General features: G+C 42.0%; 41 protein-coding genes and 5 pseudogenes (1 of these 46 cut by a window edge). 19 read left to right on the forward strand and 27 right to left on the reverse strand.

The genetic code is table 11. From position 1 onward, the window contains the following. Both FB6_RS14945 and gcvH read left to right on the forward strand, forming a co-directional pair. Positions 1 to 791, forward strand: the 3' portion of a protein-coding gene (locus FB6_RS14945) for a helix-turn-helix transcriptional regulator (RefSeq protein ID WP_174560709.1). Its footprint begins 238 nt before the window's first position; the window shows 791 of its 1029 coding nt (coding positions 239–1029); its start codon lies beyond the left edge, outside the window; its stop codon occupies positions 789 to 791. A 71-nt stretch (positions 792 to 862) separates the two neighbouring features. Further along, positions 863 to 1237, forward strand: coding sequence for a glycine cleavage system protein GcvH (gene gcvH, locus FB6_RS14950; RefSeq protein WP_174560710.1), 375 nt, complete (start codon positions 863 to 865; stop codon positions 1235 to 1237). Between the two features lie 221 nt (positions 1238 to 1458). Here the strand turns inward: gcvH and FB6_RS14955 are convergent, their stop codons facing one another. Together FB6_RS14955 and FB6_RS14960 are read right to left on the reverse strand one after the other, a co-directional pair. Next, entirely contained in the window at positions 1459 to 2658 is a 1200-nt protein-coding gene (locus tag FB6_RS14955) for a PilT/PilU family type 4a pilus ATPase (RefSeq protein WP_174560711.1), read from the reverse strand. A 291-nt stretch (positions 2659 to 2949) separates the two neighbouring features. Further along, positions 2950 to 4011, reverse strand: a complete 1062-nt coding sequence (locus FB6_RS14960) for a 3-deoxy-7-phosphoheptulonate synthase (protein WP_174560712.1) — start codon at positions 4009 to 4011, stop codon at positions 2950 to 2952. 640 nt (positions 4012 to 4651) lie between these two features. On the opposite strand from FB6_RS14960, the pseudogene FB6_RS14965 reads away from it, so the two are divergent. Beyond that, a pseudogene (locus FB6_RS14965) lies at positions 4652 to 6243 on the forward strand (ATP-binding cassette domain-containing protein). Between the two features lie 146 nt (positions 6244 to 6389). Then, positions 6390 to 7610, forward strand: coding sequence for an aromatic amino acid transaminase (locus tag FB6_RS14970; protein WP_174560713.1), 1221 nt, complete (start codon positions 6390 to 6392; stop codon positions 7608 to 7610). 71 nt (positions 7611 to 7681) lie between these two features. Here the strand turns inward: FB6_RS14970 and FB6_RS14975 are convergent, their stop codons facing one another. Beyond that, complete coding sequence (locus FB6_RS14975; protein WP_174560714.1) at positions 7682 to 8797, reverse strand: S-(hydroxymethyl)glutathione dehydrogenase/class III alcohol dehydrogenase; 1116 nt, start codon at positions 8795 to 8797, stop codon at positions 7682 to 7684. 122 nt (positions 8798 to 8919) lie between these two features. On the opposite strand from FB6_RS14975, the gene FB6_RS14980 reads away from it, so the two are divergent. Beyond that, positions 8920 to 10479: a phospholipase D family protein gene (locus FB6_RS14980; RefSeq protein ID WP_174560715.1), complete on the forward strand. Its 1560-nt coding sequence runs from the start codon at positions 8920 to 8922 to the stop codon at positions 10477 to 10479. A 7-nt stretch (positions 10480 to 10486) separates the two neighbouring features. Here FB6_RS14980 and FB6_RS14985 read toward each other — a convergent pair whose 3' ends face one another. Continuing rightward, the gene (locus FB6_RS14985; RefSeq protein ID WP_174560716.1) at positions 10487 to 11101 is read right to left on the reverse strand and encodes a class I SAM-dependent methyltransferase; all 615 of its coding nucleotides are present in this window, start codon (positions 11099 to 11101) and stop codon (positions 10487 to 10489) included. 144 nt (positions 11102 to 11245) lie between these two features. Here FB6_RS14985 and FB6_RS14990 point away from each other — a divergent pair, with 144 nt between their 5' ends. Beyond that, positions 11246 to 11683: a hypothetical protein gene (locus FB6_RS14990; protein ID WP_174560717.1), complete on the forward strand. Its 438-nt coding sequence runs from the start codon at positions 11246 to 11248 to the stop codon at positions 11681 to 11683. Positions 11684 to 11700: 17 nt separating this feature from the next. Here the strand turns inward: FB6_RS14990 and FB6_RS14995 are convergent, their stop codons facing one another. Further along, the gene (locus tag FB6_RS14995) at positions 11701 to 13095 is read right to left on the reverse strand and encodes a PLP-dependent aminotransferase family protein (protein WP_174560718.1); all 1395 of its coding nucleotides are present in this window, start codon (positions 13093 to 13095) and stop codon (positions 11701 to 11703) included. A 130-nt stretch (positions 13096 to 13225) separates the two neighbouring features. Here FB6_RS14995 and FB6_RS16755 point away from each other — a divergent pair. The 3 genes and pseudogenes from FB6_RS16755 to FB6_RS15005 form a co-directional block, all read left to right on the forward strand. Then, a pseudogene (locus FB6_RS16755) lies at positions 13226 to 13606 on the forward strand (EamA family transporter); the annotation flags it as partial. 75 nt (positions 13607 to 13681) lie between these two features. Beyond that, positions 13682 to 14089: pseudogene (locus FB6_RS16760) on the forward strand (EamA family transporter); the annotation flags it as partial. 119 nt (positions 14090 to 14208) lie between these two features. Next, positions 14209 to 14691, forward strand: a complete 483-nt coding sequence (locus tag FB6_RS15005; RefSeq protein WP_174560720.1) for a pyridoxamine 5'-phosphate oxidase family protein — start codon at positions 14209 to 14211, stop codon at positions 14689 to 14691. Positions 14692 to 14712: 21 nt separating this feature from the next. On the opposite strand, the gene FB6_RS15010 is transcribed toward FB6_RS15005, so the two are convergent. The 5 genes and pseudogenes from FB6_RS15010 to FB6_RS15030 form a co-directional block, all read right to left on the reverse strand. Next, positions 14713 to 15303: a uracil-DNA glycosylase family protein gene (locus tag FB6_RS15010; RefSeq protein ID WP_174560762.1), complete on the reverse strand. Its 591-nt coding sequence runs from the start codon at positions 15301 to 15303 to the stop codon at positions 14713 to 14715. 32 nt (positions 15304 to 15335) lie between these two features. Next, complete coding sequence (locus tag FB6_RS15015) at positions 15336 to 16046, reverse strand: SGNH/GDSL hydrolase family protein (RefSeq protein ID WP_174560721.1); 711 nt, start codon at positions 16044 to 16046, stop codon at positions 15336 to 15338. Between the two features lie 69 nt (positions 16047 to 16115). Next, the gene (locus FB6_RS15020; RefSeq protein ID WP_174560722.1) at positions 16116 to 16286 is read right to left on the reverse strand and encodes a GFA family protein; all 171 of its coding nucleotides are present in this window, start codon (positions 16284 to 16286) and stop codon (positions 16116 to 16118) included. Between the two features lie 86 nt (positions 16287 to 16372). Further along, positions 16373 to 17679 (reverse strand): annotated as a pseudogene (locus tag FB6_RS15025) (MFS transporter). Between the two features lie 254 nt (positions 17680 to 17933). Next, positions 17934 to 18866, reverse strand: coding sequence for a LysR substrate-binding domain-containing protein (locus FB6_RS15030; RefSeq protein WP_174560723.1), 933 nt, complete (start codon positions 18864 to 18866; stop codon positions 17934 to 17936). Between the two features lie 114 nt (positions 18867 to 18980). Here FB6_RS15030 and FB6_RS15035 point away from each other — a divergent pair, with 114 nt between their 5' ends. From FB6_RS15035 to FB6_RS15055, 5 genes are all read left to right on the forward strand, one after another. Beyond that, entirely contained in the window at positions 18981 to 20141 is a 1161-nt protein-coding gene (locus tag FB6_RS15035; protein WP_174560724.1) for an acyl-CoA dehydrogenase family protein, read from the forward strand. Between the two features lie 15 nt (positions 20142 to 20156). Next, positions 20157 to 20990, forward strand: coding sequence for an HpcH/HpaI aldolase/citrate lyase family protein (locus FB6_RS15040; RefSeq protein ID WP_174560725.1), 834 nt, complete (start codon positions 20157 to 20159; stop codon positions 20988 to 20990). A 13-nt stretch (positions 20991 to 21003) separates the two neighbouring features. Next, positions 21004 to 21849, forward strand: coding sequence for a hypothetical protein (locus FB6_RS15045; RefSeq protein ID WP_174560726.1), 846 nt, complete (start codon positions 21004 to 21006; stop codon positions 21847 to 21849). Next, the gene (locus FB6_RS15050; protein ID WP_174560727.1) at positions 21849 to 23039 is read left to right on the forward strand and encodes a CaiB/BaiF CoA transferase family protein; all 1191 of its coding nucleotides are present in this window, start codon (positions 21849 to 21851) and stop codon (positions 23037 to 23039) included. The genes FB6_RS15045 and FB6_RS15050 overlap by 1 nt, the downstream gene beginning before the upstream one ends. A gap of 209 nt (positions 23040 to 23248) precedes the next feature. Continuing rightward, positions 23249 to 24625 (forward strand): alpha/beta hydrolase-fold protein, encoded by a 1377-nt coding sequence (locus FB6_RS15055; protein WP_174560728.1) that lies wholly within the window; start codon positions 23249 to 23251, stop codon positions 24623 to 24625. A gap of 146 nt (positions 24626 to 24771) precedes the next feature. On the opposite strand, the gene FB6_RS15060 is transcribed toward FB6_RS15055, so the two are convergent. The 4 genes from FB6_RS15060 to FB6_RS15075 all read right to left on the reverse strand — a co-directional run bounded on the left by FB6_RS15060 (position 24772) and on the right by FB6_RS15075 (position 28722). Next, positions 24772 to 25515, reverse strand: coding sequence for an SDR family oxidoreductase (locus tag FB6_RS15060; RefSeq protein ID WP_174560729.1), 744 nt, complete (start codon positions 25513 to 25515; stop codon positions 24772 to 24774). 26 nt (positions 25516 to 25541) lie between these two features. Next, a complete protein-coding gene (locus tag FB6_RS15065) occupies positions 25542 to 26240 on the reverse strand; it encodes a histidine phosphatase family protein (protein WP_174560730.1) in 699 nt (232 codons plus the stop codon). Further along, on the reverse strand, positions 26237 to 27358 hold the full coding sequence (locus tag FB6_RS15070) for a phosphotransferase family protein (protein WP_174560731.1): 1122 nt from the start codon (positions 27356 to 27358) through the stop codon (positions 26237 to 26239). The genes FB6_RS15065 and FB6_RS15070 overlap by 4 nt, the downstream gene beginning before the upstream one ends. Positions 27359 to 27477: 119 nt before the next feature. Further along, positions 27478 to 28722 carry an acyl-CoA dehydrogenase family protein gene (locus FB6_RS15075; RefSeq protein ID WP_174560732.1) on the reverse strand — a complete coding sequence of 415 codons (1245 nt, stop codon included), beginning with the start codon at positions 28720 to 28722 and terminating at the stop codon, positions 27478 to 27480. Positions 28723 to 28815: 93 nt separating this feature from the next. Here FB6_RS15075 and FB6_RS15080 point away from each other — a divergent pair, with 93 nt between their 5' ends. Both FB6_RS15080 and FB6_RS15085 read left to right on the forward strand, forming a co-directional pair. Continuing rightward, entirely contained in the window at positions 28816 to 29733 is a 918-nt protein-coding gene (locus FB6_RS15080) for a LysR family transcriptional regulator (RefSeq protein WP_174560733.1), read from the forward strand. A 389-nt stretch (positions 29734 to 30122) separates the two neighbouring features. Beyond that, positions 30123 to 30677 (forward strand): thermonuclease family protein, encoded by a 555-nt coding sequence (locus FB6_RS15085; RefSeq protein WP_174560734.1) that lies wholly within the window; start codon positions 30123 to 30125, stop codon positions 30675 to 30677. 75 nt (positions 30678 to 30752) lie between these two features. On the opposite strand, the gene FB6_RS15090 is transcribed toward FB6_RS15085, so the two are convergent. The 3 genes from FB6_RS15090 to FB6_RS15100 are packed head-to-tail and all read right to left on the reverse strand — an operon-like array spanning position 30753 to position 33316. Continuing rightward, positions 30753 to 30866 (reverse strand): DUF2474 domain-containing protein, encoded by a 114-nt coding sequence (locus FB6_RS15090; RefSeq protein ID WP_174560735.1) that lies wholly within the window; start codon positions 30864 to 30866, stop codon positions 30753 to 30755. 9 nt (positions 30867 to 30875) lie between these two features. Further along, on the reverse strand, positions 30876 to 31880 hold the full coding sequence (cydB, locus tag FB6_RS15095; RefSeq protein ID WP_174560736.1) for a cytochrome d ubiquinol oxidase subunit II: 1005 nt from the start codon (positions 31878 to 31880) through the stop codon (positions 30876 to 30878). Beyond that, entirely contained in the window at positions 31877 to 33316 is a 1440-nt protein-coding gene (locus FB6_RS15100; RefSeq protein ID WP_174560737.1) for a cytochrome ubiquinol oxidase subunit I, read from the reverse strand. Before FB6_RS15100 ends, cydB begins: the two co-directional genes overlap by 4 nt. A gap of 288 nt (positions 33317 to 33604) precedes the next feature. Between FB6_RS15100 and FB6_RS15105 the strand changes: the two genes are divergently transcribed. Continuing rightward, positions 33605 to 34042: a MarR family winged helix-turn-helix transcriptional regulator gene (locus FB6_RS15105; RefSeq protein ID WP_174560738.1), complete on the forward strand. Its 438-nt coding sequence runs from the start codon at positions 33605 to 33607 to the stop codon at positions 34040 to 34042. Beyond that, positions 34039 to 35244: an MFS transporter gene (locus FB6_RS15110; RefSeq protein WP_174560739.1), complete on the forward strand. Its 1206-nt coding sequence runs from the start codon at positions 34039 to 34041 to the stop codon at positions 35242 to 35244. Before FB6_RS15105 ends, FB6_RS15110 begins: the two co-directional genes overlap by 4 nt. Before the next feature lie 35 nt (positions 35245 to 35279). Here the strand turns inward: FB6_RS15110 and FB6_RS15115 are convergent, their stop codons facing one another. Then, positions 35280 to 36260, reverse strand: a complete 981-nt coding sequence (locus FB6_RS15115) for a GlxA family transcriptional regulator (protein ID WP_174560740.1) — start codon at positions 36258 to 36260, stop codon at positions 35280 to 35282. A 116-nt stretch (positions 36261 to 36376) separates the two neighbouring features. Here FB6_RS15115 and FB6_RS15120 point away from each other — a divergent pair, with 116 nt between their 5' ends. Continuing rightward, the gene (locus tag FB6_RS15120; RefSeq protein WP_174560741.1) at positions 36377 to 38164 is read left to right on the forward strand and encodes an acyl-CoA dehydrogenase; all 1788 of its coding nucleotides are present in this window, start codon (positions 36377 to 36379) and stop codon (positions 38162 to 38164) included. Positions 38165 to 38302: 138 nt separating this feature from the next. On the opposite strand, the gene FB6_RS15125 is transcribed toward FB6_RS15120, so the two are convergent. The 9 genes and pseudogenes from FB6_RS15125 to FB6_RS15165 all read right to left on the reverse strand — a co-directional run. Then, positions 38303 to 38905 (reverse strand): nitroreductase family protein, encoded by a 603-nt coding sequence (locus tag FB6_RS15125; RefSeq protein ID WP_174560742.1) that lies wholly within the window; start codon positions 38903 to 38905, stop codon positions 38303 to 38305. Between the two features lie 294 nt (positions 38906 to 39199). Next, positions 39200 to 39691 carry a hypothetical protein gene (locus FB6_RS15130; protein WP_174560743.1) on the reverse strand — a complete coding sequence of 164 codons (492 nt, stop codon included), beginning with the start codon at positions 39689 to 39691 and terminating at the stop codon, positions 39200 to 39202. A gap of 103 nt (positions 39692 to 39794) precedes the next feature. Further along, positions 39795 to 41189, reverse strand: a complete 1395-nt coding sequence (fumC, locus tag FB6_RS15135) for a class II fumarate hydratase (RefSeq protein WP_174560744.1) — start codon at positions 41187 to 41189, stop codon at positions 39795 to 39797. 134 nt (positions 41190 to 41323) lie between these two features. Next, positions 41324 to 42331, reverse strand: a complete 1008-nt coding sequence (locus FB6_RS15140; protein ID WP_174560745.1) for an SDR family NAD(P)-dependent oxidoreductase — start codon at positions 42329 to 42331, stop codon at positions 41324 to 41326. Between the two features lie 336 nt (positions 42332 to 42667). Continuing rightward, positions 42668 to 43246, reverse strand: coding sequence for a hypothetical protein (locus FB6_RS15145; protein ID WP_174560746.1), 579 nt, complete (start codon positions 43244 to 43246; stop codon positions 42668 to 42670). A gap of 36 nt (positions 43247 to 43282) precedes the next feature. Then, positions 43283 to 43573 carry a hypothetical protein gene (locus tag FB6_RS15150; protein WP_174560747.1) on the reverse strand — a complete coding sequence of 97 codons (291 nt, stop codon included), beginning with the start codon at positions 43571 to 43573 and terminating at the stop codon, positions 43283 to 43285. Positions 43574 to 43600: 27 nt separating this feature from the next. Continuing rightward, complete coding sequence (locus tag FB6_RS15155) at positions 43601 to 43834, reverse strand: RHS repeat-associated core domain-containing protein (RefSeq protein WP_174560748.1); 234 nt, start codon at positions 43832 to 43834, stop codon at positions 43601 to 43603. A gap of 142 nt (positions 43835 to 43976) precedes the next feature. Continuing rightward, complete coding sequence (locus FB6_RS15160) at positions 43977 to 44672, reverse strand: tetratricopeptide repeat protein (RefSeq protein ID WP_174560749.1); 696 nt, start codon at positions 44670 to 44672, stop codon at positions 43977 to 43979. A gap of 63 nt (positions 44673 to 44735) precedes the next feature. Further along, positions 44736 to 44848 (reverse strand): annotated as a pseudogene (locus tag FB6_RS15165) (IS982 family transposase); the annotation flags it as partial.

Below are 44848 nucleotides of genomic sequence, written 5' to 3' on the forward strand. Positions count from 1 at the left end.
AAATGCGAATTTCCATTCATGGCTTTATTGGCTATGCCATTATGACTGCGCATGATATTACCGATGCCTTGGTGCTCGCCAACCGCTTTATTCAGCTGCGTCTACCCTTTTTACAGCTTTATTTCTCTACCTTTGGTGAAAAAGCCACGCTGCAATTGCAATGTGATTTTGACATCGAACCTTTACGAACCGAAATTACCATTGCCCTGACTTTCGGTATTATCACCATGGCAAAAGCCTTAACCGGTTGTGAAGATTTATCCGGTGAAATTGATTTTGATTTTGCTCAACCGCCCGGTTTTGAACGCTATATGGCGAAATTTCCATCGCATACTTTCCGTTTTGAGCAACCGCATTTACTTTCCAGTTTCGATAAAAAATATCTGGGCTTAAAAATGGTCAATGCTGACCCGATTGCCAGCCAGATTGCCATTAACCAATGTGAAGCCGAACTCTCTGCATTAGGTGAACGCCGACGCTTGGCCATGCGGGTACGTGACATTTTAACCAATTCAGAGCAGCATTATTTAAGTATCGAAAATGTCGCAGATCGGCTGCATATGTCGGATCGTACTTTAAAACGGCAACTAGCAGCAGAAGGAACCTCTTTTTCGACCTTGGTCGATGAAGTCCGCTATCGTCATGCCACCTCGCTGCTTTCCCGAACCGATTACACCCTAGAGCTGATTGCCGATGAACTGGGCTATAGTGATGTGGCCAATTTCAGTCGGGCTTTTAAGCGCTGGAGTGGTCGCAGTCCAAGCAACTGGCGCAAAGATCCGTATTTATAAACTTTTGTTTTTATCAAAAAACCTGTATAAAACATGGCAAAAATGATTTGAATATTTTAAAGGAGTCAGCAATGAATCACCCTGCAGAATTAAAGTACGCTAGTACTCACGAATGGGTCAAAGTTGAAGGTGATCTGGTTATTACCGGTATTTCCGACCATGCACAGGACGCTTTGGGTGATCTGGTGTATGTAGAGGCCCCTGAAGTGGGTCAGCACATTACTGCCGGTGAACAGGCAGGTGTAGTCGAGTCAGTTAAAACCGCTTCTGACATTCATGCCCCTGTTTCAGGTGAAGTGGTTGAAGTCAATTCAGCACTTGAAGATGACCCGGATTTTGTTAATGATGATCCTTATGGCAAGGGATGGATTTATAAAATTAAACCAGACAACATGGCTGATGTAGAAAAACTCCTTTCTAGCAGCGAATATGAAGCTGGTTTATAATTCAGCTTCATCTTAAAAAAAATCAGTCTTTAGGGCTGATTTTTTTATTTTAGAGGATACCTTACAATGAAAATCCATCAAAAAAAGACCATAAATCGTCATCTCTTTTTATTGATCACCGCAAGTCAGTATATTTTTTAAAATAAATATTTAGATAAAAAATAGGCATTAACCGCTCTTGGTTAATGCCTATCATGCAGTAATACAAACTTGACTCTGAATTAGGTTGTTGCTTGTTCGTTCTGCTGTGCCTCGTTTTCTTCTGAGGTCTTATCCTGCACCATACTGAAAGATGCAGCTGAACCTGGAACCGCATCATCTTGCCGGTTACTCTTCAATTTGATCTGTAAGCGTAATTCATTCATAGAGTCTGCATTACGTAAGGCTTCTTCATAGCTGATTGCGCCTTCATTATATAGTTCGTATAAAGCCTGATCGAATGTTTGCATTCCCAGCTCACGGGATTTTTTCATGATTTCTTTGAGTTCATGAAATTGGCCTTTCAGAATATTATCGCCAATCAAGGGTGTATTCAGCAGAATTTCAATCGCCGCACGACGGCCACGACCATCTTGGGTGCGTACCAAACGCTGGGAAATAATAGCTTTCATATTTGAAGACAAGTCCATCAATAATTGATTGCGTCGCTCTTCTGGGAAAAAGTTAATGATGCGATCCAGCGCTTGATTGGCATTGTTTGCATGTAACGTACCTAAACATAGATGTCCGGTTTCAGCAAAGGCAATGGCATGCTCCATGGTTTCAGTATCCCGGATTTCACCAATCAAAATGACATCCGGTGCCTGACGCAAGGTATTTTTTAAAGCATTGTGCCATGAATGGCTATCCACACCCACTTCACGGTGCGTAATCATCGATTTTTTGTGTTTATGCACATACTCAACCGGGTCTTCAACGGTAATGATATGCCCGGCAGAATTTTCATTACGATGATCAATCATGGCGGCTAAAGAGGTCGACTTACCGGAACCGGTCGCACCCACCACCAAAACCAGGCCACGTTTTGCCATCATCACATCTTTTAAGGTTTCCGGCAGTTTTAGCTGGGCAAAATTTGGAATCTCGGCGGTAATGGTTCGGATGACCATACCCACTTGTAATTGCTGCTGAAAGACATTAATCCGGAAACGCGAAACATTGGGTACACTGATGGCAAAATTACATTCCAGTTCGGTTTCAAATTCCTGACGCTGTTTTTCATTCATCAAACTATAGGCAAATAACTTGGTTTTATCCGCCGTGAGTGCCTGTTGTCCAATCGGTTTCATTAAGCCTTGATGTTTGATGCTGGGCGGAAAATCGGCGGAAATAAATAAATCCGAACCTCCATATTCGACCACCTTGGTCAGCATGTGAAATATGATTTTACGCGCTTCTTCCAATAGCTCTAAAGTATACATATGTTCCCCATTTAAAATTGTCTGCAATACCAATCAATAGCCAGAACAAGTGAATTAGTATTTATTAAACAATAAGTTATTATTTAAAATGTATACTCAACATTGTGCATAAATCCATCCTTTGGCTCAAATCTATAAGTTTTAATTGGTTATAAAAAATTGCAAATATTGCATACTACGTCATAAAAATATTGTTGCAAATTTAATCAATCAGCAAAAATCAGATAAATTGCAAAATAAAACCCCTTGTTCAAGAGGTTTTATTCAAATCAGGAAGATATTTAAAAAGAATTAAGCACTACGTTTTAATTCAGAAACACGTAGTTGCTCAGCCATCTCGATCAGCAATTGCTGGGTTTTATCCCAACCTAAACAGCCATCCGTGACTGACTGACCATAAGTCATCTCACAGGAAATTTTTTGCTGTCCATCAACCAGATGACTTTCTAGCATTACACCACGAACATGGGTCTGCATACGTTCAGCGATAATGCAACGCAACACTTCAGGTTGTAAAAGCGGATTTTTATGGCTATTACCGTGACTGCAATCAATCACCAAAGCCGGTAATTCCCCTTTCATTTTTTCTTTGATCTTTTCAATTTCAGCCAATTGATAATTTGGACCTGAATTTGCACCACGTAAAATCAAATGGGCCTTTGGGTTTCCTTGCGATTCTAAAATACACGGTAAGCCAGATTGGCCCAGACCTAAGAATTGATGCGGATGGGATGCGGACTGAATGGCATCCAATGCAATTTGAATTGAACCATCGGTGCCATTTTTGAAACCAATGCTATAAGGCATATGGCTAGAGATTTCACGGTGAATCTGCGACTCGCTGGTGCGTGCTCCAATGGCACCCCAAGCCAGTAAATCATCAAAATACCCGGTCGCCATTGGGCTTAAAATTTCCGATGCAATCGGCAAGCCCATTTCAATAATTTGCAGGTAGAGCTCGCGTGATTTTTCCAGGCCCAATTGCATATTGGATGAACCGTCTAAATTGGGGTCGTACAAGAAACCTTTCCAACCGATGGTGGTACGTGGTTTTTCAATGTAGGCACGCATGACCAGGAAAATTTGATCTTCGACCTGGCTTTGGAGTTGTTGTAATTTTTGTGCATATTCGAGTGCAGATACCGGGTCATGAATTGAACATGGGCCGGTGATTACCATCAGACGATGGTCCTTGCCTGCTAATATATTTTGAATGGTTTGACGTTGCTCGGCAATTTGTTCAGCCAATCGGGCAGATAAAGGCAATTGCGCCTTTAATTGATGCGGCAAACTTAGAATTGTTTCTTTTGCAGTTGTTTGATTGTGTTGTAAAGCAGTATTGAGAGCATTCATTGGTCTTTCCTGTGGACTTCAATCAGTCCAATCTTTTATTTGAGCGTTATGGGTCTAGTGGATTGCGTCATAAGTTGACTAAAGTAAAACCAATAAAAGTTGCTAAAGTATGCGTAGTTTAATGTTTTCATGGTATGGCTCCAAAAATGTGTAAAAAAATAAAGTAAAAAAAAACCTGATCAGGGTTGCCGATCAGGTAGTAACTTGGTGGGCAACCATTTTCTTGCCCGAACGCATTCAGGCAATTATCTAAATTGCCAAAAATAATAAGTTGCGTTTGAGAGTACAGGTTGCTTCAACATCTTTATTTCTTCAAAAAAAGTATCTGTCTGAAAGTTAAAATACGCTGTATTCAACGATTTGACAATAGTTTTATACAAAATAAAAATACATCAATCAGTAAACTTTTACTTATATATCTTGCTCAGCAAAAATGGCTGAAATTTGACCTTTTGCAAAAAATACTTAAAATAGTGGACATTCCCCTCTTTTTTCTTTCGAGTTATACGCCAATGAAGTAAGTCCTTTTTTTCATCAATTTATATTTTATTTTTTGATGTGCAAAATAGGCTGATTGCTTCTGCGTTCATATTTATCTCTGTTTTTTCTATTTTGTGCATCCTGTTTTTATGAGGTTCTTATGACTCAGCAGGCATGTGTAGTTTCTCAACTCAGCGTCGAGTTTCCCCACAAAACCCTTTTTCAGCAGCTTAAATTTACCCTACCTGCCCAGCAAAATTCTGCGCTCATTGGTCGAAATGGGCAGGGAAAATCGGTTCTGATGCAGATTTTGCATCAGTCTTCTCCACATTTTCCATTGAACGGTGAAATTGCCTGGCAAATGCCGCATGCGTATTTACCGCAGTTACAACGACTGGATGGAGAAAATATTGCTCAGGCTTTAGATGTGGAACGGCAGCATCTGGCTTTTCAACGTATAGAAGAAGGCACAGCCGAACTTGAAGACTATGAAAGCGTGGAAAATGGCTGGCATTTACCGCCCTTGTGGCAAATGCAATACAACAGGCAGATCTACCGGTAGATCTGGATTTTCCGGTTTCACAATTGAGCGAAGGGCAAAAAACCAAACTGGCACTCTGTCGCCTGTTTTTATTGAAGGATCATTACCTACTCCTGGATGAACCCAGTAATCATTTAGACAACAGGTCCAGAGATTGGCTGATGTCCTGTTTAAAACAGCATCCTGCCGGAGCCTTGGTCATTAGTCATGATCGGGCTTTGCTGGATGAAATGCAGCATATTTATGCCTTGAACGAACATGGCCTGTCCCACTATACGGGCAATTACAGCCACTATGTTGAGCAAATGCAATTACAGACAGAAGCCCTACAACAAGCGCTTCAGCAAGATCAGCGTGAATTGAAGCAGCTGAAACATCAGCAGCAGTAAAATCTGATTAAGGCACAAAAAAGGCAGCGTAGCGGTAATCAATTACGTGATTCGAATTCTCAAGCCAAAATTCTGCTCGACTTTAAAAAGGAATAGGCTGGTCAAAGTCTTTCTGCGCTGAAACAGCAACAGAACCGGCAAATCAGCAGTGCCAATGATGCAGTGAAAGACAAACAAATTCGGCTGGAAACGGTGAAACCACAGCAATTACATTTTTTTAATCGTAGTATCAAAAGTAGTGAAATTTTAAGAAACAATCAATTGGTTTTGGCACACGGTTCCCGTCAAAAAATCAGTTTTGCCTTAAAGGCCGGCGAAAAAATTCATCTGCAAGGTGAAAATGGCGTGGGCAAATCAAGTCTGTTGAAACTGCTTGCTCAGCATTCACTGTTACAAACTCCTGAAATCTTATTTTCTGGGTGCAGTTTTTATCTGGATCAAAATTTCAGTTTTTTGAAAGCTGAACTGAATGCTGTAGAAAATCTCAAGGCCGCCAATGCATCGGTCAGTGACGTGGAATGGCGCAATTTACTGGGTCAACTGCGTATACGCGGCGAAAAGTCACAAATACCACTGGGTCAGCTCAGTGGCGGTGAACAATTGAAAGTTGCCTTATTGGCCATCAGTCAATCTGCCACTGTTTATGATTTATTGTTACTCGATGAACCTGAAAATCATTTGGATATTGAATCGAGGGATATTTTGGCTCAAGCGATTGCTGAATATAAGGGTGCTGTCATTCTGGTGTCCCATGACCGACGTTTTATTGAAGATTGTAAAATCACCGATTCATTTCAACTCGGTCACCGGGCTGAACGATAGTGCTGCACCTATGAGGCTTCTCTCTGGCCAATATAAGCATTTAGTTTGAAAATTGGCAAAAATACAGCACGCCTGCGCAATTAACCGCTAGAATGCTGTTCATGCCGATGGCTTGATTTGTTTTACATTTAATGAAGGATGTATTCATGTTCCAACATGTTGATACTTATGCAGGTGATCCAATTCTTTCGCTGATGGAAGAATTTGGTAAAGATGAACGCACACAAAAAGTGAATTTGAGTATTGGACTTTATTACAATGAAGACAATATTGTGCCTCAATTAGATGCCGTTAAAGCTGCCTATAAAAACATTGAATCAAGCAATGATAAGGTCAAACTTTATTTGCCCATGGATGGTTTGAAGTCTTATAACCAGGCCACTCAGGCCTTGGTTTTGGGTGCAGACAGTCCTGCTCGACGCGACGGCCGTGCGGTAACCATTCAAACTTTAGGCGGTTCTGGTGCGCTGAAAGTCGGTGCTGATTTCTTAAAGAAATATTTTCCGGAATCCGATGTCTGGGTCAGCCAGCCAACCTGGGAAAACCACATTGCCATTTTTAATGGTGCGGGTATTCATTCACACTTCTACCCTTATTTTGATGCAGCAAGCAACGGCGTGAATGTACCAGCGATGCTGGAAAAATTAAACCAGCTTCCGGCAAAAAGTATTGTGTTATTACATCCTTGTTGCCATAACCCGACCGGTGCAGATTTAACGCCTGCGGAATGGGACCAAGTGATTGCTGTATTGCAAAAGCAGGATCTGATTCCTTTCCTCGACATTGCTTACCAGGGTTTTGGTCAAGGGCTTGAAGAAGATGCTTACGCGATTCGTGCTTTAGATCAAGCTGGAATGAATTTTATTGTCAGCAACTCATTCTCTAAAATTTTCTCGCTGTATGGTGAACGTGTGGGCGGTCTGACTTTTGTCTGTGATGATCAAGCCACTGCACAAAAGGTCTTGGGTCAGTTAAAAGCGACTGTGCGTCGTATTTACTCTAGTCCGGCAACTACAGGGGCACTGTTGGTCGACAATGTGCTGCATGATGAGAAGCTTACAGCGATGTGGCAAGCTGAACTGCAAGACATGCGTGAACGGATTATTAAAATGCGTCACCTTTTAAAAGATAAGCTCACTCAGGCTTTACCTGAACGTGATTTTAGCTATCTGGTGAAACAGCAAGGCATGTTTAGTTATACTGGTTTAAGCGCTGAACAGGTGGATATTTTAAAAGATCAATATGGTATCTATCTGGTACGTAGTGGCCGTATGTGCGCTGCTGGCCTTAATTTAAGCAATATTGATTATGTGGCTGAATCCATGGCCGCAGTGATCAAGGAAACAGAAATCAAAGCAACAGCTTAATTTTGCCAAATAAAAAACGGGCGATCTGCCCGTTTTTTATTTTCATGGAAGCTTAATCTTCAAATGGAAAATTAATCTTCAAAATGAACCACGGAACGAATTGATTTGCCTTCGTGCATCAAATCAAAAGCTTCGTTAATTTTTTCCAGTCCCATAGTATGGGTCACAAAAGGTTCAAGTTGAATATCACCCGTCATGGCTTCTTCCACCATACCCGGCAGTTGCGAACGTCCTTTCACCCCACCAAAGGCTGTACCTTTCCAGGTACGACCGGTTACTAACTGGAATGGACGGGTAGAAATTTCCTGACCTGCACCAGCAACACCAATAATAATCGATTGTCCCCAACCACGATGAGCACATTCCAGTGCTGAACGCATCACATTGGTATTACCAATACATTCAAAAGAATGGTCCACACCCCAACCGGTTTTTTCAACAATCACTTCCTGAATCGGCTTGTCATAATCCTTAGGGTTTAAAAATTCAGTCGCACCAAACTGCTGGGCTAAAGTAAATTTTTCAGGATTGGTATCCACCGCGATAATACGGCTAGCTTTGGCTTTCTTCGCACCCTGAACCACCGCTAAACCAATACCGCCCAGACCAAACACCGCAACTGTGTCACCTTCTTGAACCTTGGCTGTATTTTTCACCGCACCCAGACCTGTAGTCACACCACAGCCCAGCAAGCAAACATGTTCAGGATTGGCTTCAGGATTAATTTTCGCTAAAGAAACTTCAGCCACCACGGTATATTCACTAAAGGTTGAACAGCCCATATAGTGATAAATTGGCTGGCCATTATAAGAAAAACGCGTCGTGCCATCTGGCATCAAGCCTTTACCTTGAGTAGCACGCACTGCAACACAGAGGTTGGTTTTGCCTGATTTGCAGAATAAACACTCGCCACATTCTGCGGTGTAAAGTGGAATCACGTGATCGCCCGGTTTGACACTGGTTACGCCCTCACCGACTTCAACCACCACACCCGCGCCTTCATGACCTAACACTGCAGGAAACACACCTTCAGGATCATCACCGGATAAAGTAAAAGCGTCGGTATGACATACACCCGTGTGGGTAATTTTAACCAGAACTTCTCCTGCCTTAGGTGGAGCCACATCAATTTCCACAATTTCCAGAGGTTGACCTGGACCAAATGCGACAGCTGCACGTGATTTCATGAATTGATAATCCTTTGTTGGGTTCTTTAACAGATGAGCTACAGTAACCTCTTTTTATTGTCAGATTCAACCTATAACATGGTGATAATATGTACTTATAACTTTATGACTTCATAACAATTATGCAGATTACACCATACATGCATGCTGTCATGTTTGCTTTTATACTTTTTACAATGACGGGGTGCATTTTGTCGAAGAATGAATCACAAAAGCAGTCTCCCATTCAGGTTCATGCTGAACACTGGTTAAACGGTTCAAATGTCGATACACAATTAAATCAGGGGTTAACGGCTTATCTGGCGCTGGATGATGCCTTTATCAGTATCGCCTCACGACTGCATCTGATTAATAAGGCACAACATAATCTCGATTTGCAATATTACATTTGGGAAGATGATTCAATCGGTCAACTGATGCTGGCAGAACTGCTCAAAGCTGCTGATCGCGGGGTCAAAGTTCGTTTATTGATTGATGATCAAAATGGTTCTCAACTCGATGCGACCTTAAAACAATTGGCTCAGCATCCCAATTTTGAAATTAAAATCTTCAATCCATATACCTTTAGATTTAGATCATTGCGTATGTTTGATTATGTGTTCCGTTTTAATCAAATCAATCACCGTATGCACAATAAGCTGATTATTGCCGATGGTGCCATTGCGGTGACTGGTGGACGCAATATCAGCCGTGAATATTTTGAAGCCAGTGACAATTTCCAGTTTACCGATATGGATATTTTGTTCTACGGCACGGCTGTGCATCAGGCCAATCAGGTCTTTCATCAGTTCTGGAATAATGATTTAAGTTATTCAGTGCCACAGCTTTTGGGTAACAGCAAACCTGGACAGCTCTCCAAATTACGCAAATATTATGAACTGACTGCACTGCAAAAAGATCAGTTAAAAAGACGAATTGAATTTGCAGAAAAACAGGTCAATGAACATTTAAATGACCGTCCTATCAACTGGGCAAAAGCATATTTTGTAGCCGATTCTCCGGAGAAAATTCGCGGTCAGGCCAGTCAGGATCAACTGATTTATCGACAAATCTTCAAGATTATGGGGGAACCAAAACAGCACATGGAGCTGGTTTCCGCCTATTTTGTTCCGACCCGCAAAGGCACGGATTATTTAGCCAAACTGGCGAACAATAAAGTCAAAGTCCGGGTATTGACCAATTCATTTCTAGCCAATGATGTACCATTGGTGCATGCTTTTTATAAAAAATACCGTCATGATTTACTGCAAAGTGGCGTAAAACTGTACGAGTTTAAACCCTATATCGAGCGCAATAAGCGTACCTGGTATGAAGTAGTCACCGGCAACGTGATTCCTGCCAAAGGTAAAAATGCGTCCAGTTTGCATGCCAAATTTTTTGATATTGATGGCATGGTGTTTATTGGTTCATTTAATTTTGACCCGCGTTCTGCCAACTTAAACAGCGAAGTGGGCTTGGTGGTTGAATCTGATATTTTACAAAATCAGATTTCAACCTCGCTGGACAAATATTTACCGCAGATTGCCTATGAACTCAAACTCAACCCACAGGGTGAAGTCATTTGGCTGGATCATCGTAAAGATGGTACTACTATTGAATATTTACATGATCCCGAAACGACCAGATTCCAGCGTTTTAGTACAAAAATTGTTTCATACTTCCCAATTGAATGGATGATGTAATGACATGTTAATGACATTGAAATAGGCACAGACCTTTTATTTCCAATGGAAGCTCAACATGGAATCCGGACTGTTGTAAACATTGTATATGCTCGTCTTTAGACATATAGAGATCTGGATTCGTCATAGCGCCTTCGGCATACAAATGGTCACAGACCAAATAGCAGGCACCGGCTTTGAGCAGCTTGTTTTTGACGATTTTATGAAAATCCAGTGCATAAGCTTTATGGCGTAATTCATGTAATGCTTGGTGGATGATGACCAGATCATATTGGGCTAATGCATCTGCCCAGCCTGTCTGTTTAAAATCTCCCACCCTATAATCAGCTCGTTCCAGCTCATGAGTGAGCAACTTACTTCTAGATAGCTTATGCATGGCTTCGGAAAAATCAAAGGCGCTATAGTGAATATCAGGACATCGTCCTAATACATGTTTCGCCAGATCTCCCGGACCTGAACCAATTTCCAGTATTTCTACGCGTTGTTGTTGCTGGATCAACGTCGCATAATAATCAAAAAATTGGACTCGCCAGGGTCTTTTCAGATTGACTTCGTTGGCCCACTGCGCTGCATCATCAGGATTTCTCAGATTGATTGGGCTAAGGACTTCTTTTATGCACATTTTTTATTGAGTTATAGTGAGTTGAATAGTATTTATACAAAATTTCGATCAATCCCTGCAAATGTTTTACTCCCACCTTGCTTTGCTTTAACATTCCACTTTTCGAGTATTTAACTCACTCTCTCCCGATCGTGACCTTCTGCAATGCAATTTTTTGATTTAAGCCGGCAATTTAATTTAAGTGACATTTTAACGCCCTATAAAACCCTTGAAGAGTTAGGCGCTCAAGAGTGGTTTTTAGCGAAAGTTCGTGTGGAGCATGATTGTCAGTCCAATTCTGAGCTGATTGAAGGTCAGGTGGTTTTAAAATCCAGTGAAAATGTGCAGCTGGAACTGGAATGGCTGATTCAGGATACAGGTTTTGAGCTGCAAGTGCTGTTTAAAGGCATTGAAACCGAAGCCAGTGAAGAAACGCTGGTCATGGTCAAGGGCGCAAAAATAATTGATGCCCATCAACAGGTGATTTCTGCGCAAGCCTTAAGTTTATGGATTGATGGCACCTTGCTGCCAATGTTACCCAATATTCGTAAAGAAATTAAAGCCCGTTTAAATTTATGGGACTATGTTGAATATGATGGCTAGTTTTTGCTGTTTTTAACTCAGTTAATAGCAGTGTGTGAATAAGTTTTCATGGCATTTTCCAGTACATCAAAAACTTTCTTATCAATACATTGCGCCACATTGAAACGCATGAATTGCCCGGCTTGTGCAGACTGACTGAATGAATTTCCGGGTGCCAGAATGATGCCCTGTTGTAAGCAGATTTTAGAAAGTTTTGAAGCATCCATATGTTGCGGCAATCTACACCATAAAAATATGCCTGCTTTCGGTACAGTCCAAGGATAAATCTCTAACTGGGCAAGCCTTTGAATCGTCTCATTGGTGGCTTTAATCAATTGTTTTTTTAACCACTCCAAATGTTTGGGATAGCTGCTATCCATCAGTGATTGATAGATGATTTCTGCATTCAGATTACTGTTACTGAAGTGGATTGCGATTTTTAAATCAATCAATTTTTCAATGTTTTCTAAATTACTCAGAATATAACCACAGCGCACAGCGGCAGACAGCGTTTTGGTAAAACTGCCAATCTGAATCACATGGGAAAGCCCTGAGAGTGCCGCATATCGGGGGGCAGGTAAATATTCAAAATCGGAAAAAATTTCATCTTCAATAATCAGCATATTGGCCTGCTCGGCCATTCGGGCAATCTGATAAGCCGTTGCTAAGGAAAGTGTCGCGCCTGTAGGATTATGGATACCTGAATTGGTCAGATATATTTTAGGTTTTAACTGCAGCGCTTGGGCAAAATGCTCCAGATCCGGCCCCTGTTCCGTAAATGGAATTGCGACAGCGCGTAAATGATGCGCTTGAATCAAGGCCTGAAAATTGAAATAACATGGGTCATCCAGCAGCACAATATCACCCGGCTGCAATAATAATCTAAAAATCAGATCAATCGATTGTGTTGCTGAATCAGTAATCAGAATCTGATTAGGATGAACTTTTAAATCGTAACTTTCCTTTTTGCGGACGAGATATTGTCTGAGTGGCAGATGTCCATGTGGAAGCGCATAATCAATTAACAGCGATCCTTCTGATTTTGCTGCTATTTTTAAGGCTTTACGAATGGTCTGTTCAGGCATCCAGTCCGGGGGTAACCAGCCACAGCCCGGTTTGAGCACGGCATTTTTTGCTTCTAAAGATTGTCTGGAAATCCACAGCGGATCAATTTCCCGGTCATACTGAATATGCTGTTCAATAGGAATTGGTTGCACGGGTTTACCTAGAATGTAATATCCAGCCCCTGCTCTGGATTCGATGATGCCTTCTGCGACCAGTCGTGCATAAGCTTCTACAATGGTAGAAACCGAATAATTTAATTGCTGCGCATATTGACGCACTGAAGGTAAACGTGAGCCTGCGATTAGACTTTTGTTATTTATATTCTGTTTTATAAGCTGAATGACTATTTCAATCTTTGTTTGGGTCATGACCAAGGTACCAACAGTTCAACTGTACTGCTTAATTTAGCATAACAGTAATCATAAATTGTATTGCCCTGTATATGTCAGCGCTATTTTTTTCTCGTTAAATTGTTCTAAATTTAATGAGAAATAACCAATGAACAGAACAAATATCGGCTGGATAAACGGGTTGCTGGGCGTGGTGATTTTTGCAGGTTCGATGCCGGCAACCCGAATTGCAGTAAGCGGTTTTAGTCCTACATTTTTAACTGCCATTCGTGCAAGCATTGCAGCCGTGTTAGCGCTCTTGTGTTTGCTCTGGTTTAAACAGCAGCGTCCTCAAGCTGATCAGTACAAATCCCTGATCATTGTTAGTCTGGGTGTAGTCGTCGGATTTCCTTTATTTAGTGCACTGGCCTTACAAAACATAGCTGCCTCTAGAGCTTTGGTGTTTGTGGCTTTGCTTCCACTTTGCACGGCCATATTCGGCGTGATGAGAGCCGGTGAGCATCCGAATGCAAAGTTCTGGTTATTTACCCTGCTAGGCAGCGGTTTTGTGGTGGCTTTTATGCTGATCAATGATCATTCACAGCATTTATCTAAAGGTGATCTGTATATGATTGCAGCGGTTCTGGCATGTGGTCTGGGTTATGCAGAAGGTGGACATTTATCCAAAACCTTGGGCGGATGGCAAGTAATCTGCTGGGCACTGATTGTTGCCTTCCCTCTTATGTTGATTTTAACGCTGTACTATTTTCCGGATAATTTTGCTGACGTGTCTTATTCTGCTTATGCAGGTCTGGCTTATGTCTCCCTATTCAGCATGCTGATTGGTTTTTTCTTCTGGTATAAAGGTCTAGCCATGGGTGGAATTGCGAAAGTCGGACAAATCCAGCTGATCCAGCCCTTTATAGGCTTAACCCTCTGTGCAGTCATTCTGGGAGAAAGCATCAGTGTAGAGATGATTCTGGTGTGTATTGCCGTGGTGATGTGTGTCATGTTGGCAAAAGGATTTGCCTAAAATCCCCCTGAATGACCAGTCAGGAGAATCAACAAAGAGTAATTTCTATTCATGTTTAAATGATCCATGTAAATGTCAGGTTACTGAATAATCTTTAAAAATAAAAAAGGAAAATAAAAATGAATGTTCAACAATGGCAGCACATTTGCAAAGTCGTGAATGATGCGCAGCGTGCTGCCATGCACTGTTCGATAGCAACGGTCGATCAAGATTTACAGCCCTCCATTTGCCCTATCGGCACCTTATTTTTAAGGGACAATCAGAGCGGTTTTTTCTTTGATCGTTATGCGGAGTCTTTCAAAGAAAATTTGCCACATAACAACAAGGCCTGCATCCAGGCGATTAACAGCAGCCGTATGTTTTGGCTCAAGTCTTTATTGAAAGGCCAGTTTAGCGATTATCCTGGTGTACGCCTCTATGTTGAAATCGGTGATCTTCGTCCTGCCAATCCGGACGAGCTGCATCAAGTTTCCAGACGGATTCACAGTCTACAATGGACCAAGGGCAGTCAATTGATCTGGTCCGATTTTAGCCATGTGCGAGACTTTAGCGTGCAGGCTTTTAAATGGGTGCAATATCCCCAAATGACGCCATTCGCCTAAAAAAGACTGATTAAAACCTACTTATAGTAAGCCTATTTCCTTAAATAACTGAGCATAAGCTTCGGCTTTTTTGTCTACAGCCAAAGGATAGGCGCGTGATGACGATGGCATACGATAAAGCGTCAGCTCTCGTTCAGCAAAATAGGCTGTAGAGGGTTGAGCAATTTGAGGTTTCGTCGTCTGTTCTGGCATGGACAGTATTAAGGTGTCTGTGGCTTTATCGCCCGTGGTCATAATGCTGTGACAGAGTGGAATTTGCTGTAGTAATTTAGCTAAATCAGTCGCTTGAGCAATCTGCAGAAATTTATCTGAGGCATTGCCTTTCAGGCGAATGACTTGATAAGCAGTATCAAAAATCGCGATGCCTTTCTCTGTTAAAAACTCACGAATTTGTTGTTCTTTAAAGTTTTTATTTTCAATATCCAGAAAGTGCTCTTTATTTTGAAAGAACACCAGACCAAAGATTTTCCACATATCATTTTGATAATTAGGATAATAAAATTCCATCTTCCAGCGTGTTTTAGGTGGCGGAAAACTTCCCAACATCAATAACTTGGCATTGCTAGGTAGAAATGGTTCGAGTGGATGGGTTTCGATTTCTGATTCTGTCAACATAGTAATTTATTTATCAATATCGAAGATAATTAAAACATTTTACGGATATGATGTGCCACTTGTTCAGCCCAAAGTGCGTAAATTTCCTTGCTGGGATGAAATCCATCCACGGCCATTTCCAGATTTAGACGTTTAAACCGTTCCAGATCATATTCAATCCATTGCATATTGGCTTGTGAATGGACAAATTTCCCTAGTTTTTGATTCATGCTTTTAGAATATTGACCGAATAACCAGGCCAGTGGATTAGGCAAGGCAGGAAACATATTCATCGGTGGCACACCGGAGGCAATAACTAATTCAGGTGTGAATTTCTGATTGATTTGCGCATAAAGTTGCTGCTGTTGTTTAATCCAGGCTTGAGGAGAGGTCAGTTTGTTAATGTCATTCACTCCGACCGAGGTAATCACCACATCAAAGTGTTGAGCTGACATGTTTTTCGCTGTTTTAATTACTTGTCCAGTAGTATGACCAGTTGTGGCTTCAAGCTGATAATAGATTTCATAGACATCTTTTAACTGCTGCAATACTGCACCGAGTAAAGCATCTTGCTGAATTTTCACCCCGACTCCTGCGGCTGCAGAATCTCCTAAAATTAAAACAGACAATGCTTTTCCTGTTCCAATCGTACCCTGACGCTCGCCATCGGGTTCTGCTAAACGTAAGGTATTTTTTTTAACGGCATTGCCCTGAATGATCAGCGATGGAATAAGTGCAATCGTTGAAAGTTTTAATAACATAAATCATGGGAGTCACTATGAAGTCATGAGCAATATATGCTGTTATGGCTTGAAATGCATTGACCCAATCTACATCTGCCCCTCATAGATCTGCAGATTTTTCAGATCAATCGGGGCAATAGCAACAAAAGCTGAACCCTGTGCCTTCTGGCACTGTTTGCAATAACAGACATAAATATTCTGAATCTCTTGTTTTATCCGGATTTGAACGCCACCACACAAGCAGGATGCTTTATACATCAATCAGATCTCCTTGGCATTTCACATTGGGTACCGAAAAAAAAATAAGCCTGTTCAGGCTTATTTTTCTGGGGGGTGCTTGGCTTTTAATCTTCTAAAATCAGGCTATTTTGCTTTTGCTCTTTCATTCTAAGGAAGTAAATCAAGCAAATACCAACCATTATAGTGACATAAATGAAATAGTAGTTTTCATGTCCCATACTCTTAAACTGTAGGGCCATAAGCTCTGAAGTTCCACCAAAAATCGTGTTGGCAATCGCATAAGGCAAAGCCACACCTAAGGCACGAATATGCGCTGGGAACATTTCAGACTTAATGACGGCACCTGTCGCGGTATAGCCAGAGACAAACAGCATACCAAAGACAATTAAACCAAATGCCACATAAGGATTAGACGTCTGCGCGATTAAAGTAAAAATGGCATAAGTAAACAATACACCGCCAGCACCAAAGAAAATCATCACCGGCTTACGCCCAATGAGATCGGAAATCAGTCCGACAATAGGCTGTAGTAACATCAATACAAAAATAGAGGCCGCCGAAATCATGGTTGCCGTTTCTTTGGTAAATCCAGAGGTATTGACCAAAAACTTCTGCATATAGGTGGTATAGGCATAAAAAGACAATGTACCACCTGCCGTTAAAAAGATCACCGCCAGCGCTGTTTTGGGATGGTGCTTAAACAAAGCTAATGCGCTTGATTTGGGTGCATTGGTACGGTCGGCATTTTTGAAAGACTGCGTTTCTACCATGCCGCGTCGAATGATGAAAATCAGCAAGGCTAAAACCGAACCAATAAAGAACGGGATACGCCAGCCCCATTCATAGAGCTGCTGCTCGGTCAAAATATTCTGCAAGACGATCAGTGTAAACAAAGCCAGTAATTGACCTGCCAGAATGGTCATATACTGAAAGCTGGAGAATAATCCGCGGCGGTTTTTTCCTGCCATTTCACTGAGGTAGGTCGCACTTGCACCATACTCCCCGCCTACGCTTAGCCTTGTAACAAGCGTGCAATGATCAGAATTACTGGTGCAACCAAACCGACTTGATCATAGGTTGGTGAACAGGCAATGAGCAGCGAGCCGATACACATTAAAGTTACAGACAAAGTCAAGCCGGCTTTACGGCCTTTACGATCTGCAAAGATACCCATCATCCATGCGCCGATCGGTCGCATTAAAAAACCTACGGCAAAGACAGCCGCGGCTTGTAATAACTCGACCGTCTGGTTTCCTGCCGGGAAAAATGATCGGGCAAAATACAGGGTGAACATACTGTAGGCAAACCAGTCATACCATTCGACCAGGTTACCTGCAGAACCACCGATAATTGATTTGATTCGGGTTTTTTTATCAGGTCTACCCAGATCCTGTGATACCGTTCCACTCATTAGGCTTCTCCTTAGCCATATGCATTCAGACTTCACAGCCTCAATACTGTTCAAAATTTTTTAGCATCAATTTTCGCTATAGTTAGCAGAATAAAAAATCTCAAACAATCTTTATGAGTGGAAAATTAAACATTACTATTTTATATAACATTTTTAATTTTTAAAAAACATTAACTTATATAGATATCCAACCCCATTCAATTCAATCAAATTATTTGATTGAATTGATAAGAAACTGAAATAACCACTGCGTTTTATTTTCCAATCCATTCACCACCCAGCCATGCTTTCACCTCCACCGCCACCTTGGAACAATAGATAATATCTTGCGCGATGGTATGCACGAGTTTGGAAATATGGCGGGTATTCGGCAGTGCCAGCGCAATATCCCGGGTAAAAAATGGATGGTTGATTGGGGCGACTTTGACAGAATTTTGTTGCAAGTCATTCTTCATTGCCACCAAAGGCAGAATCGTATAGCCAAACCCTTCTTTGACCAGTTGTTTTTGTACGGCTAAATCATTAATTTCAGCCCCAATCGTGAGTGTGCATGACTCCTGATTAAAGCCCTGTTCAATCAAGGTTCGTAAACGGTGGGGTGCATAAGGCAGGATCAAAGGATGGACAGACACTTCTTCTAAACTTAACGGTTGATGGTGACTTAAATCAGAATCATGCGGGCCAATCAGCCAGAGCTGCTCTCTGACAATAGGTTGTACATCCAAAAATTTTGAAGAGACCGACCCATAAATCAAGGCAACATCAATATCACCGGATTCCAGCCATTCTTTTAAATGTCCTGAGTACCCCACAGTGATTTTGATATTAACTTCCGGGTACTTCTTTTTAATCACGCGCATCAGCGATACAGACAATAATTCACTCAAGCTCGCCAGAATGCCAATATTAATAGTGCCTTTCAAGGTTCCATCTGAAGAAGTGAGTTCAATTTTAGCCGCTTCAATCTCTTTGAGGGCACGACGTGCATACCCTTCCAACACCTTGCCCTCATGGGTTAAATGCATGCCATGCCGACCGCGTTCAAAGAGTTCGATCCCCAATTCTTCTTCGAGCAAATGAATCTGCCGGGAAACCGCAGGTTGGACGATATTGAGTAAAGCCGCGGCTTTGGTGATGTTTTTGGTTTCTGAAATCGTGACGAAGGAACGTAATTGTTTGATATCCATATTTCCATATTCTTTTAGCATCCAATCTATCAAATAATTCTATTTTATTATTTTTGAAATAACAATATATGATCGATATCAAATCTGATTGATCATTTGATAAGGACATCCAAAGTGAAAAGTACTGTAAATAATTATCCAGAAATCCGTGAAGCGGTACGTGCCCTTTGTGCCGAGTTCCCGAGTGAATATCACCGTAAAGTTGATGAAGAACGTGCCTATCCTGAGGAATTTGTGGATGCCCTGACACAAGCGGGCTGGATGGCCGCCATGATTCCTGAAGAATACGGCGGTTCGGGTTTAGGCCTAACCGAAGCCTCGATCATTATGGAAGAAGTCAACCGCAGCGGCGGCAATGCCGGTGCGTGTCATGGCCAAATGTACAATATGGGAACATTGCTACGCCATGGGTCAAAAGCCCAAAAAGAACTTTATTTGCCTAAAATCGCGACTGGTGAATGGCGCCTGCAAACCATGGGCGTGACTGAACCAACCACAGGCACAGACACCACCAAAATTAAAACCACGGCAGTGAAAAAAGATGGCCGTTATGTGGTAAATGGTCAAAAAGTGTTTATTTCACGGGTACAGCACAGTGACTGGATGATCTTGCTGGCACGCACCACACCGCTGGCAGAAGTTACGAAAAAGTCTGAAGGCATGTCCATCTTTATGGTCGATTTACGTGAAGCAGAAAAAAACGGCATGATCGTGCGTCCAATTCCGAACATGGTCAATCACGAAACCAATGAAATTTTCTTTGATAATCTGGAAATTCCGGAAGAAAACCTGATTGGTGAAGAAGGCAAAGGCTTTAAATACATTCTGGACGGTTTAAATGCTGAACGTACCTTGATTGCAGCGGAATGTATTGGCGATGGTTACTGGTTTATGGACCGCGCCACCCAATATGTCAAAGACCGGGTGGTGTTTGGACGTCCAATCGGTCAGAACCAGGGCGTACAATTTCCCCTTGCTGAAAATTTCATTGAAATTGAAGCGGCTAACTTAATGCGATTCCGTGCCTGTGAAATGTTTGACCGCGGTGAAAAATGCGGTGCGGAAGCCAATATGGCGAAATACCTGGCCGCGAAATCCAGCTGGGAAGCAGCCAACAACTGCTTGCAATTCCATGGCGGATTTGGTTTTGCCAATGAATATGACATTGAACGTAAATTCCGCGAAACCCGTTTATATCAAGTTGCGCCAATTTCCACCAACCTGATTTACAGCTTTGTGGCCGAGCATTTATTGGGCTTACCTCGCTCATTCTAAAAACCGGAGGAAGCCATGAAACCATTTGCACAGCATGCCCGATCCTATCTGTTTGTTCCAGCCAACCGTACTGAGCGTTTTGAAAAAGCGCTCAATACTGCGGCAGATGCCGTCATCATTGACCTTGAAGATGCGGTCCCTGCCGATTTAAAACACGCTGCACGGGAAAGTTTAAGTCTGTGGCTGCAAGCCCATCCTGAATATCAGGTCATGATTCGCATCAATGCCCGCCAGTCTAAATGGTTTCAGGATGATCAGAATTTACTGCAATTTGCAAACGTGATGGCCATTGTATTGCCAAAAACTGAGTCCGCGGCAGATATTCAGGCGGTGACTGCTATTCGTGCCCTAGATATTTATGCCCTAATCGAAACACCACGCGGTTTGGCTCAGGTGCGTGAAATTGCCGCTACAGCTTCGGTCAAGGCCCTCATGTTCGGCTCCATCGATTTTCAGCTGGAAATGGATATGCAAGGTGGCTATCACGAGCTGTTGGCTTTTCGTAATGAGATTGTCCTTGCGTCTAAACTGGCCGGTATTCAAGCCCCTATTGATGGTGTCACTGTTGATTTCAAGGACGAGGCCCTGATTGAACTGGAAACACATCAAGCTAAAAACTTGGGCTTTGGCGGAAAACTTTGCATTCATCCCAATCAAGTTGCGCTGGTGAACCAGACTTTCAGTCCGACGGCTGAAGAGCTGGAATGGGCACATCGTGTGCTACACGCAGAGGCTCAAGCTGCAGGTCAGGCTGTAAGTCTGGACGGCAAAATGATTGACCTGCCGGTGATTTTGAAAGCAAAAAAGCTGCTGCAACAAGCCGCCCTAAATGTGAAACAAGCCCAATAATAAGGATAGAACAATGCACGACTTTAATGCATGGATTGGTAAAAAAGAAACGGTTACAGATTTTTCAAACTTGCGCCCTGCCGCAATGATGCAGGCCATTTTAAATCAACCGAATAAACAGCTGACTGAACTGCCGCATCTGTATCATTGGTTTTATTTTTTACCGGTTGTCGATGGAATAGAACTCGCAGAAGATGGACATCCTAAAAAAGGCAACTTTTTGCCCCCTATTCCCTTTCCTAAACGGATGTGGGCTGGTGGCCGCCTGGAATTTTTACATCCGATTGGCATCAACCAGAACATTCGTCGTGAATCTGAAATTACCAAGATTGAACTGAAACACGGCAAAAGTGGCGACATGTATTTTGTGACGGTCAAACACTCGATTTTTGCTGAAAATACTTTAGCGATTATAGAAGAACATGACATTGTCTACCGTGAAGCCAGCAATCAGGTTCAAACAGCTGCTGCTGTTGCTCCGGCAGAATCTCAGACCCGCAACTACAGTTATAAAACCCAATTTCCTGTGGATACCGTGACCTTATTCCGTTATTCCGCCATCACTTTTAATGGGCACCGTATTCACTATGACCGCCCTTATGCCATGCAAAAAGAAGGCTATCCGGGCTTAATTGTGCATGGTCCACTATTGGCCACTTTACTGTTACATCACTTTACACAGCAATATCCGCACAAACAGGTCACTCATTTTGAATTCCGTGCGGTGAATCCAGTTTTTGACTTTAATGAGTTTCATATTTGTGGCGACATTCAAGCAGATCAGGGTGCGCTGTGGATTGAAAAAACTGATGGTCAAATCTGTATGAAAGCTTCTGTCAAATTTAAAGGAGAATCATAATGTTGCCTTTAGATGGAATTACAGTCATTACGCTGGAACATGCGATTGCAGCGCCTTTTTGTACCCGCCAACTCGCTGATTTAGGTGCCCGGGTCATTAAAATTGAGCGCCCTAAAGTCGGTGACTTTGCCCGAAAATATGATGAACGCGTTGACGGTATGTCCTCACATTTTGTATGGACCAACCGTTCGAAAGAAAGTCTGACGCTGGATGTCAAAGCCGAACCTGCGCAAGACATTTTAAGGCAGTTGATTTTGAAAGCGGATGTGCTGGTACAAAATTTAGCACCCGGTGCAGCGTCGCGCTTGGGGCTATCTTATGAAGAACTGTCCAAGATTAATCCCAAAATCATTGTCTGTGATATTTCCGGTTATGGTGACGACCTGGAGCATCCTGGTTCCTATCGTGACAAGAAAGCCTATGACTTGCTTATTCAAAGTGAATCGGGTTTTTTATCCATCACCGGGACACCAGAGGAATACGTCAAAGCAGGCTGTTCTATAGCGGATATTGCAGCAGGTATGTATGCTTATACCAATATTTTAGCGGCCTTGCTGGAACGTGGAAAAACTGGCAAAGGCAAGCGGATTGATGTATCCATGTTAGAAAGCATGGCAGAATGGATGGGCTATCCGTTGTACTACACCCTGCGTGGAGGATCAGCCCCACCGCGAACAGGTTCAGCGCATGCCACCATTTACCCCTATGGTCCTTTTCCTACCGGGGATCAGAAAAAAGTCATGCTCGGCATACAAAATGAACGGGAATGGCAGGCATTTTGTAAAATCGTGTTAGATCAAGCAGATTTAGCTGAACATCCAGACTTTATTAATAATACCCAACGTTCTAAAAACCGTGAGGCTCTACGCCACATTATTGTAAATACATTTGAGCGTTTCACTCAGGCTGAAATCATTGCACGTTTAGAACAAGCGAAAATTGCCAATGCCAGTGTCAATGAAATGCAGGATGTATGGAAGCATCCTCAGCTTCAAGCCCGCCAGCGTTGGGTGAATGTTGAAACGCCTATCGGGACTGTTCCCACCTTAAAGCCTGTCGGACTTAAGTCTAGCGATGACTTTGTGATTAAAGCGGTACCGGATCTGGGTCAACATACTCATCAAATTCTTTCAGAGCTGGGTTATGTGGATGACACGATAAAATCCCTTGAAGAAAGTCATACCGTTTAAGCATCATGCTCATCAGGTTTTTAGCTGATGGGCATTTTAAATCTTTTCATCTAAAGTGTCCCAAAACTACTAAAAACCACAGCGTCATATAATCTGAGATCTTCAGCCCAATCAATTAAATCGTCATAAATTTTCTTTCAGCACAGATGCTGGATATTTTTATCAATAATCATTATCATTTAGAAACTTTATAAAAACTTATCTTTTACATGCTTAAATCTGTTTCTGTTCCCCTGCTTTGTACGGCCATTTTATTTTCACCCTGGGTTTTGGCTGAATCTGCTACGCAAACTCAACAGCAATATGCCGCGCCTTGCGAAGCTGTCATTCCGCAAAGTCAGTTACTAAAAAAAATACAAGGTCAGCTGAAAAGCCAGCCTCAAAAATCAGCGCCGATTTTAAACAGCTTTTGGAAACAGGTTACACAGCATGGGACACCCTATATTGAAAAGCTGGATGCCGATCATAGTCGGATGATTTTTTTATGGCGCGGTGCAGCACATAATGTGCGTTTGATTGGCGGCCCAAGCAATGATCATGAATGGCTCACCCGTCTACCGAATAGTGATATCTGGTTTAAGGAAGCTATCGTTCAAAATTCGTTTATTGGTAGTTATAGTTTTGCGGTGGACTTACCTATGGTTGATGACTATTTGAGTCATTATTGTCCACAGTTAAATCCGAAACTAAAAGAATCTCGTAGCCAGCGTCGCGCCGTCTTACAGGTTCAAAAGACCGATCCCTATAATCCGCAGCGGTTTTTGGCCGATTTAAAGCAAAACCAGTTTAGAAATGAAAATATTGTCGCCTTAGCTCAGGCACCACAATATATCAATCCCACACTTTTCCCCCATCACGCCCAGCCCACACTGGAAAGCTATACCTTCAACAGTCAAATCTTAAAAAACCAGCGTAAAATTCAAATTTATCAATCCAAAAGACTTGACCCGAAACAGGCCTACATTACGGCAATTTTCTTTGATGGCGAACAGTATGCCCAATTGCTGAATGTTCCTAAAGCGCTGGATATTTTGGTGGAGCAAGGCAAGCTTCCTCCGATACAAGCCATTTTTGTTTCTCCGCCCAATGAGCAGATACGTCCCAAAGAATTGACGCCAAATCCTGAATTTTCTGCCTTTTTTCAGGATGAATTGTTGCCCTGGATTGATGCTCATGTACCGAATTCACGTGATCCTCAAAAAACAGTCTTGCTCGGTTCCAGTCTGGGGGGCTTAAGTTCCGCTTATCTAGCGCTGCAAAACCCTCAGCAGATTAGTCATGTGGTTCCATTGTCGGGTTCTTTCTGGTGGACGCCAAACATTGAAGATAAAATGAATGGCATGAGCCAGCTGATTGCCAAGACCCCCAACCAGCCTAAGCAGCATTGGTATATTTCGGCAAATAGTTATGAATCATCCCGTAATAATAATGATTTAAGTATTTTGGAAACTTCGCCTATCGTGGCACAGGATTTAAAAGCCAAAGCTCATGATGTGACTTATAAAAATTATGTCGGTGGACATTCTTATGCGATTTGGCAAGTGATTTTGCAGGATGCTTTGCTGCATTTCTTTAGGAATAAATAAGCAAAAAGTCTGACTTGTGCTTAAAGCAGATTTATTTTCTGCTAGATCAAATTACTGAATAACAGTGTTGATGATTAAATCAAGAATCTTGAAGGTTTATTCATTTTAAAGGCTCAATCAGAGCCTTTAAAATTTAAGGTTATCCATTAACCCAGTTTATTCACCAGTTTAAGCGGCAAGATTTTCATTGCCAAACCGAGCGGCAACCACGGCCATTGCGGGACATAGGCTTTGACCGGGGCTTTTTCAATCGCTTTAACCAGTAAATGTGAACCGGTTTTTTCATCGACTTCAAAAGGCAGTTTTTTCGCACCTTCATTCAGTTCCGTACGAATATAACCCGGGAAAATGGTGGTGACTTTAATCGGCGTATTGATCAGTTCTGCACGAATGCCTTCTGCCAGATGTGCAACACCAGCTTTACTGGCGCCATAAGCAGTTAAGTGTTTAGGCATGCCACGCATCGCACTCATAGAGGAAATCATCACCAGATGACCTGAATTTTGTGCACGGAAAATTTCCACCGCTGCTTCACATTGCGCCAAAGCTGAAATGAAGTTGGTTTCGACGGTAGCTTTGTTAATTTCAAAATTTCCCTTACCAATGCGACGACCTTCTCCGACACCGGCATTGACAATAATACGGTCAATCGTACCAAACTCTTCTTTAAAGGCACGGAAAACTTCAAACACCTGATCGTAATGGGTCACGTCTAAAGTTTTTGCAATGACTTTAACGCCATATTTGTTTTCAAGTTCCTGTTTTAAGGTTTCAAGACGCTCCAAACGACGCGCACAGATGGCCAGGTTATAGCCTTTTTGCGCAAATTCACGTGCCATACCCGCGCCAATACCTGAGCTTGCACCGGTAATTAAAATTGTTTTCGCCATGTTGTATTCCTTTTCGTATTTTTATCTTAAATCCAGGTCAGTAACTGAGGATCTTCTGCCTTAATGAAATGATGTTCGTTCAAGCTTAATAATTGTGGTTCATTACCCACTAAACGCAATGTGGTCATACTGGTATTACTGATCGCCCAGTTCAGGGCAAAGGTACGGTTTGCATTCAGCTCCAGTAATTTTCCGGCCGCAACGGAAATCACCCCGCCAGAGGTAAAAACCACTGCATAACGGGGTTTGGTTTTCGCCAGTTCATCACATAAATTTTGCAAGGCCGTTTCAACACGATTTTTAAAATGCGGCCAGGACTCATCATATTCATGGTGATATTCCCCACCCGTCCAGCGTTCGATCGCACCTTCAAAAATTTTGGCTAGATAGGCACGCGGGTTGGCTTCTTTGGCAACGTCCTGTTTGAGCAGATGCGGTTCATTAAAACGTGGTTCGTATTGGGCAAAAACCTGCTGATGGTTAAATTCATTCCAGGCATGATCGGTAATGATATTGGCATCCGGAAAACATTCCGCCAGCGCCAGACTGGCGGTTTGCTGATGTCGCTGCATGGAACCCGCCACCACATACGGATCTTCTTTCAGAATTTTATCGAAATATTGTCCTAAAAGTTTGGCCTGCAATTCGCCATTCGGTGAAAGCTGATCATAGCTTTCCGCACCAAAAGAGGCTTGTCCGTGACGAATCAGATAGATTGTGGTCATGAAGGCATCAGTTCCTTAAATTTAGCGATATATTTCTGCGCCAGTTCATTGGCTTCCAGCTTCTGTAATCCAATCAGTTTGAGCGCACGGATATGAATCGCATGAATCACAATCCAAAAATCCTTAAATGCAGGATTATTGGTTTGTTTGTGGTAATAGCGATAATAAATCTGCTGTGCAATCGCTGCCAGACGGAACAGGCCGAACACTTCATAGAAGGTCCAGTTATCTGTTTGTAAACCTGTTTTTTCCAAGTAATAGTCAACCACTTCTTTACGGCTAAACATGCCTTTAAGATTGGTCGGCTGACGACGGGTCGCTTTAAAGATCTGGCTGTCAGTGTCTTCAACCCAATAGGCCAGCGCCGAACCCAAGTCCATTAATGGATCACCCAGAGTCGCCATTTCCCAATCCAGTACGCCAATCACTTGCGTTGGATGGTCTGCATCTAGAATGACGTTATCAAAACGCCAGTCATTGTGAATTACGCAAGTATTGGTATCGGCAGGGATATTTTCTTTTAGCCAGTTACGTACATATTTAAAGGAAGGCACATTTAAGGTTTGCGCCTTTTCATAACGTGCATCCCAACCTTCGACCTGACGACGACAATATCCGTCGCCCTTGCCCATTTTTTCCAGTTCTGTGCCTTGGTAAGGAACTTGGTGCAGCTCGATCAGTTTATCAATGACATTGATACACAGTTCACGTACTTGCGCTTCATCAAAATGCAGTTCTTTAGGTAAATTGGCACGTGGAATAATGCCTTCGACACGTTTCATCACATAGAAGTCGCAGCCGATGACAGATTCATCCTGACATAGCGCCACCATTTCAGGTAAGACCGGATAGAAAGGGGTCAGATTTTTTTGCACGGTATATTCACGAGCCATGTCATGTGCAGACTTGGCTTTGGTACCTTTTGGTGGGCGACGTAAAATCAGATCGGTATTGTCGTATTTTAAACGATAAGTCCAGTTTGATGCCCCACCCGAATATTGAGTAACTTCGACCTGACCTTGTAAATCAACACCTTGTGCTTTTAGCCAATTTTCAACTGCAACGACATCCAGTTCTTCGCCCTTGCGAACATTTCCACCCACATCAATAACGGACATTCTTATTTCCCTAATTCTTCAATTTCAAAAGACATCTTCATTTACGGATTGACCTGATTCTTATGATGAATAGCAAAAGTTTCAGCTCAGTTCCAAGATATATCGACTTACTTTTTGATTTAATCTTTTTTACGACGTGAACCGTAGCCACGTTTCTTCAGCTCAAGCTTGGCAATCATGCCTTTGTGTACTTCATCCGGACCATCGGCCAAACGCAGCGAACGTGCCTGAGCAAAGAAACCGGTGAGCGGTGTATCTCGTGATACGCCTGCGCCGCCGTGAATTTGCATGGCCATATCCACCACTTTTTCCAGCACACTTGGCGCCACGACTTTAATTGCTGAAATTTCAGTCAGTGCTGCCATATTACCTAAAGTATCCATTTTATAAGCAGCATAAAGTGTAAGTAAACGTGCTTGATCTATCGCAACGCGCGCTTCAGCAACACGTTCCAGATTACCACCGAGTTTTAGAATTTCTTTACCAAATGCCGTCCGGCTCATACCGCGATCAATCATCAATTCCAATGATTTTTCAGCCGCGCCAATACAGCGCATGCAATGGTGAATACGGCCTGGCCCTAAACGACCCTGAGCAATTTCAAAGCCTTGACCTGCACCACCAATAAAATTCGCGACCGGCACACGAACATTGTTAAAGCTAATTTCGCCGTGACCATGAGGTGCATCATAATCACCAAACACCGGTAACATCCGTTCAATTTTTACCCCTGCCGTTTCGACAGGTACCAGCACCATGGAATGTTGATGATGACGGTCTTTGCTTTCATCTGGCGTATGCGCCATAAAGATGATGATTTTTGCATTTGGATCGCCCAGACCTGACGACCACCATTTGCGACCGTTTAACACAATTTCATTACCATCGATGACCGCAGTTGCCTGCATATTGGTTGCATCAGAAGATGCCACCGCAGGTTCAGTCATACAGAAAACCGAACGAATTTTGCCTTCCAGTAAGGGCGTTAACCATTGCTGTTTTTGTTGTTCTGAACCGTAGCGCCACAATACTTCCATGTTGCCACTGTCTGGTGCATTACAGTTAAATACTGTCGGTGCGATCAAACTACGGCCTGAAAGTTCGGCAATGTGTGCATATTCCTGAACCGATAAGCCTTGTCCCAATTCTGGACATGGCAAGAACATATTCCATAAACCGGCGGCTTTAGCCTTATTTTTTAAGACTTCAAGTTCTGCTGGCCATTGCCACTTGGTCCAGTCACCGCCTTGGTTGAGCTCATGTACTTCATGCCAGAATGCTTCTTCTACCGGTTCAATTTCTTCTTTAATGAACTGTTTGGTTCTTTCGATATAGTCCTGCGCACGCGCTGATAATTCAAACATGACAAATTCCTTCAAATATTATGTTTTATACGCTTTACAACACCATAACCTGAAAACTATTATGAACAAAATGATTTAATTCAATAGCAATCTATGCATAGTATTCATACTAAAAACATGAGCGATATGGGGATTTTTCACCGTATTGATATTAATTTATATCCACTTTTTATCGCCATTTACGAGCAAAAAAGTATTTCCAAAGCTGCACAAATCTTATGTATCAGTCAGTCTGCGGCCAGTCATGCTTTACAACGCTTAAGACAACATTTACAGGATGATTTATTTGCCCGAGCAGGCAGCAAAATGTTGCCTACGCCTTTTGCCGAACAGATTTATCCTGTAATTAAAAATGCACTTTTTGCGATTCAAAGTATTTCCATGCAAAAGCAGAGTTTTGAACCCAGCATGGTCCAGACCTTAAAAATTGCGGTACATGATGAAATTGAACCGATGATTTTTCCGAAACTGGTGCAGCATTTTCAGGCTTTAGATTTAGAGATTCAGTTTTTCAGTAGTAAATTAGACCGTAAAACCATTGTTACCGACCTGGCGACCCAGCAAATTGATTTTGTGATTGATTTGGAACAAAACTTCGGGGAAAAAGTTCAATTTGAAAAACTGGTCCAAGATCAGTTTGTGATCTGCACCCAGCAGCAGAACATGAATGAAAAAATTTATCTGGCTTCCCCGCATATTGGGGTTTCCTCCCGACGTACCGGCGTTTTACTGGAAGATATTTATTTAAACCGTAAACAACTTTCCCGTCAGGTTTTTTTACGTTGCCAGCATTATTCAACGGCGTTGCAAATTTTGCTGCAAAATCCTGAATCGGTTTTGACCATTCCTCAAAATCTACTGGCGCATTTACAAGTCCCTGATGCCTTAAATATTTTTGAAGTGCCTGTGTACTTGCCGAATATAAATTTGGGGATGTATTGGCATAAAGATTTGCAAGAAAATTCGCGTCATCAATTTTTGCGAAGCGAAATTTTTAAAATTTTCGCTTAGGCTATTTAAGAGATTGTTTTGGTATTAAATGAATTTGCTTAGGCTATTTACCCTTATAATCAACAACTGCTATTTTAAAAAATTGTGTTTTTTTATGACTCATTTTTTATATGCGGAAAGATAGAATTAACTTTATAAATAAAATAATGCTTAGGCTATTTATAGCGGATTTTCATATTTCTTAAAGCTCTGGATTATTTTTTATTCAAATATAACCGTTCGCTGAATAAGTAGACGAAATGCTGAACTGGCAAGGGTTTTAGTGCTATTTGGATATTTATTCACCCCTCGATTTTTAGCATTTCCATTAATATAGCAGCTTATTTTTTATCTTTTTAGTGCTGAATCTGGTCTGAAACTTTTACGCCATTTTCACCTTCTATTCTTCTATGCTGGCAAATCTCTCCCCCATCTGGCTCATTGTATTGGGCATGCTTGTTTGTATCGTTTTATTTTTTATTTTTCGAAAAATTCATCTGTTTTTTTCGGACGTTTTCAAGCCCTTTAAAAAGGGAAAAACCTACTGGTGTAAAGTTATTGCTGTAAGTGATGGCGACACCCTCACCTGCTACCGCTATAACCTGCGACGCTCTAAAACCAAACTCCGGTTTGCCTATGTCGATGCGCCCGAGTCTAGTCAGACCTATGGCAAGGAATCACATCGTCTGGTGAAGAAAATGGTGTATTACAAACTGGTGAGGGTAAAAATTACCGATGTCGATCGTTATGGTCGCTGTGTCGGTGTGATTTATCGTTTCCGACGTAATATCAATCAGGAGCTGGTGAAACGCGGTGCAGCTTGGGTCTATGAAGAATATATTAAGAATCCGACTCAAAAACAAAAATGGCTAGCCCTGCAAAATCAGGCCAAAAAGCAGAAAAAAGGCTTATGGAAAAATTCGCGTCCTGTACGTCCGAGTGTCTATCGCAAGCAAAACACTTAGCCCATTTTAAGCGTCGCTTTTATAAAAAAATGAAAAATGTGGTCTGCTGCAAACAGACCACAATCAACATAAAAATTAGAGGGTATAAGCCAACTGAACCAGCAGTCGAAATACACCCACAATCAGCGCCAAAACGATAAATCCAGCTAGCCATAAAACAATAAACCACTGCGTTTGTGAAAGTTTCATCATCACTCCTTAATGGTAGCCTTGATCGCCAATTCTGACTTTGTCACGGAACACCCAATAGGACAAACCGGTGTAGATGATAATAATCGGAATGAGCAGCAAAGCACCGATTAAGGCAAACAACTGGCTACTTTGCGGTGCGGCTGCCTCCCAAATGGTGACTGAACGCGGAATGATATAAGGCCATAGGCTGATCAGAAAACCGGTATAAGCCAAAAAGACCAAAGCCAAGGTATAGATAAAAGGACTCAATTCTTTGCGCTGCTTACAGGCACGTAGAGCCAGATAGGTAAAGACCACCACCAGAATGGGCACAGGGCTGAAATAAGTCAGTTGCGGTTGACTAAACCAGCGTTCCGCAATGGCAGGATGGGCCAAAGGGGTATAAATACTCACAGCTCCGAAAATAATCAATAAAGCAATAATTAACTTCGGCATCAACTGAAACATTCGATTTTGCAAGTCTGCATCAGTTTTAAAGATTAGCCATCCACACCCCAAAGTGGCATACAGCACCACGACTCCAATCCCGGTAAAAACGGAAAATGGCGTTAGCCAGTCCAAACCACCACCCGTGTATATTCCATTGGTAGTTTTAATCCCTTGAATATAAGCGCCTAAAATAATGCCTTGGAAAAATCCGGTTAAAATAGATCCGCCAATAAAGGCCATGTCCCAAAGATGTCGGTTACGTCTGGATTTAAAACGAAATTCGAAAGCCACTCCGCGGAAAATAAGGGCAACCACCATCAGAATGATGGGTAGATATAGCGCAGAAAGTACCGTTGAATACACGAGGGGAAATGCAGCAAACAAGCCTGCCCCGCCCAAGACCATCCAGGTTTCATTACCATCCCATACCGGGGCCACCGTATTCATCATCACATCACGTTCTTGTTGCATTTTAAAGAAAGGAAACAAGATGCCGATGCCTAAGTCAAAACCATCCAGTACCACATAAATCAGTACACCGACAGCAATAATTACAATCCAGATAAAAGATAAATCAATCATTTGTCATTCTCCTGATGATTGTCGAGAGGCTGACCATCCAGCTCTTCATCGGTACTGCCCAATGGACGATGCGAAGCTTGAATGACTTTTTCTTCACTATGCGGTACTACATGAACAAATTCAGGACCTTTATGCATGATTCGAAGCATGTAATAGATACCCACACCGAAAACCACGCAATACACCACTACGAATATCACCAGTGTCAATCCGACCTGTTCTGCTGAAACTGGCGACAAGGCATCTTTGGTTCGCATCACGCCATATACCACCCAAGGCTGACGTCCTACTTCGGTGGTAAACCAGCCAGCCAGTAAGGCAATAAAGCCTGAAGGTCCCATCATCAAGGCAAAACGCTGTAACCATTTATTTTCATACAGCCTGTCGTTTTTCCTGAGAACCAATGCCATGAGCGCAAGCAGAATCATCAGCATGCCCAAGCCTGCCATAATGCGGAAACTCCAGAAAATCACCAGTGAATTCGGCCGGTCTTCAGGTGCAAATTCTTTAAGACCCAAGACTTTACCATCCATACTATGGGTCATAATCAAACTGCCCAGATTTGGAATGGCAATTGCGTATTTGGTTTCTTCAGCCTGCATATCCGGTATACCAAATAAATAAATCGGCATGCCGTGATCATGGTTAGTTTCCCAATGGCCTTCTATCGCAGCAATTTTTGCCGGTTGATGCTTCAGGGTATTGAGTCCATGCTGGTCACCAATGAATAGCTGCAAGGGTGCAAGTACCAATAACATCCACAAGGCCATGGAAAATGAGGTTTTTACCAAAGCATCACGGCGGCCTTTGAGTAAATGCCAGGCCGCTGTTGCGGAAACCAACAAGGCAGACACCAGAAAGGCTGCGGCTGCCATATGGGCCAAGCGGTAAGGAAATGAGGGATTGAAAACTATGGCAAGCCAGTCTTGCGGCACAATGATGCCATTTTCAATGCTGAAACCTTGTGGGGTCTGCATCCAGCTATTGGATGACAGAATCCAGAACATGGAAATACAGGTTCCGATAGCGACCATCAAGGTGGCAAAGAAATGCGCTCGCGGTCCCACCCGCCCCCAGCCGAACAGCATGATGCCCAGAAAACCGGCTTCCAGAAAGAAGGCGCTGAGCACCTCATAGGCTAAAAGTGGTCCTGTGACACTGCCTGCAATCCGGGAAAACTCACTCCAATTGGTGCCGAACTGATAGCTCATCACGACACCGGACACCACGCCCATACCAAAGGCAATGGCAAAGATTTTGACCCAGAATTTAAACAGGTCCTGATACACCGGATTTTGGGTTCTAAGCCAACGCCACTCTAAAACAGCCAGAAAACTAGCGAGACCAATTGAAATTGCAGGGAAAATAATATGAAACGAAACTGTGAAAGCAAATTGAATTCGGGCCAGTTCAAGTGCAGTTAATCCAAGATTCATAACATCACCTTTTTTCATTCGTTAATGTGGTGATTGAGCATCGAAAGACTGAATGCTCTTTTGTTGTTTTGATCTGTTTCAGAATACGCCTAAATATTAATCAAAGTATGTTGATTTATTATTTCTTCACCGTCTTAACATGCTTGAAATGCAAATGATCGATGGATGACTTTGACATTGATGTGTCGAGGCTAGTCCTAAGAATAAATCGAACTGACTGCCTGAGACTTGAACAATCCACCCAAGAGGCGTAAAGTTGCCTTAATTTAGTTACCCTAGCTAACTATTATGCCAGATCCCCTTAAAATTCGTGCTTCATTACTACGCTGTGCGCGTTTGATGAGTGATGAAATTAATACTCTTTTACTGCCGCATCAGCTGAACTATTCCTTGTGGCAGGTGCTGTACGTCATTCAGCTCAAACAAGGCTGTACCTCTATAGACATTGCGGAATATCTGAATGTTTCCAAGCCTTCCATTGCAAAGCGCATTCATGTGCTGATGCAACTGGAGGTTCTGGATCAGGTAGATACTGAAGATAAACGGCAAAAAAAACTGATCCTGAGTGCTAAAGGCCAGCAGCTGTTTCAAACCTGTTCAGAAAAACTGGATATGTTTGAACAACAGTTGATATCGCCCTTAGATCAAGCAACTCAACATAGCACGCTGAACACCCTGCATAAACTTATGGACCATCTGCAAGAAATGAAAGGTAGCCAGTCATGAGTAAAGATACCCCCTTATGGACAAGAAATTTTATTCTTGTCAGTTCAATTAACTTTCAGTTGGTTCTGACCTTTTATCTGCTAGTGGTCGTGATTGTCGGCTATGCGGTGGCTGAACTCGGTGCAAGCACTGCACAAGCAGGTCTGGTTTCCGGTCTGTTTATTGTCGGCACCCTAATCGGCCGCCTCTTAGTAGGAAAATTTCTGGAGCGCTTTGGCCGTAAAACCACCATGATTGTTGGCTTGATCGGATTTCTGATTTTCTCCGGATTCTATTTTATTCACCTGAATGTCAGTGCCTTGCTGCTCGTGCGCTTTCTGCATGGTTTTATGATGGGTATGGCCTCGACCGTACTGGGAACCATTATTGCCCAGATTCTACCACCAACCCGTCGTGGCGAAGGGATTGGTTATTACAGCATGAGTAGTACTTTGGGGACAGCGATTGGGCCATTTCTGGGCATCTGGATGATGCTGCATGTGGGTTATCAGGCAATTTTTATCGTTTCCAGCATGATTGCACTGAGCTGTCTAATGGTTGCCTTACTGATTCGGGTACCTAATTTGCCGCAGCAAAGCAAAACTCTGGAAACTGAAGTCAGCGTCAAAAAGCCAAATTTTATTTCTCAATTTATTGAAATGAAAGCATTACCGATTTCCTTGATTATGCTCTTGGCCTCCATTTGTTATTCAGGTGTTTTATCCTTTATCAACTTCTACGCCAAAGAAATTGATCTGGTTGAAACAGCCTCGTTCTTCTTCTTGATGTATGCCATCGCCATTTTATTTTCACGTCCATTTACCGGCCCACTGATGGATCGTAAAGGTGAAAATATCATTATGTATCCTGCATTTATGATTATGGCTTTTGCCCTGTATCTGCTCAGTCAGGCGCATAGTTCATTCACGTTGTTACTGTGTGCTGGTTTGCTGGGTTTGGGTTATGGCAATATTCAATCCGTTTGCCAAACCGTTGCCGTAAAAAGTACCACACTCGACCGTATGGGCTTTGCTACCTCGACTTTCTTTATCTTCTTGGATGCAGGTCTTGGTTTTGGTCCCTACTTTCTGGGCATGGCGCTGGATTATGTCGATTATGCACAGCTGTATATGTATAGCGCGATTGCAGCCTTGCTATGTATTGGCGTCTACTATGTGTTACATGGTCATAAAGTCAAAACACCGGCTGCCAAAACAGCTTGATATGATTGACTTTAGTACTAATATTTGCAGAAAAATTAAAACCGTCGGCTAAAACGTCGGCGGTAATCCAAAGGTGTCAACCCGGTTTTTTTGCGAAATAAACGCCTAAATGAACTCGGGTCCTGATAACCCACCTGCTGCATCACCAGATCAATCGGCAGTTCGGTTTCTTCCAGTTTCTTTTGCGCAGCCTCAATCCGGATTGCTTGCAAATAATGATTGGGCGGTATATCGAGCACGGCTTTAAAACGTCGGATCAAGGTTCGTACCGTGACATTAAACTGCTGTGCCAGATCGTCTAAAGTAAACTGCTCTGCATAATGTTGCTCTAACCAGTTTTGAATCTCTTTGATTAAAGCATCCTGATGTGGCTTGCTGATTCGCATCAGTGAATAGCTCAACTGATTATCCCGCCGATAATCTAAAACAAAGGACTTAGCCGTATGAATAGCCGTTTCAAAACCATAGAAGCGATCAATTAAATGTAACCCCAAATCAAACCAGGCCAAGCCACCGCCGGCACAATAGATGTGTCCATCCTGCGTAATCAGTTGATCAGCTTTAAGCTGCACCTTGGGATAGCGCTGCTGAAAAATGTCCTTGAAGCCCCAATGGGTTGTGGCCTGTTTATCATCGAGTAAGCCAGCTTCTGCCAGAAAAAAATTCCCGGTGCAGTTCCCTGCAATCAGCCAGTTTTGGTGATATGCTTGTAGTAAAAATTCAATCAGTTCAGCATTTTGCGCCAATACAGTGTCTATGGGTGCGGCAATGGTTGGAATCACAATTAAATCCGCGGCTTTAATCTCTTTAAAAACCAAATGGGCCTCAATCTTCAAGCCATTAATACACTGTATGCTGTGTCCATTGGCCGTGGCAATATTGACGTTAAACAGGCGCTGCACCTGCTGCTTTTGAATGCGATTCCAACTCACTCCGGCCATGCTAAACAGATCAAGCACGCCAGTAATGGCAGAAGCCAAAGCCCCATCAAAACCCAGAATGATGACTTGAATCATTGCCCATCCACTTTATGTCATTTTTAACACCTTAAGTGTCATTATTGACAATCACGATGATTTTGCAACTACTGTTAGTCTATTTCAAAATTTGCTGAACTTAGGCGTGCTTGTTTATGACTTCATTAATCAATGATAAAGACCTTCATTTTTTACTCTATAACGTATTTGACGCAGCAGAGCTGACTCAATTTGAACGTTATGCAGAACATGATCACACCACATTTAACAGTATTTTAGACACTGCCAAAGGCATCGCTGAGGATTTCTTTGCACCACATAATGCCAAGGCAGATGCACATGAGCCAAGCTTTGACGGACAAAAAGTCACGACGATTGCAGAAGTCAAAACCGCATGGAAACAGTTTGCCGAAGCCGGTTTGCTCTGCGCACAGCACAATTATGAACAAGGTGGCATGCAGCTTCCCACCTTGATCAACATGGCCGCCAATGCCTATTTCATGTCTGCCAATCCCTCCACGGTAGCTTATTCATTTTTAACCGCAGCAGCGGCCAATGTGATTCAGGCTTTCGGCAACGCTGAGCAAAAGTCGACTTTTGTTCCGCATATGTTTAGCGGCCGTTTTGCGGGCACCATGGCGCTCACTGAGCCGAATGTCGGTTCCTCTTTAGGTGACCTCACGACCAAAGCCATTCCCCAAGCTGATGGCACTTACCAGATTAAAGGCCAGAAAATGTTCATTTCGGGTGGAGATCAGGACATCAGTGAAAATATTGTGCATTTGGTTTTGGCACGGATACAGGATGCCCCTCAAGGGGTAAAAGGCATTTCCCTGTTTATCGTTCCTAAATTTCGTACCCACGCAGATGGTTCACTGGCAGAATCCAATGATGTTCAACTGGCGGGATTGCTGCATAAGATGGGCTACCGAGGTACCACCTCCACGGTTTTGAATTTTGGTGAAAATGACCAATGCATAGGCTATTTAATCGGCGAAGCCGGTCATGGCCTAAAATACATGTTCAAAATGATGAATGAAGCCCGTGTCGGTGTCGGTCTGGGTGCAGCCATGATTGGCTATCGTGGCTATTTAGCCTCACTGAATTATGCAAAACAGCGTCCACAAGGTCGTTTGCCTACGGATAAAAATAGCAGTAGCAAGCCCGTGAATATCATTCAACATACTGACGTCAAACGCATGCTTTTGGCACAAAAATCTTATGTTGAAGGTTCACTGGCTTTATGTTTATTGGCAGCGCGTTTAATTGATGAACACCAGGCCGGACAGAATGAAGACAGTGCCATGCTGCTGGATCTGATTACCCCGGTGGTCAAGTCCTTCCCTTCGGCTTATGGGCCTAAGGCCAATGATTTAGCAATCCAAGTTTTGGGCGGTGCCGGTTATACACGGGATTATCCGGTTGAACAATGTTACCGTGACAACCGTTTGAATCCGATTCATGAAGGTACTTTTGGTATTCAATCCCTGGATTTATTGGGGCGTAAATTATGGCAACATCAGGGCAAAGGTTTAGCCTTGCTGATGCAGCGCATCCAGCACACATTAAATGAAATTCAAGATCAACACATTTTGGAACTAGCCGAGCCATTTAAACAGTATTTACGCACCGTGCAAACCACAACACAGCAACTTGGCAATGCCATGATGCAAGGTCAGGTTGAGCAAGCCCTGGCAAATTCAGCGCTATATCTGGATATGATGGGTAAAACCATCATTGCCTGGTTATGGCTGGAAATGGCCAACAAGGCACAACTGGCTTTTGCGTATTCTACTCAAGCCGAAGACCAGCACTTTTTAGCTGGAAAACTACAGGCCGCGCGTTATTTTATTCGCTGGGAATTACCTAAAATTGAACATCAGGCCAAACTGCTGACTGAATTTGATGATAGCTGTCTGAACATGCAGCCGGAGTGGTTTTAAGAAATCCCTCCCGACCTCCCTTTTTAAAGGGAGGAGTTCAATCCCTAGAGATTAAACACCGGAAGTCCCCCTTTTATTAAGGGGGAGTTTGTTCTTTTTTAAAGAATGAGCAACGATGTTGCACAAGGGGATTAAAAATTATTGAAACACTTTAAAACGGGCTTCATCATCCATATAGCCTTTTTCTTTAGCCTCCCCTTCAACTGAACCGAAGACCAGCTGAGCACGAAGTTTCCAGCTGGCTGGAATATCCCATTCTGCCTGTACCTGTTCATCAACAATCGGGTTGTAATGCTGCAGTGAAGCACCTAAACCATCAGTATGCAAAGCCGTCCAGGTCGCGAACTGGGCAATCGCGGTTGAATGTTCTGCCCAAACCGGGAAGTTTTCCGCATAAGACGGGAATTGTTCTTGCAGCCCTTTAATCACATCCATATCTTCAAAGAATAAAACGGTGCCCACACCTGCGGCAAAGCTATCCATTTTGGCACTGGTTTTTGCCGCACTTTCTTCATCTTTGGCATAAGATTTTAGCTTTTCTTTGACAAAGCCCCAAAATTTTTCATGCTCAGCATTCAATAAAATCACGGCACGTGAAGATTGCGAGTTAAAAGAAGATGGACTTTGCTTGATGGCATGCTTAATCAAATCAGTTAAATACTCTGGGCTTTGCTCGACATTTTTACCCACTGCATAAATTGTACGGCGTTTATTAATTAAATCTAAAAACTGATTCGACATTGAATGAAATCCTGTGATATTTCTTCGAGAAGATTTGAAACAACATACCCACACTATTAAGTAAATGTGAAATATCAACTTTTTATAACAATACTCAGGCCAATATGTTGCTGTCTTACCATATGCAATAATAATTCCAATTTCCAGTACATTTTATTGATAATTAAATCTTTAATTTTTTATATAGCCGCTGTTAACTTAATTAAGTCTGTCTTTTTACAGGCAAAACTGGCATAAAAAAATCCCCCAATATCTGGAGGATTATCATTACATTTTAGGATGTTTCAGACTGCTTTAAACTTTAGCATTCAACACATTTTGAGGCACTTTGTACTTCCAGATCTCACGCAATGTCGGCAAATAGAATTTTTCACCAATTTCGACCAGCTCAGCATCAATCAGTGCATGAATTTCGTGCATAAACAGGTAATCAAGTTCTACTGTTTTCAGCGTTTGATTATTCTTTGCAAATTCTTTGCGTTTCTGTTGTGCAGTTTTCACCAGTTGATCGGCAAAATTTTTATCTTTAAATTGAGCAATTGCACTTAAACGTAATTCAATCACGCCCCAGCCACTAAGCAACAATTTAAATAATTCAAAGTCTTCAGTGGTTGATTCCCAGGTCATTTCATCCAGATTTTCATCGCTAGGGAGAACTGGAAGTAATAACTCCATCACACTCGGAAAAATCTTTTTAAAATTCAAAATAAATTTAACAGGATGCTCACCCGGATAATCCTTAAATTGCACCTTTTTCTGAACATCTGTTAAATAAACATCAAGCATAATCAATCATCAGCAGTTAATTTCTCCGTATATTGTACGCATATCTGCTCCAGATAAAAACTACTGATGATGATCAATTGTTAGCTATCCAGTCTTGTGAACCTTATTTCACATTCGGTGAAACCATATGTTCAGGAATCACCACGGCGTCAAACTGTTCAGCAGTCACCAGATTTAATTCAACCGCAACCTGTTTTAAAGTCTTGCCTTCCTTATAAGCCGTTTTAGCGACTTTGGCAGCATTTTCATAGCCAATCACCGGATTTAAAGCAGTGACCAACATGAGTGAGTTATGCAGGAAATGATCGATTTTTTCACGGTTTGGCTCAATGCCTACCGCGCAATGATCATTAAAGCTATTACACGCATCGCCTAACAGTTGAATCGATTGCAACAGGTTAAAGGCAATCACTGGCATAAACACATTCAGCTCAAAGTTACCTGAAGCTCCGGCCACGTTGATGGTCGTATCATTCCCCAAGACTTGAGCCACCACCATGGTCATGGCTTCACTTTGGGTTGGATTGACCTTGCCCGGCATAATGCTTGAACCCGGCTCATTTTCAGGAATGCGGATTTCACCAAAACCACAGCGTGGACCACTGGCCAACCAGCGAATATCATTGGCAATTTTATTTAAACTGGCCGCCAAAGTCTTTAGAGCACCTGAAGCAAATACTGCCGCATCACGCCCGGCCAAAGCTTCGAATTTATTCGGTGCCGTGACAAAAGGTAAACCGCTTAAAGTCGCCAATTGCGCTGCCGCTTTGACTGCATAATCCGGATGCGCATTTAAACCGGTTCCTACAGCTGTACCCCCTAAAGGCAGCTCATATAAGCCCTCGAGGGCTTGATCTAAACGTTTTAAGCCATGATCCAGTTGTGACACATAGCCACTAAATTCCTGCCCCAGTGTTAAAGGCGTTGCATCCTGTAAATGGGTGCGGCCAATTTTGACAATATCTGAAAATTCATTGGATTTGGCGGCCAAAGTCTCACGTAAACGGCGTACCGCAGGAATCAGCAGTTCGTTAATTTGCAGGCTTGCAGCCACATGAATTGCGGTTGGAAAAGAGTCATTGGTCGATTGTGCACGATTGACATGATCATTGGGATGAACCGGCTTTTGCGAACCCAAGGCATTGCCCAGTTTCTGATTGGCAATATTGGCAATCACTTCGTTGCAGTTCATATTACTTTGTGTACCTGAACCGGTTTGCCAGACCACCAGTGGAAACTGACTATCCCATTGTCCAGCAATCACTTCTTCAGCCGCACCCACAATATAATGTGACAGTTCTTGCGGAATTTGATCCAATTCGGCATTGGTGATTGCAGCGGCTTTTTTGACTAAGCCCATTGCCCGAATCATCGGCCTTGGTAAACGTTCCTGCCCGATTTTAAAATTTTGCAAACTACGCTGTGTTTGCGCACCCCACATTGCTTCACTGGGAACTTCAACATCGCCCATAGTGTCGTGTTCAATACGTGTTTGCATGCTCAACCTCTTTTCCATGTAGTTTTTTCACTTCAGTCATTACATCAGTTTTGACATATTTGATGATCTTAATCAAACATTTCTTAATTGTAAATGATTATTATTTGCATATAATTATGTGATTTTCAGTTCCTTTAATTTCCTTTAAGCGTTTGTTGATAAAAGCGCCAGGCATCTTCAATAATTTGGGTGATGGTGCGTTTCGGTTGCCATTTTAAAATCTCATGTGCTTTTCCTGAGGTGGCACCCACCTGATCCAGCTCAGCATAGGCATAAAACGGCGCATCGATGGTTTTAATTTCCGTCTGGGTGACTTTTGCCACTTCACTGAGCAAAGCCCGAATGGACATATTTTGCCCCGAGATATCAAAAGCATCACAGGTATAAGGCTGGGTTCTTAACCACTGTAAAGCTGCAAAAATGGCATCACAGCAATCCAGTACATGCAAAAAACTGCGTTCAACAGTTCGGTCTAAAGTCTGCGCTTGTTGCCGCAACTCTATATAATCACGTTTTCTCGCGGCAACCTGCAAAGCCAGCGGAATAATGTTCTTGGGCAAAGGGGCAACAAACTCCCCCAGCACAGCATGTTCAAATGCCCCGGCAATATTGCACAATCTTAAAATGGCGATTTTCCATTCACTGTCGGTCAGTGCCGTGTCACGGATGATTTCTTCGGTCATCTGTTGTGACTTCACATAAGGATTGGGATAGGAATAGTTAAAAGGCGTATCTTCAGTCAGAATGAGGCTGGACTGGCCATAGACAGCCAGACTGGATAAATGAATTAAGGTTCGAATGCCTGTACGTTGCATGGCTCGCAGCAGACTCATAATACAACTGACATTATCGTTATAATATTCCAGAGGTTTCAGTGCAGACTCTTCAATTGATTTAAAACCTGCGGTATGAATCACGGCTTCTACAGAATACTGTTCAAAGACTTTATTTAAAGCCGGGGTATTTCGAATATCAATTTTGACAAAGGGTACATACATGCCCGAAATGTATTCAAGCCGTTCCAAGGTTTGTAAAGTTGCATTGGATAAATTGTCGACAATAATGACTTCTTGCCCATGAGCCATGAGGCTTAAAGCGATATGTGAACCTATAAAGCCTAAACCACCCGTCACTAAAATCATTGTATAGATACTCCTTATAATAATCAGTACCTTGCAACTTATTGGTGTAATTTTGGTGCTTACAACAACTTATCCACAGATATTAAAAGCAAAAAACCGACTCAAAATTCTCTTGAGCCGGCTAATCTGCAAGAGCACTATAACACCATCTTAAAGACTTGGAATATTGCATGTGTTGCAGTTATAGCTATGAACTGTATATTGTTTATGAAAAAAATAAAAACTGACTCAATGAATGGTGAGGCTCTTCAATTTAGGCCTGATTTACTTTGTTTGATCAAATATTAATGTATGAATAGCCACCGATTTTGTATACACTTTCATTTTAGTACAAAATTAGATTACTAACTTATCTGTATATAAAGAGTAAATATAGAAAGGACAATGTCCAGAAACACGATTCTCTGTATAAGTTTTAAAATCTAAAGCAATATTAAAATCTTCAAAAAGGCCATTTTGATTTAAATATGGAAGATATTTCTCTCTACAATAATTGGATTCATCTTTTTTATACGCACAATTAGATAAACCACTACAAGGTGCTTCATCGGCAATATCATATCCTAGAAAATATAAATTTTTATCGATATTGGTGGGTTTGTAATCCATAGCTAAAAACTCAGCTGGAATATTATCAAGAATATGAAGATAAGCAGTTAGTTTCACTAAACCGTAATCATCCATACAATACTTAGTTGTTTTCATCATTTCAGAATGATCCATCCAAAATGAACGAGGAATTTCACCTAAAGCAGTGACACTCAAAGATGATCTATATTGTGCCCAAACATTGTCATCAACTGATTTAGGAATACTAATATCAGGATTTATTAAGAAAATTTTCTTACGATTTTCATCCCAATCTGGATCTTCTTTTACTATTCTTATTGAATAGCCCATTAAATATATATCCATTATCTACCTCCTCTTGTTTTATTTAATGGATATCAATTAGGTTTTGCTTGGTGGTGGAACAGCTACATGCAGATTTTTCCAAAAACACCTACAGCCGGCAATTTTAGGTGACTGTTGCATCACTGATAAATTAAGATGAAGAGTAAGCATAATTTCTTTCTGAGCACCAAGTGCAGGTATATTTATTTTATTATAATGTGCAGCTGAATTTGGAAAATCATATCTATATCTTATAGTTCCTACAGCAGGAAAACATGGTGGACAATTATCTTCACATTGTTCATCTTTTCTCGGTGGATTATCTGGAATAGGTTTTGGTGGAGACATCAATATAGGAGCTGTAGCACTAATTATTCAAACTTCCACACAAAAGGCAAAATTTCTAGCGCAAGTCATACTCACACTATCAGGAAGTAATCCTGATGGATCTATTAAATGTAACGGATTCCCTCCAACAACCCCATAAGTATTCAATCCATCCTGCAAACCTATTGAATCACTCTCTACATATCGTCCAGTTATTCGACCATAGCTCTTCATCTTGCACTCAGGCGAAGCCGTGCTTCGCTTTTCCTCGCTCAGGGTCATAGTCTCGGAAGTAGTTATAAAATGGGTTTACTCCTATATCATAGTACTGCCTACTGCCCTGCATGATGAATCGGGAAAGTTAATGTTCCTGTAGGAAGCACATTTCCAAACTGAGCATTTTTTATAACTACCAATCTAGCTTTCATTTTTCTAATGAAATATCATCTATTGCAATATCACTCAATTTCGCTTTTTCAATATAAAATAAAAACTTATCCACATCAACACTTAACCCCAACTCCCCTAATATATAAGCTTTGGCCAATCTCAATAAAGATGGAATATAAGATATAGTTGAAGATTCAAGATATAAATTAAGAGCATTTTGTATATCTTTCTCCACCCATTCCCCTAATTCATATATTCTTGCCAACTCATACATAGCAGAATAGACTTTTTCAGATGAAGCTTGTTTATATAGTTCTAAAGCTAGATTAGGACTATATTCAATATATTCACCCTTTGCATAATAAGAAGCCAGCCTATATTTAGCATAAGACCAACCATTTTCAGCTGCTTTTTTATACCAAAAAATTGATTTTTCATAAATAGCTTGTTTTTCATATATTTCCGCAATATATGCTTGAGATTGTACATCACCTAGTTCAGCAGCCCTCTCATACCAATATTGTGCTTTTGAAGAGTAGCTCTTATTTTGAATATCACCTAAATCTTCATATAAATTTGCTAAATTATATTGAGCAGATATATGATTTTTTTTAGCAGCCGCCAAATACCATTTCTCTGAAAATTCAAGATTTACTTCAACAATATAGTTTTTCCCTATAGTATCTTGATGCTCCGCATCATCTCCATATTGATAAATATAACCTAACAAAAACTGAGAATCGATATCACCATGTTCAGCTTTGAATAATAATTTATCTAACCCGAATCCTGCTTAAGCTAATGATTTCATAATTTGAATTGTTGGCTTATTTCGATGGGTTAATTGGTATGCACATAAAGAAGCATAAATTCCACTTAGAAATCCATGAATACTACGAGCTTTAC

Source organism: Acinetobacter bouvetii (genome assembly GCF_902753875.1).
In the GTDB taxonomy this organism is placed as follows: Bacteria; Pseudomonadota; Gammaproteobacteria; order Pseudomonadales; family Moraxellaceae; genus Acinetobacter; species Acinetobacter bouvetii_A.

Excerpts from the sequence above, each read along its gene's own strand:
- gcvH (WP_174560710.1), top strand. The coding sequence starts at position 863 with ATGAATCACCCTGCAGAATTAAAGTACGCTAGTACTCACGAATGGGTC.
- FB6_RS14955 (WP_174560711.1), bottom strand. The coding sequence starts at position 2,658 with ATGTATACTTTAGAGCTATTGGAAGAAGCGCGTAAAATCATATTTCAC.
- FB6_RS14960 (WP_174560712.1), bottom strand. The coding sequence starts at position 4,011 with ATGAATGCTCTCAATACTGCTTTACAACACAATCAAACAACTGCAAAA.
- FB6_RS14970 (WP_174560713.1), top strand. The coding sequence starts at position 6,390 with ATGTTCCAACATGTTGATACTTATGCAGGTGATCCAATTCTTTCGCTG.
- FB6_RS14975 (WP_174560714.1), bottom strand. The coding sequence starts at position 8,797 with ATGAAATCACGTGCAGCTGTCGCATTTGGTCCAGGTCAACCTCTGGAA.
- FB6_RS14980 (WP_174560715.1), top strand. The coding sequence starts at position 8,920 with ATGCAGATTACACCATACATGCATGCTGTCATGTTTGCTTTTATACTT.
- FB6_RS14985 (WP_174560716.1), bottom strand. The coding sequence starts at position 11,101 with ATGTGCATAAAAGAAGTCCTTAGCCCAATCAATCTGAGAAATCCTGAT.
- FB6_RS14990 (WP_174560717.1), top strand. The coding sequence starts at position 11,246 with ATGCAATTTTTTGATTTAAGCCGGCAATTTAATTTAAGTGACATTTTA.
- FB6_RS14995 (WP_174560718.1), bottom strand. The coding sequence starts at position 13,095 with ATGACCCAAACAAAGATTGAAATAGTCATTCAGCTTATAAAACAGAAT.
- FB6_RS15005 (WP_174560720.1), top strand. The coding sequence starts at position 14,209 with ATGAATGTTCAACAATGGCAGCACATTTGCAAAGTCGTGAATGATGCG.
- FB6_RS15015 (WP_174560721.1), bottom strand. The coding sequence starts at position 16,046 with ATGTTATTAAAACTTTCAACGATTGCACTTATTCCATCGCTGATCATT.
- FB6_RS15020 (WP_174560722.1), bottom strand. The coding sequence starts at position 16,286 with ATGTATAAAGCATCCTGCTTGTGTGGTGGCGTTCAAATCCGGATAAAA.
- FB6_RS15030 (WP_174560723.1), bottom strand. The coding sequence starts at position 18,866 with ATGGATATCAAACAATTACGTTCCTTCGTCACGATTTCAGAAACCAAA.
- FB6_RS15040 (WP_174560725.1), top strand. The coding sequence starts at position 20,157 with ATGAAACCATTTGCACAGCATGCCCGATCCTATCTGTTTGTTCCAGCC.
- FB6_RS15045 (WP_174560726.1), top strand. The coding sequence starts at position 21,004 with ATGCACGACTTTAATGCATGGATTGGTAAAAAAGAAACGGTTACAGAT.
- FB6_RS15050 (WP_174560727.1), top strand. The coding sequence starts at position 21,849 with ATGTTGCCTTTAGATGGAATTACAGTCATTACGCTGGAACATGCGATT.
- FB6_RS15055 (WP_174560728.1), top strand. The coding sequence starts at position 23,249 with ATGCTTAAATCTGTTTCTGTTCCCCTGCTTTGTACGGCCATTTTATTT.
- FB6_RS15060 (WP_174560729.1), bottom strand. The coding sequence starts at position 25,515 with ATGGCGAAAACAATTTTAATTACCGGTGCAAGCTCAGGTATTGGCGCG.
- FB6_RS15065 (WP_174560730.1), bottom strand. The coding sequence starts at position 26,240 with ATGACCACAATCTATCTGATTCGTCACGGACAAGCCTCTTTTGGTGCG.
- FB6_RS15070 (WP_174560731.1), bottom strand. The coding sequence starts at position 27,358 with ATGTCCGTTATTGATGTGGGTGGAAATGTTCGCAAGGGCGAAGAACTG.
- FB6_RS15075 (WP_174560732.1), bottom strand. The coding sequence starts at position 28,722 with ATGTTTGAATTATCAGCGCGTGCGCAGGACTATATCGAAAGAACCAAA.
- FB6_RS15080 (WP_174560733.1), top strand. The coding sequence starts at position 28,816 with ATGCATAGTATTCATACTAAAAACATGAGCGATATGGGGATTTTTCAC.
- FB6_RS15085 (WP_174560734.1), top strand. The coding sequence starts at position 30,123 with ATGCTGGCAAATCTCTCCCCCATCTGGCTCATTGTATTGGGCATGCTT.
- FB6_RS15090 (WP_174560735.1), bottom strand. The coding sequence starts at position 30,866 with ATGAAACTTTCACAAACGCAGTGGTTTATTGTTTTATGGCTAGCTGGA.
- cydB (WP_174560736.1), bottom strand. The coding sequence starts at position 31,880 with ATGATTGATTTATCTTTTATCTGGATTGTAATTATTGCTGTCGGTGTA.
- FB6_RS15100 (WP_174560737.1), bottom strand. The coding sequence starts at position 33,316 with ATGAATCTTGGATTAACTGCACTTGAACTGGCCCGAATTCAATTTGCT.
- FB6_RS15105 (WP_174560738.1), top strand. The coding sequence starts at position 33,605 with ATGCCAGATCCCCTTAAAATTCGTGCTTCATTACTACGCTGTGCGCGT.
- FB6_RS15110 (WP_174560739.1), top strand. The coding sequence starts at position 34,039 with ATGAGTAAAGATACCCCCTTATGGACAAGAAATTTTATTCTTGTCAGT.
- FB6_RS15115 (WP_174560740.1), bottom strand. The coding sequence starts at position 36,260 with ATGATTCAAGTCATCATTCTGGGTTTTGATGGGGCTTTGGCTTCTGCC.
- FB6_RS15120 (WP_174560741.1), top strand. The coding sequence starts at position 36,377 with ATGACTTCATTAATCAATGATAAAGACCTTCATTTTTTACTCTATAAC.
- FB6_RS15125 (WP_174560742.1), bottom strand. The coding sequence starts at position 38,905 with ATGTCGAATCAGTTTTTAGATTTAATTAATAAACGCCGTACAATTTAT.
- FB6_RS15130 (WP_174560743.1), bottom strand. The coding sequence starts at position 39,691 with ATGCTTGATGTTTATTTAACAGATGTTCAGAAAAAGGTGCAATTTAAG.
- fumC (WP_174560744.1), bottom strand. The coding sequence starts at position 41,189 with ATGCAAACACGTATTGAACACGACACTATGGGCGATGTTGAAGTTCCC.
- FB6_RS15140 (WP_174560745.1), bottom strand. The coding sequence starts at position 42,331 with ATGATTTTAGTGACGGGTGGTTTAGGCTTTATAGGTTCACATATCGCT.
- FB6_RS15145 (WP_174560746.1), bottom strand. The coding sequence starts at position 43,246 with ATGGATATATATTTAATGGGCTATTCAATAAGAATAGTAAAAGAAGAT.
- FB6_RS15150 (WP_174560747.1), bottom strand. The coding sequence starts at position 43,573 with ATGTCTCCACCAAAACCTATTCCAGATAATCCACCGAGAAAAGATGAA.
- FB6_RS15155 (WP_174560748.1), bottom strand. The coding sequence starts at position 43,834 with ATGACCCTGAGCGAGGAAAAGCGAAGCACGGCTTCGCCTGAGTGCAAG.